Annotated in this window: 53 protein-coding genes (2 of these 53 cut by a window edge); 26 read left to right on the top strand and 27 right to left on the bottom strand. The window is 36.0% G+C overall.

What is annotated here, in order from left to right; all coding sequences use genetic code 11:
- The 3 genes from AC3HD6_RS13675 to AC3HD6_RS13665 all read left to right on the top strand — a co-directional run.
- A protein-coding gene (locus tag AC3HD6_RS13675) for a hypothetical protein (RefSeq protein WP_488896840.1) crosses the window boundary here: on the top strand, nucleotides 1–1062 show its 3' portion. 270 nt of this gene lie to the left of the window's left edge; only the last 1062 of its 1332 coding nucleotides appear in the window; the start codon falls outside the window, past its left edge; its stop codon occupies nucleotides 1060–1062.
- Between the two features lie 21 nt (nucleotides 1063–1083).
- A complete protein-coding gene (locus tag AC3HD6_RS13670) occupies nucleotides 1084–1590 on the top strand; it encodes a hypothetical protein (protein ID WP_488896839.1) in 507 nt (168 codons plus the stop codon).
- Nucleotides 1591–1720: 130 nt separating this feature from the next.
- A complete protein-coding gene (locus tag AC3HD6_RS13665) occupies nucleotides 1721–3073 on the top strand; it encodes a DEAD/DEAH box helicase (protein ID WP_488896838.1) in 1353 nt (450 codons plus the stop codon).
- Between the two features lie 63 nt (nucleotides 3074–3136).
- Here the strand turns inward: AC3HD6_RS13665 and AC3HD6_RS13660 are convergent, their stop codons facing one another.
- The 6 genes from AC3HD6_RS13660 to AC3HD6_RS13635 all read right to left on the bottom strand — a co-directional run bounded on the left by AC3HD6_RS13660 (nucleotide 3137) and on the right by AC3HD6_RS13635 (nucleotide 7879).
- Nucleotides 3137–3607: a hypothetical protein gene (locus tag AC3HD6_RS13660; protein ID WP_488896837.1), complete on the bottom strand. Its 471-nt coding sequence runs from the start codon at nucleotides 3605–3607 to the stop codon at nucleotides 3137–3139.
- A gap of 3 nt (nucleotides 3608–3610) precedes the next feature.
- The gene (locus tag AC3HD6_RS13655) at nucleotides 3611–4576 is read right to left on the bottom strand and encodes a tetratricopeptide repeat protein (protein ID WP_488896836.1); all 966 of its coding nucleotides are present in this window, start codon (nucleotides 4574–4576) and stop codon (nucleotides 3611–3613) included.
- Nucleotides 4577–4586: 10 nt separating this feature from the next.
- The gene (locus tag AC3HD6_RS13650; RefSeq protein ID WP_488896835.1) at nucleotides 4587–5243 is read right to left on the bottom strand and encodes a GDSL-type esterase/lipase family protein; all 657 of its coding nucleotides are present in this window, start codon (nucleotides 5241–5243) and stop codon (nucleotides 4587–4589) included.
- 65 nt (nucleotides 5244–5308) lie between these two features.
- Nucleotides 5309–5782: a lipocalin family protein gene (locus tag AC3HD6_RS13645; RefSeq protein WP_488896834.1), complete on the bottom strand. Its 474-nt coding sequence runs from the start codon at nucleotides 5780–5782 to the stop codon at nucleotides 5309–5311.
- A gap of 376 nt (nucleotides 5783–6158) precedes the next feature.
- Nucleotides 6159–7322 (bottom strand): iron-containing alcohol dehydrogenase, encoded by a 1164-nt coding sequence (locus AC3HD6_RS13640; protein WP_488896833.1) that lies wholly within the window; start codon nucleotides 7320–7322, stop codon nucleotides 6159–6161.
- Between the two features lie 146 nt (nucleotides 7323–7468).
- Nucleotides 7469–7879 (bottom strand): winged helix-turn-helix transcriptional regulator, encoded by a 411-nt coding sequence (locus AC3HD6_RS13635; RefSeq protein ID WP_488896832.1) that lies wholly within the window; start codon nucleotides 7877–7879, stop codon nucleotides 7469–7471.
- 100 nt (nucleotides 7880–7979) lie between these two features.
- On the opposite strand from AC3HD6_RS13635, the gene lpdA reads away from it, so the two are divergent.
- A complete protein-coding gene (gene lpdA, locus AC3HD6_RS13630) occupies nucleotides 7980–9380 on the top strand; it encodes a dihydrolipoyl dehydrogenase (RefSeq protein WP_488896831.1) in 1401 nt (466 codons plus the stop codon).
- Between the two features lie 206 nt (nucleotides 9381–9586).
- Here the strand turns inward: lpdA and AC3HD6_RS13625 are convergent, their stop codons facing one another.
- From AC3HD6_RS13625 to AC3HD6_RS13615, 3 genes are all read right to left on the bottom strand, one after another.
- On the bottom strand, nucleotides 9587–10192 hold the full coding sequence (locus AC3HD6_RS13625; protein WP_488896830.1) for a hypothetical protein: 606 nt from the start codon (nucleotides 10190–10192) through the stop codon (nucleotides 9587–9589).
- A gap of 63 nt (nucleotides 10193–10255) precedes the next feature.
- A complete protein-coding gene (gene def, locus AC3HD6_RS13620) occupies nucleotides 10256–10837 on the bottom strand; it encodes a peptide deformylase (RefSeq protein ID WP_488896829.1) in 582 nt (193 codons plus the stop codon).
- Between the two features lie 56 nt (nucleotides 10838–10893).
- Nucleotides 10894–11460 carry a Crp/Fnr family transcriptional regulator gene (locus AC3HD6_RS13615; RefSeq protein WP_488896828.1) on the bottom strand — a complete coding sequence of 189 codons (567 nt, stop codon included), beginning with the start codon at nucleotides 11458–11460 and terminating at the stop codon, nucleotides 10894–10896.
- 187 nt (nucleotides 11461–11647) lie between these two features.
- On the opposite strand from AC3HD6_RS13615, the gene AC3HD6_RS13610 reads away from it, so the two are divergent.
- Nucleotides 11648–14182, top strand: a complete 2535-nt coding sequence (locus AC3HD6_RS13610; RefSeq protein WP_488896827.1) for a phosphoenolpyruvate carboxylase — start codon at nucleotides 11648–11650, stop codon at nucleotides 14180–14182.
- A gap of 135 nt (nucleotides 14183–14317) precedes the next feature.
- Here the strand turns inward: AC3HD6_RS13610 and AC3HD6_RS13605 are convergent, their stop codons facing one another.
- Nucleotides 14318–15922, bottom strand: a complete 1605-nt coding sequence (locus AC3HD6_RS13605; protein WP_488896826.1) for a S8 family peptidase — start codon at nucleotides 15920–15922, stop codon at nucleotides 14318–14320.
- A gap of 87 nt (nucleotides 15923–16009) precedes the next feature.
- On the opposite strand from AC3HD6_RS13605, the gene AC3HD6_RS13600 reads away from it, so the two are divergent.
- From AC3HD6_RS13600 to AC3HD6_RS13580, 5 genes are read left to right on the top strand one after another with little or no spacing between them, the layout of a single operon-like run.
- Entirely contained in the window at nucleotides 16010–17134 is a 1125-nt protein-coding gene (locus AC3HD6_RS13600; protein ID WP_488896825.1) for a DegT/DnrJ/EryC1/StrS family aminotransferase, read from the top strand.
- Entirely contained in the window at nucleotides 17134–17583 is a 450-nt protein-coding gene (locus tag AC3HD6_RS13595) for a hypothetical protein (RefSeq protein ID WP_488896824.1), read from the top strand. Before AC3HD6_RS13600 ends, AC3HD6_RS13595 begins: the two co-directional genes overlap by 1 nt.
- Before the next feature lies 1 nt (nucleotide 17584).
- Nucleotides 17585–18604 (top strand): UDP-glucose 4-epimerase GalE, encoded by a 1020-nt coding sequence (gene galE, locus AC3HD6_RS13590; protein ID WP_488896823.1) that lies wholly within the window; start codon nucleotides 17585–17587, stop codon nucleotides 18602–18604.
- Nucleotides 18605–18624: 20 nt separating this feature from the next.
- Complete coding sequence (locus tag AC3HD6_RS13585; RefSeq protein ID WP_488896822.1) at nucleotides 18625–19389, top strand: methyltransferase domain-containing protein; 765 nt, start codon at nucleotides 18625–18627, stop codon at nucleotides 19387–19389.
- 13 nt (nucleotides 19390–19402) lie between these two features.
- On the top strand, nucleotides 19403–19855 hold the full coding sequence (locus AC3HD6_RS13580; protein WP_488896821.1) for an adenylyltransferase/cytidyltransferase family protein: 453 nt from the start codon (nucleotides 19403–19405) through the stop codon (nucleotides 19853–19855).
- Nucleotides 19856–19892: 37 nt separating this feature from the next.
- On the opposite strand, the gene AC3HD6_RS13575 is transcribed toward AC3HD6_RS13580, so the two are convergent.
- The 5 genes from AC3HD6_RS13575 to pnuC all read right to left on the bottom strand — a co-directional run bounded on the left by AC3HD6_RS13575 (nucleotide 19893) and on the right by pnuC (nucleotide 25892).
- Complete coding sequence (locus AC3HD6_RS13575) at nucleotides 19893–22499, bottom strand: TonB-dependent receptor domain-containing protein (protein WP_488896820.1); 2607 nt, start codon at nucleotides 22497–22499, stop codon at nucleotides 19893–19895.
- A 131-nt stretch (nucleotides 22500–22630) separates the two neighbouring features.
- Nucleotides 22631–23656, bottom strand: a complete 1026-nt coding sequence (gene mltG, locus AC3HD6_RS13570; protein ID WP_488896819.1) for an endolytic transglycosylase MltG — start codon at nucleotides 23654–23656, stop codon at nucleotides 22631–22633.
- Between the two features lie 28 nt (nucleotides 23657–23684).
- Complete coding sequence (gene dapF, locus AC3HD6_RS13565; RefSeq protein WP_488896818.1) at nucleotides 23685–24452, bottom strand: diaminopimelate epimerase; 768 nt, start codon at nucleotides 24450–24452, stop codon at nucleotides 23685–23687.
- Between the two features lie 103 nt (nucleotides 24453–24555).
- On the bottom strand, nucleotides 24556–25218 hold the full coding sequence (locus AC3HD6_RS13560) for a hypothetical protein (RefSeq protein WP_488896817.1): 663 nt from the start codon (nucleotides 25216–25218) through the stop codon (nucleotides 24556–24558).
- Nucleotides 25215–25892: a nicotinamide riboside transporter PnuC gene (gene pnuC, locus AC3HD6_RS13555; protein WP_488896816.1), complete on the bottom strand. Its 678-nt coding sequence runs from the start codon at nucleotides 25890–25892 to the stop codon at nucleotides 25215–25217. The genes AC3HD6_RS13560 and pnuC overlap by 4 nt, the downstream gene beginning before the upstream one ends.
- A gap of 165 nt (nucleotides 25893–26057) precedes the next feature.
- Between pnuC and AC3HD6_RS13550 the strand changes: the two genes are divergently transcribed.
- From AC3HD6_RS13550 to hemN, 3 genes are all read left to right on the top strand, one after another.
- Nucleotides 26058–27572 carry an amino acid permease gene (locus AC3HD6_RS13550; protein WP_488896815.1) on the top strand — a complete coding sequence of 505 codons (1515 nt, stop codon included), beginning with the start codon at nucleotides 26058–26060 and terminating at the stop codon, nucleotides 27570–27572.
- A gap of 57 nt (nucleotides 27573–27629) precedes the next feature.
- Entirely contained in the window at nucleotides 27630–28640 is a 1011-nt protein-coding gene (locus tag AC3HD6_RS13545) for a WD40/YVTN/BNR-like repeat-containing protein (protein ID WP_488896814.1), read from the top strand.
- Nucleotides 28641–28864: 224 nt separating this feature from the next.
- The gene (gene hemN, locus AC3HD6_RS13540; protein ID WP_488896813.1) at nucleotides 28865–30223 is read left to right on the top strand and encodes an oxygen-independent coproporphyrinogen III oxidase; all 1359 of its coding nucleotides are present in this window, start codon (nucleotides 28865–28867) and stop codon (nucleotides 30221–30223) included.
- A 271-nt stretch (nucleotides 30224–30494) separates the two neighbouring features.
- On the opposite strand, the gene AC3HD6_RS13535 is transcribed toward hemN, so the two are convergent.
- A complete protein-coding gene (locus AC3HD6_RS13535) occupies nucleotides 30495–31871 on the bottom strand; it encodes a PQQ-dependent sugar dehydrogenase (protein ID WP_488896812.1) in 1377 nt (458 codons plus the stop codon).
- Nucleotides 31872–32087: 216 nt separating this feature from the next.
- Between AC3HD6_RS13535 and secD the strand changes: the two genes are divergently transcribed.
- From secD to AC3HD6_RS13500, 7 genes are all read left to right on the top strand, one after another.
- On the top strand, nucleotides 32088–34982 hold the full coding sequence (gene secD, locus AC3HD6_RS13530) for a protein translocase subunit SecD (RefSeq protein WP_488896811.1): 2895 nt from the start codon (nucleotides 32088–32090) through the stop codon (nucleotides 34980–34982).
- Nucleotides 34983–35432: 450 nt separating this feature from the next.
- Nucleotides 35433–36005 carry a hypothetical protein gene (locus tag AC3HD6_RS13525; protein ID WP_488896810.1) on the top strand — a complete coding sequence of 191 codons (573 nt, stop codon included), beginning with the start codon at nucleotides 35433–35435 and terminating at the stop codon, nucleotides 36003–36005.
- A 90-nt stretch (nucleotides 36006–36095) separates the two neighbouring features.
- A complete protein-coding gene (locus AC3HD6_RS13520) occupies nucleotides 36096–37373 on the top strand; it encodes a DUF8696 domain-containing protein (protein WP_488896809.1) in 1278 nt (425 codons plus the stop codon).
- A gap of 226 nt (nucleotides 37374–37599) precedes the next feature.
- A complete protein-coding gene (locus tag AC3HD6_RS13515; protein WP_488896808.1) occupies nucleotides 37600–38820 on the top strand; it encodes a TCR/Tet family MFS transporter in 1221 nt (406 codons plus the stop codon).
- A gap of 66 nt (nucleotides 38821–38886) precedes the next feature.
- On the top strand, nucleotides 38887–39576 hold the full coding sequence (locus AC3HD6_RS13510; RefSeq protein WP_488896807.1) for a helix-turn-helix transcriptional regulator: 690 nt from the start codon (nucleotides 38887–38889) through the stop codon (nucleotides 39574–39576).
- 80 nt (nucleotides 39577–39656) lie between these two features.
- Nucleotides 39657–40049, top strand: coding sequence for a RidA family protein (locus AC3HD6_RS13505; protein WP_488896806.1), 393 nt, complete (start codon nucleotides 39657–39659; stop codon nucleotides 40047–40049).
- Between the two features lie 323 nt (nucleotides 40050–40372).
- Nucleotides 40373–41170 carry an arylamine N-acetyltransferase family protein gene (locus AC3HD6_RS13500; protein WP_488896805.1) on the top strand — a complete coding sequence of 266 codons (798 nt, stop codon included), beginning with the start codon at nucleotides 40373–40375 and terminating at the stop codon, nucleotides 41168–41170.
- Nucleotides 41171–41250: 80 nt separating this feature from the next.
- On the opposite strand, the gene AC3HD6_RS13495 is transcribed toward AC3HD6_RS13500, so the two are convergent.
- A complete protein-coding gene (locus AC3HD6_RS13495) occupies nucleotides 41251–41931 on the bottom strand; it encodes an alpha/beta hydrolase (protein WP_488896804.1) in 681 nt (226 codons plus the stop codon).
- A gap of 50 nt (nucleotides 41932–41981) precedes the next feature.
- Nucleotides 41982–42926: a hypothetical protein gene (locus AC3HD6_RS13490; RefSeq protein ID WP_488896803.1), complete on the bottom strand. Its 945-nt coding sequence runs from the start codon at nucleotides 42924–42926 to the stop codon at nucleotides 41982–41984.
- Nucleotides 42927–43304: 378 nt separating this feature from the next.
- On the opposite strand from AC3HD6_RS13490, the gene AC3HD6_RS13485 reads away from it, so the two are divergent.
- From AC3HD6_RS13485 to AC3HD6_RS13470, 4 genes are all read left to right on the top strand, one after another.
- Nucleotides 43305–43643 carry a Sec-independent protein translocase subunit TatA/TatB gene (locus AC3HD6_RS13485; RefSeq protein WP_488896802.1) on the top strand — a complete coding sequence of 113 codons (339 nt, stop codon included), beginning with the start codon at nucleotides 43305–43307 and terminating at the stop codon, nucleotides 43641–43643.
- 3 nt (nucleotides 43644–43646) lie between these two features.
- Nucleotides 43647–44213, top strand: coding sequence for a phosphatase PAP2 family protein (locus tag AC3HD6_RS13480; protein ID WP_068942731.1), 567 nt, complete (start codon nucleotides 43647–43649; stop codon nucleotides 44211–44213).
- Nucleotides 44210–45022 carry a tetratricopeptide repeat protein gene (locus tag AC3HD6_RS13475; protein WP_488896801.1) on the top strand — a complete coding sequence of 271 codons (813 nt, stop codon included), beginning with the start codon at nucleotides 44210–44212 and terminating at the stop codon, nucleotides 45020–45022. Before AC3HD6_RS13480 ends, AC3HD6_RS13475 begins: the two co-directional genes overlap by 4 nt.
- 133 nt (nucleotides 45023–45155) lie before the next feature.
- A complete protein-coding gene (locus AC3HD6_RS13470) occupies nucleotides 45156–45611 on the top strand; it encodes a tRNA (cytidine(34)-2'-O)-methyltransferase (protein WP_488896800.1) in 456 nt (151 codons plus the stop codon).
- Nucleotides 45612–45646: 35 nt separating this feature from the next.
- Here the strand turns inward: AC3HD6_RS13470 and AC3HD6_RS13465 are convergent, their stop codons facing one another.
- The gene (locus AC3HD6_RS13465; RefSeq protein WP_103249507.1) at nucleotides 45647–46120 is read right to left on the bottom strand and encodes a 23S rRNA (pseudouridine(1915)-N(3))-methyltransferase RlmH; all 474 of its coding nucleotides are present in this window, start codon (nucleotides 46118–46120) and stop codon (nucleotides 45647–45649) included.
- Between the two features lie 111 nt (nucleotides 46121–46231).
- Nucleotides 46232–47221 (bottom strand): GlxA family transcriptional regulator, encoded by a 990-nt coding sequence (locus tag AC3HD6_RS13460; RefSeq protein ID WP_488896799.1) that lies wholly within the window; start codon nucleotides 47219–47221, stop codon nucleotides 46232–46234.
- Between the two features lie 116 nt (nucleotides 47222–47337).
- On the opposite strand from AC3HD6_RS13460, the gene AC3HD6_RS13455 reads away from it, so the two are divergent.
- On the top strand, nucleotides 47338–47787 hold the full coding sequence (locus AC3HD6_RS13455) for a DUF1569 domain-containing protein (RefSeq protein WP_488896798.1): 450 nt from the start codon (nucleotides 47338–47340) through the stop codon (nucleotides 47785–47787).
- Between the two features lie 249 nt (nucleotides 47788–48036).
- Nucleotides 48037–49050, top strand: a complete 1014-nt coding sequence (locus tag AC3HD6_RS13450) for a YihY/virulence factor BrkB family protein (RefSeq protein ID WP_488896797.1) — start codon at nucleotides 48037–48039, stop codon at nucleotides 49048–49050.
- Here the strand turns inward: AC3HD6_RS13450 and nhaA are convergent.
- The 7 genes from nhaA to AC3HD6_RS13415 form a co-directional block, all read right to left on the bottom strand.
- On the bottom strand, nucleotides 49047–50225 hold the full coding sequence (gene nhaA / locus AC3HD6_RS13445; RefSeq protein ID WP_488896796.1) for a Na+/H+ antiporter NhaA: 1179 nt from the start codon (nucleotides 50223–50225) through the stop codon (nucleotides 49047–49049). The two genes, AC3HD6_RS13450 and nhaA, sit on opposite strands and share 4 nt — an antisense overlap.
- Nucleotides 50226–50227: 2 nt before the next feature.
- Complete coding sequence (locus AC3HD6_RS13440) at nucleotides 50228–52438, bottom strand: RelA/SpoT family protein (protein WP_488896795.1); 2211 nt, start codon at nucleotides 52436–52438, stop codon at nucleotides 50228–50230.
- 109 nt (nucleotides 52439–52547) lie between these two features.
- Nucleotides 52548–52913: a hypothetical protein gene (locus AC3HD6_RS13435; RefSeq protein WP_488896794.1), complete on the bottom strand. Its 366-nt coding sequence runs from the start codon at nucleotides 52911–52913 to the stop codon at nucleotides 52548–52550.
- Between the two features lie 449 nt (nucleotides 52914–53362).
- The gene (gene acs / locus AC3HD6_RS13430; protein ID WP_488896793.1) at nucleotides 53363–55270 is read right to left on the bottom strand and encodes an acetate--CoA ligase; all 1908 of its coding nucleotides are present in this window, start codon (nucleotides 55268–55270) and stop codon (nucleotides 53363–53365) included.
- Between the two features lie 57 nt (nucleotides 55271–55327).
- Nucleotides 55328–57214 (bottom strand): AMP-binding protein, encoded by a 1887-nt coding sequence (locus AC3HD6_RS13425; RefSeq protein ID WP_488896792.1) that lies wholly within the window; start codon nucleotides 57212–57214, stop codon nucleotides 55328–55330.
- Nucleotides 57215–57243: 29 nt separating this feature from the next.
- Nucleotides 57244–57603 carry a response regulator transcription factor gene (locus AC3HD6_RS13420; RefSeq protein ID WP_488896791.1) on the bottom strand — a complete coding sequence of 120 codons (360 nt, stop codon included), beginning with the start codon at nucleotides 57601–57603 and terminating at the stop codon, nucleotides 57244–57246.
- A 9-nt stretch (nucleotides 57604–57612) separates the two neighbouring features.
- Nucleotides 57613–57671, bottom strand: partial view of an ATP-binding protein gene (locus AC3HD6_RS13415; protein WP_488896790.1) — the 3' end only. The gene runs 2644 nt beyond the window's last position; only the last 59 of its 2703 coding nucleotides appear in the window; the start codon falls outside the window, past its right edge — the gene reads right to left on this strand; it ends in the stop codon at nucleotides 57613–57615.

Raw genomic sequence — 57671 nt, 5'->3', positions numbered from 1 at the left:
TCTGGATATATCCCCGGATGGATGAAGCATGGGCATCCAGATTACTCAGGATATGCCTGGTATCGGATAAATATTTCTTTAGATAGTATAACGGCGGATAATATAGCTTTATTAGGACCTTCGGCTGTGGATGATGTTTATCAGGTATATATCAACGGTATATTGCAAGGAAATGCAGGTGATTTTTCAAAAACGAACCCTGCAGCTTATGGCATTCAACCCAAGATGTTTTTATTCCCTTTGAAAGGAGAGAAGCATATCACCATTGCTTTTCGTGTATGGATGAGTTCCGCAACATTAGAGCAGGGAACTGACTTAGGAGGTATTCATGTGGCTCCTGAACTTGGTACTCAGAGCGATATTAGAGAGAAATACAAATTTCAGTGGGGGCAATTAATAAAAGGGTATATTGTAGAAGTTGTAGAACCTGTAATGTTTATACTGCTGGCAATGATTATTTTCCTTGTGAATCAATCTAAAAGGGGTATCAGCTCAGGTAAATGGTTTATTATTGCACTGATGCTGCTTGCACTGATACGTCTCAATCAAGCTGTTTATAGTTGGTTTCAAATAGAAAGTGCCCATCAATATGATATTATTACTTCTGTCATTTTAAGGCCATTGGTTTTGGGAGCTTGGTTGTTGGCTTGGTATGAGTGGTACAGCTTACACAGATCACAATGGCTTCTTAAGATTATTGCTGTATTTACTATTGTTTATAGTACAGCTCAATTGCTTGGATTAGAATGGATTTCCGAGAATATCAATCATTTGCTATTTCAGGAAATTTCCCAATATATACGCTATTTGTTTCTGATCTTAATGTTGTACATAGTGATCATTGGATTTGTAAATGAGAAGCAAAAAGACTGGCTGGCGCTATTAGCTGCCTTATTGGTCGCCGCTGGGCTATTTCCTCAGGAAGTATCTCTGCTTCAAATTCCGGGAATTTGGTTTCCTTATGGGGTGGGAGTTTCACGTACTCAGTATGTTTATGCTGGATTTGTACTTATAATGTATATGGTGTTAATGCAAAAACAAAAGCGAATAATATATGGGTAGCCCTCTATCCAAAAAAATAATATGAAAACGATAATTATTACTATTCTAACTTTTTCTGGTTCAGCAATGTTTGCACAATCACAAAATGATGGAGTGAAAGGTGACTTTGATGGAAATGGAACAACAGAATATGTTTACGCTAAAGTAAATGACTGTAGCGATGAGTGTGATGGAAAATGTGACACCATGATCTATTTCAGTGATAAAAATATAAAACCCTTCATCATTTCAATGGCTAAAGGTGGAGCTTTATACAATCTGGGAGACCTTAATAACGACGGAAAGGATGATGTTGGGTTTTACCCAAACTGGTGTACAAGCTGCTGGCATCCGTTTTATACCTATACTTTAAGCAAAACGGGATGGCAACCACTTGTAGATCCTGTTTCTACTCACTGTAATCAATGGGAAGAAGACAAATTTCCAATTAAAAAAGATCCTAAAAAGAAAGGGAATGTTATAATCACCACCAGCGAATGGAAAGATGATGATATTAAAATAAGCAGTAAAAGCATAAAGATTAACTGATACGTTTTAAAATTTTTAGTTTCAATCTTAGATTTCCGCTTTCATTTTGGGACTGGTCTTTTTCCATATCACCATTTCTGTTGTCTGAAACCTGATTTTACATTTTAATATTAATACCTATCTTTGCAAAATGGAAAAACTCACTTTTGCAGATTTTGACCTGCCGGTTAAAATTCTTGATGTTTTAGCAGATTTAGAATTATTTGAACCTACTCCCATTCAGGAGAAGAGTTTGAAGCCTATCCTTTCAGGAAGAGATGTAATGGGAATTGCACAAACCGGAACAGGGAAAACTTTGGCCTATCTTTTACCCGTTCTGAAAACCTGGAAATATAGTAAAACAGGAAACCCAACGGTTTTAGTACTTGTTCCAACAAGAGAATTGGTGGTGCAGGTAGCAGAAATTCTTGAGAAGCTGACTGAAAATATCACTGCAAGAGTAATCGGAATATATGGTGGGAAAAATATCAACACCCAGAAATTATTATTTAACGACGGTTGTGATATTCTGGTAGGAACGCCTGGTAGAGTAATGGACCTTGCTATAGATAATGCGATTTCTTTAAAGGAAGTTCAGAAACTTATCATCGATGAATTTGATGAAATGCTTAACCTTGGTTTCAGACCACAGCTGACTCATATTTTTGAGATGATGAAAGAGAAGAGACAGAATATTCTTTTCTCTGCAACGATGACAGAAGCGGTAGATGATATGTTGGATGAATACTTTGCCAGCCCGATAGAAATATCATTGGCAAAATCAGGAACACCACTTGAAAAAATTGAACAGACGGGTTATAAAGTTGAGAACTTTAATACCAAGATCAACCTTCTTGAGCATTTGTTGAAGACTGATGCGGATATGTCTAAAGTATTGATCTTTAATAACAATAAGAAACACGCAGACCTTCTTTTCACTAAGATTGATGAACTTTTCCCTGAACAGTTTGATGTGATTCACTCCAATAAATCTCAGAACTACAGGCTTAAGGCAATGAAAAGCTTTGAAAATGAAGAGATCAGAGGTTTGATTACCACAGATGTAATGGCAAGAGGTCTTGATATCTCCAATATTACCCATGTGATCAACTTTGAAACTCCCGATATTCCTGAACAATATATCCACAGAATCGGTAGAACCGGTAGAGCTGATAAAGAAGGTAAAGCAGTAACTTTTGTAACTAAAAAAGAAGAGCCTTTAATCCTAGATATCGAGCTTTTAATGGATAAAGATTTAAAGTTTAATGACTTCCCGGAAGACGTTAAAATTAATCCAACCAAAATTGCTTCTGAAAAAGATGAAGTAGTGATGAAAAATCCTGCACAGGTAAAACTGAATGAAGGAGGAGGAGCTTTCCATGAGAAAAAAGCGAAGAATACCAAAGAAAACTGGGGTGGACCTTCCAAAAGAAAAGCACCTAAGAAGTTTGGAGCCAACAGAGCACAGCAAAAATCAATCTCTAAATCGAAGAGAAAGAAATAAAACAAAAACGATTCCTAATATGGGAATCGTTTTTTTTATCAGTTTTGTTGATGGTAATAAGATTTAATATTCTTCGTCTTCATCATTAAGGAAGTCCAGTTCATCATCTTCCTGTATATGATCTGATGATATGCCCGGAGGATTGAACAGACCCCAATTATCTACAATATAATGCTTCGGATTGAATGTAGCAATCCAATCAATAAATAAAAGACGGAAATCTTCTATCAGATTTCTGATAACTTTATAATATTTAGCATCAGAAAAGCCTAATTCCTTAAGGAGATTACCGCTTACCATAATATCGCGTGCTGCCTTTCGGATAATAGTTGCATTTTCCATTTTGATATCATACAACTTTACAGCTTCAGCTCCGGAAATTTTAGCCATAATAACCATGCTGTCTTCTAATGTATTAAATTTCAGATGCTGAAGGTAATCATTATCTTCGGGAAACAGATCGGTAATGGTCCGTAATGTTTTGTAGATTTCTTCAGCCTTTTTATAGATGGGTAAATTTCGGGACTCTTTCATTTTTTACTCGAAGTCAATTTTATTGTTTTTCAGAATTTCTTTAAATTTATCCATCTTATTTTCCTCTTTCATACTTTTGTAGATGTAGCCTATTATTGTTTCTGCATCAGAACGATAAGGTGATTTCTGCTCAGTGTAAATTCTGTATGCTTTGCAGATGTAATCAAGTCCTTTTTCACTGTTTTTCAAATGAGCAAAGTAGGTTTGTCCTATTCCATAATAAACTTCCGGATCACCGGGATAAACCTTATCCAAATCATTATAAGCATCAATAGCTTTTTGGTATTCCTTTTTAAAAACATAAGTCATCGCTATATTTTGTAAAGGCATTTTACCTTTTGGATCAATAGCTAAGGACTGTTTATAGGCATTAAGGGCTTTGTCATATTCACCCACTCTTCTATAGCAGATACCAAGATTATCCCAGGCATATATGAATTTTGGATCAGACTTTACAGCTTCTTCATAGTTTTGAATGGCTTCCTTCCAGTTTTCCTTTTTTGAAGATTCAACTCCTTTCTGATAGAAATCAATGGCAGTTTCATTTTTTGAAAACTTATCATAATTGGTTTCTGTAGTTTTAGTAGCCTTTTTTACACTTTCACAGTTTTGCATCAGATAGCGTTCAAGTTTATTGTAGCTGTCTATATATTGTTGTGAGTTCTTATCAGTGTCAAAGGTCAGGGTTATTTTCTTCTTCCCATTTATTTCAGGTGTTTTTTCTGAAAGCTTTTCTGCTCCTGATAAAAGAGATGAAATTTGAAGCGCTCCTGTATATTTATCAATACAGTCGTGAACATCTTTTATGATATCTTCTTTCTTTCGGTTTGACAAAGCAATAGAATCAGCACACTTACAAGCATTTTCTGAAAGCTCCTGAATAATTTTTTTTTCATCAGATTTCTCCTGAGAAAATGTAAGAGAAAATGGTAAAATAAAAAATAAAATGGTTATTGTTTTTTTTATCATGATATTGAGTTTATTTCATATAAGGCATCATCACTTTTGTCCATATCTGATAACCTTCAGGCTTAAAGTGAAGCATATCCTCCACAAAAATATCTTTTCTTACATTTCCGTTAGCATCTTCCATAGCCTTGGTTACATCTATGAATTCTGCATGAGGTTGTTTTTTCATAAAAGCTTCAATCTTAGCATTGGCTTCTTTGATCTGAGGCCAAAGTTTCTCTCTGCTGGGAGAATATTTCATTGAAATATAATCTACTTCAATAGTAGGAAATTTTTCACGTATCTTTTTGTAAAAGCTTTTGTATCTTTTTACTACTTTTTGAGCCTTTAGCTGGTGATTATCGGCGAAGTCATTTTCTCCGCAATAGATAATAATCTGTTTAGGCTGGTAAGGAGATAAAAGATCATCCGCAAAATAATTAAGATCTGTAAGTCTTGAACCTCCGAAACCTCTGTTGATAATGGTTTTAGTTGGGAAATAATCCGCTACATCAGTCCATTTGGTAAAAGAGGAGCTTCCTATTAACAGGATAGCATTTTTTGGAGGTGGGTTTTGTTGATCTTGTTTTTTGAATTCCTGGATGTCATGCCAGAACATTGGCTTTTTTTCCTGCGAAAACGCAATAATAAAACACAGCAATAGAAATGCTGATAGGATCTTCTTCATTATATTCAGTTTTAAAATTTGAGATAAAAGTAATAAAAAACTCCCGATCAACGGGAGTTTAAATTTTATCTTTTGTAAGTAATATAGGTGACATCTATAATTTTGTCTCCATCTTTGTCATAATTTCCTACGGTCTGTGCCAGTCTAAGCTCAGTTTGGGTAAGCATATCTACTCTGAAGCTCATATTTTCAGCTTCTTCTCCTTTTAGGTGGATATTCAACATTTTAGAATCCGCACTATATGTGTAATCTCCTTCACTTTTAGCAGCAAAATGACAGTCGCTTCCATCTGCATTTCCATCATAAGCGGTATAACTTACATAATTATCTGTTCTGAAGTAAAGAGTGTTTTTAGCAGTACATCCTTCCGGAGTTGTTGTTTGAAGCACCGTTTTATTATCTTTTCCTGAAATAATTTCTGTCTTTACTTCTTTCCAATCCCCTTGCAAAATTCCCATTTCATAGGCATCAAGGTTATCATCATTACATGAAGTAAGCGCCAGAGCTGAAAAGGCGAATAAAAGTAGCTGTTTTTTCATTTTCACAAATTTAAGAATATGCTAAAATATAAATAAATTTGAAATATAGGTAATGAAATGGTGTTTTTTTAAACAAATGTTTATAAATAAGAAGAAAGAGTAGTGAAGGATTTAAAAAATAAAAGGGAGAATGATTAGATAAAAGATCTTGTCGCTAAACAACTTTTATCTGTGCATATATCCATTCGGATATCAACAGCAATACAGGTGGGCTTTAGCTCTGCTTTTTCAAAAACTTCAATTATTCATATGGGTATGAATATCAGTGGGAGCGGGCTAAAGCCCGCTCCCACTATAAAATTTATATTCATTTGGCTAAAGCCAAAACATAAAATGTACTTCGTACAAAATCTTTAAACCTTGAGTATAAAGCTTGCTAGTAGCTCATTTCAACAATCTTGGAAGCATCCTGGGGAGTAAGCTTTTTATACTCTCCAAGTCCCAGCCAGTTTCTGTCTGTAAAGGCTTTTTCCACTCTTTCTGCAGTTCCTTTAAAATCTTCAGTGTATTCGGACAGTTTTGTTTTGATATGAAGACTGTGGAAGAATTCCTCAAGTTTTTTGATTCCTAATTCTGCTTTTTCTTCAATGCTTCCTTCTTTAATTCCCCATACTCTTTCTGCATATTGAGCCAGTTTTCCTTTCTTATCTTCAAAGTTATAACGATAATGGGAAGGAGCAATGATGGCCAGCGTTCTGGCATGATCAATACCGAAGTAAGCGGTTAATTCATGTCCCATAGCATGTACTGCCCAGTCTGTAATAACTCCTTTCTGAATCAATCCGTTTAATGCCATGGTACAGCACCACATAAAGTTGCCGGCAGCATCGTAGTTGAAATCTTCAGCTAATACTTTTGGAGCCGTTTCCTGAAGACTGATTAAGATACTTTCAGCAATTCTTTCCTGAAGGTCAGCAGAAGATGGAGCGGTCATATATTGTTCCAATACGTGAGTGTAAGCATCAGTAAGCCCGTTTACAATCTGATTTTTAGGAATAGATCTAATGACTTCAGGATCTAAAACCGAAAATTGAGGGAAAAGTCCAGGACCTCCGGAAGACAATTTTTCATTAGTTTCTCTTCTGGAAATCACATACCCTGAGTTCATTTCAGAACCGGTTGCAGGAAGAGTTAGAATACTGCCGAATGGTATCCCTTCTCCTTCAAAAGTTCTTACCTGTTTTCTTAAAATATCCCAAGGTTCACCATCATAATTGGCTGCTGCGGAGATAAATTTTGTTCCGTCAATAACAGAACCCCCACCTACAGCAAGAAGATAAGTAATACCATTTTCTTTAATAAAACTCACTGCTTTAATCAAAACTTCATATTCAGGATTGGCAGGAACTCCACCGAATTCATAAAGATCATGCTCTTTTAAAGCTTCTTTTACCTGGTCATACACTCCATTATTTTTGATGCTTCCACCGCCGTAGATCATTAATATTTTGGAGTCTTTTGGTATTTCATTGGAAATTTTAGCGATTTCGCCCTTTCCGAAAAGTATTTTGGTTGGATTTTTAAACTCGAAATTAAGCATTGTTCTTAAATTTATTTAATTCAAATTTACGGAATGAAAAGGGAAAAGTAAGTTAATGAAATTTTAAAATTGCTATGATTGAATTTCATGAAAGCTATTAAAACTGATCTCCCATCAATTTGCAATAGATAATTATTTGACTGTCTTTATATAGGCTTAGCGGCGAGATATGATTTTGCTCTTTTGATAAAATCTTCCTTATCCTTTTTTATATCTTCTAATAATTTTTTCTTGTCGTCAGGAATGGTCAGATATTTGTCTCCCCATAGATTGATTTCAACAATAATAGGAACCAGATCAATCCCTTTTTCTGTAAGATGGTATAATATCTTCAGCTTGTTTTCTGGATGATCTTTTTTATCAATAATTCCATTTTCCAATAGGTTCTGAAGCCTTGTTGCCAGAATATTGGAAGCAATTTTTTCATCCGCTTTCTGAAGCTCACCATATGTACATTCTTTTTTTAGCATCAGGTCACGGATGATTAGCAATGACCATTTGTCACCCCATATTTCCAGTGAACTGCTGATGGGACAGTCTGATCTTTTTTTACTCATTATTTTAATTGATAATATTTTACTTGCAAAATGAAAGTGTTTGTGTTAATTTTGCTTTTATTTTGCAAGTAAATTTAATCATAAATAATTAATAAATCAAATGGAAAATTATGACATTGCCGTGATTGGCTCAGGCCCTGGAGGGTATGTTGCTGCTATTAGAAGTGCACAATTAGGCTATAAAACAGTAATTATCGAAAAATATGAGACATTGGGCGGTACTTGCACCAATGTAGGCTGTATTCCGACAAAAGCCCTGCTGGATAGCACACATCATTATACAGAGGCTCATCATAAGTTTAATGAACATGGAATTAAGATTGATAAGATAGAACTCGATTTTTCCCAGATGTACAAAAGAAAATCTGAAGTAGTAGCCAAAAACACCAGCGGGCTGAATTTCTTAATGGATAAAAATAAGATTACCCGCCTGAAAGGGACAGCTGGTTTTATCAATAATACCACCATTAAAGTAGTTAATGAAACAGAAACCAAAGAGATCACTGCTAACAATTATATTATTGCCACAGGATCAAAACCATCCACCATTCCGGGAATAGAAATTGATAAAAGAAGGATTATAACTTCCACAGAAGCTTTATCTCTGAATGAAAAACCGAAATCTATAGTCATCATTGGGGGTGGAGTGATAGGAGTAGAAATGGCCTCAATTTTTAATCGTATCGGCACTCAGGTTATCATCCTTGAATATGCAGATCATCTGATTGCATCAATGGATCATGAATTGGGAAAAGGCCTTCATAAAATTCTTAAAAAAGAAGGAGTTGATATCCGCTTGGGACAGGCTGTTTATAAAACTGAAAGTTCAGATACAGCAGCGAGGGTCTTTTTTAAAGATAAAAACGGTACAGAAAATGAATTGGAAGCTGATTATATTCTGGTAGCAGTGGGAAGAAGTCCTTATGTAAGAGGATTGGGGCTTGAGAATACAGATGTACAATTAGATCACCGTGGATTTATTAAAGTAGATGAAAACAATCGTACCTCCGTTTCAAATATCTTTGCGATAGGGGATGTAATTGGTGGAGCAATGCTTGCTCATAAAGCGGAAGAAGAAGGCGTTTTAGTAGCAGAGACAATTAGCGGGCAGAAACACCATATTCATTATGATAGAATTCCATCTGTGGTATATACATGGCCGGAAGTAGCCTCTGTTGGACATACTGAAGAATATCTTAAAAAGAATAACATCGCTTATAACATTGGCAAGTTCCCGTTTTCAGCCAGTGCCAGAGCAAGAGCTTCAATGGATACGGATGGGTTTGCAAAAGTTTTAGTGGACCCAAAATATGGGGAAGTACTTGGCGTACATATTATTGGAGCAAGAGCAGCTGATCTGATTGCCCAGGGTGTAATTGCCCAGGAATATGAGGTGACCGCAGAAGATATGTTCCGTATTTCCTACGCACATCCAACCTATTCAGAAACTTTGAAAGAAGCTTATCTGATGGCATCAGGGCAGGGTGCCATTAATATCTGATACAAATGCTTTAAAGTGTTACGAATGCACGAATAACCTTATTCTATGTGACTATGTGGTGGAAAAATTAAACCACATAGATTCACATAGGCTTGTAAAGTATCGGAAATTATTTTATTCGTGCATTAGTGGCTAAAAAATAAGTGAAATTGTTGCCGAAGCTCCTTGATTTTCTTTGGCCTTAAAATATATTGAATATTAGCAGATTATAAACTAGTACAATCCTTACTTTTTGAATAAACGCCATTGCTTTTAGCTTCCAGTTTTCCAGTCTTTCTATTGATTTTAATTAAAAAAGATTCTTTAGTCACTGGACAGCCTTTAGCCTGTAAAGCATACAGAGAAATTGAATGGTCTTCAATTTTATAAGACCCTGTGAAACGATTTTGAGGATCAATAAAGTAGCCATAGGTTTTTGCCAGTAAAATAGCTTCCGGAAGGTTATCAACTGTTCCGATAAAATCTCTTAATTGCTGTTCATTAGAAAAATAAACAGGTCTTTCTTTTTTGCAGGCAAGAATATAAGAAAAACAATTATTTCCAATGCATTTCTGAAAGAATCCCTTTTCAGGAACAGGTTCATTAATCGTCATAAAAAGAGGAGCCTGGCTTTCATAGATGATGGCCTTGTCGGGGTCATTGTCATTGGTGAGAACTCTCCAATAGTCATATTCTTTATTGGGAACGACGAAAGGATAAAGGTATTCTGTTGTATCCAGAATATCGGGTATTTTCTTATAATCATCAGGAACCTTGATCTGAGCCGAAAACAGACTGGTAATGATCAGGGAAAGTGCGATGATGATTTTCATAAATAACCGTATTTTAAAGCAAATTTACGAAAATTACTGATGCATTTTAATGCTTCAAAATGATTATAAAAATTTCATAGGATAATCGGTTTTAATATTTCCTTTGATAATCTTTTTCAGTTTTGATTCAATTATTTTTCTTGTGAGAGGTTTTAGATGATCAATATATAAAACTCCTTGAGTATGGTCATATTCATGTTGAATAATTCTTGCTGTTAATCCTGCGAAAGTTTTAGTTTGTTTTACAAAATCCTGATTCAAATACTCAAGGGTAATTTTCCATGGTCTTTCCACCTTTTGAGAAAGACCAGGAATACTTAGACATCCTTCATAATCTTCCCAGGTTTCTTCAGAGGAATGGATAATCCTAGCATTGATGAAAGTTTCTCTGATTCCCTTGTCATTTCTTTCAAAATAGAGAATTTGATCTTCAGTATTAAGATTTTCAAAAGTGATCTCACTATCCACAACAAAAAGTTGTAAAGGTTGATTGATCTGCGAAGAGGAGAGGCCGCATCCGTTTGAATTTTCCATGGTTTCCCACATATTGGTGATAAGATCCCGGATTTCCTGGCAGTTTTTGTTAATCTGTGTACATTTCTGTTTTAAAATGCGGTTTCCATAGGCTACAATTGGTAAATTCATTGAAATACTTTTCTGCAAATTTCAGCAGATGAGGAAAGATATACAATGAACCTATGTTAATTAATCTGTCTGCGGATTCTGCTTAAAGCCTGTGGAGTAATTCCAATATAAGAAGCAATGTATTTAAGGGGCACGCGCTGCAGTAGCTCTGGCTGCTCAGTGAATAGCTTTAAATAGCGTTCTTTTGCGGTAAGTTTTAATAAAGAAAGCTCCCTTTTGCTTTTAGACAGAAAGAGTTTTTCGGAAGCAAAACGTCCCAAATGATTTCCCACATTGGTTTGACTATAAATTTTCTGTAGGTCATTGTAAGAAATCTGCCATACAACAGTTTCATTTAATGCCTGCATCTCGTATTCAGAAGGTGTTTGGGTAAGAAAAGAATCATAGGCACAAGTAAACTCCTTTTCAAAACTGAAACTGAAAGTATAACCATATTCATCATCGGGAATATAAAATCTTACCAGCCCGGCCTCAATAAAAGACAGATAATTTTCCGTATCACCTTGCTGGGTAATGATTTCGTTTTTAGCATACGTCTTTCTATGGAAATATCCTGCGATAAACTCCCATTCAGATTCCTGCAGCTTGACGATTTGTTCGTAATATTCTCTGATGTAGCCCATTTTCGGAATTTTTAATACAGCTGATAATTTTATATCGAAGATTAATTTAGCCTCAAAGTTACGAAATGTTTAATTGAAGATATAGATAAGAATGATTTATGGATAGCTTAATTTTCAGGAGAATAAAGTTTTTATTTTTTGCCATTTGTCAACCCAACTAATTCCAAAATCACTTACATTTGTTATTATGAGACACGACCAACGCGCAGAGAAATTCAGGCAGATCGTGGAAAATAAATTCCAGATCTACAATTCATTATTTATGAGCCTGCCCTATGATAAAATGACAAATATCGGAATGCTGCTTCCTTTTCTTTATGAGGAAAGCAGAACCGGCTACGACGCAGGAAAAACACCCGAAGAAATCGTAGAAGAATTTTTTAAAAATCATACCGATCTACAGACCGAAGAGCAGAAACTCGAACTGCTTTTTAAGATCATTCAATATATTGAAAGACAGGTGGTTTTATTTGATAGTATTGAAGATGCTGCATTTCCGAACCTGCATTCCGAAAGTGATGGCGGAACCGTTACCAATCTGTTTGAACGCTCTTTTCAGGATCATAAAATTGAAAAAGTACGTGAAAAATTAAAAGATTTCAGTGTGAAAGTAGTGTTCACAGCACACCCTACTCAGTTTTACCCAAGCTCAGTACAGAGAATTATCCAGGACTTGAGAGGAGCCATTACCAGCGATTCAGTTACCCAGATCGATACACTTTTGCAGCAATTAGGAAAAACTCCTTTTGTGAACAAAGAAAAGCCAACGCCTATTGACGAAGCCTTGAGTATTATTTCTTACCTGAGATATGTATATTATGATACCATTGGTGAGTTATTTACTAAGATTAAAAAGACTTTTGGAAACGGGCATTTCCATTTGCATGAAGATATTATCCAGCTTGGTTTCTGGCCGGGTGGAGATCGTGACGGAAACCCTTTTGTGACAGCAGATGTTACTAAAAGAGTGGCAGAAGAACTACGGTCAGCCATTTTGAAATCTTATTACAGTCATTTGAAATTTATCAGAAGAAGACTGAGCTTCAGGGGTGTTTCTGAAGTATTGACGTCTTTGAGTGAGGAATTGTATGCTGCTATTTTTGATGGAAAAACAATTACTGCAGAGGCTATTTTACAAAAAACGGATGAAGCCGAAAAAATATTGATTAACGAACATAATGCTTTGTTTTTAGATCTTTTGGTGAATTTCAGAGATCGTGTGAAGATTTTCGGAACCCATTTCGCAACATTGGATATCCGCCAGGACAGTAGAATTCATCAGAAGGTTATTGATGAGGTTTTTGCAAAAGTATATGGTAATAAAGATGTGGATTACGAACAGAAATTTAATAAGCTGATTCAGATTCCAAGCCCTGTAAATGCTGATGATTTTGAAGATATTGTAAAAGATACTTTATTGACGGTTTCTCAGGTTTCTGAAATCCAGAACCTGAACGGATTACGAGGGATGAACCGCTATATTATCTCCAATTCTGATGCAGTGAAAGATGTGATGAATGTGTATGCTTTCTTTAAAGTGTGTGGATATCATGATGAAGAAATCAATATGGATATTGTACCGCTTTTTGAAACCATGGAAGGGCTTAATAATGCCGAACATGTGATGAATGAATTGTATCAGAATCCTGTTTATAAAAAACACCTTGAAAGAAGAGGAAACCAACAGACCATTATGCTGGGCTTCTCAGACGGGACCAAGGATGGCGGCTACCTAAAAGCCAACTGGGAAATTTATAAAGCGAAAGAGGTCCTGACAAAACTTTCGGAACAGAATAATATCAAAGTGGTATTCTTTGACGGCAGAGGCGGGCCGCCTGCAAGAGGTGGAGGGAAAACCCACGATTTTTATGCCTCTCAGGGAAAAACAATTGCCAATAATAAAATTGAACTTACGATTCAGGGACAAACAATTACAAGTATTTTCGGAAATAAAGAACAGGCAAAATATAATTTTGAACAGCTTTTGACAGCTGGAGTGGAAAATGATGTATTCAAAAATGCCAAAAAAGACCTTACGGAAAAAGAAAGAGCTTTGATTATTGAACTGGCCAATATCAGTTACCAGAAATATTCTGACCTGAAAGCACATCCGATGTTCGTTCCTTACCTTCAGGAGATGAGTACGCTGGAATATTATGGGAAAACCAATATCGGAAGCCGCCCTTCCAAAAGAGGAAACGGAAGTGAATTGAAGTTTGAAGATTTAAGAGCTATTCCATTTGTGGGATCATGGTCGCAATTGAAGCAGAATGTTCCGGGGTTTTTCGGATTTGGGTATGCCATGCAGCAGATGAAAGAGCAGGGAAGGTTTGAAGAGGTTAGAGAATTGTATAAAGGATCTGATTTCTTTAAAACATTAGTATTAAATTCAATGATGAGTATGAACAAATCTTACTTCCCATTGACTTATTATATTAAAAACAATCCTAAATTCGGAGCTTTTTGGAATATTCTTTTCAATGAATATGAGCTGTCAAGAGATATCATGCTGGAACTTACCGGGTTCAAAATGCTTCAGGAAGAAGATCCATTATCCAGAAAATCGGTGAAAATTCGTGAGAAAATTGTTCTTCCATTGTTAAGTATTCAGCAATATGCACTGATGAAGATTCAGAAAGGAGAAGGAAACAAAGAAGCTTATGAGAAGCTGGTGACAAGGTCATTATTCGGAAACATTAATGCAAGCAGAAATTCAGCTTAAATAAAATAAATACGCTATTTATAGTGAAAAAACGGGCTTCAATGCCCGTTTTTAATTTATAATAAGTTTATTATTTATACGATTTGATAATGTATGAGTGAAAAATAGCGGTATTAATATTTACAGTAATGATAGTTATTCCTTGATAAATTTCTCATAATAGACTTTATCACTCGTCTGTATTTTCAGATAATAAACCCCTTTTGCAAAATCATCCACCTTTACAGATTTTTGATGGTCTACTTTTCTTATCAGTCTTCCCAGATTATCATAGACTTCCAGCGAATGGATACTGTTTTCTGAAGCGATATTCAGAACATTTTTAACGGGATTAGGAAACAATGCAAATTTTTCTTTTTTAACAATTTCAGAAGTATTTAAAACACTGTTATAAAGGCTTCCGAAATTAAGAATGCCGAATCCCATCTGATCTGTGTGATTAGGATAAAGGGAAGCAGTTTGCCTTAGTTTTGTTTTGATCTGATCTCTGTTCATGGTTGGAAATGCCTGAATAAGACAGGCTACTCCTCCGGCAGCTACAGGAGTGGCCAGAGAAGTTCCTGTACTCGTGTAAGTGGTATCGCCTAAAACTGTTGCCGTAGCGGTTCCTCTAGCGCTTCCATCCGGTTTTGTGACACCAAGGGAGTTAGGACCGAAAGAAGAAAATACAGAAGAGTTTCCTGAAGAGTCTACAGCACCAATCGTAAATACTTTAGCATTGTCTGCGGGAGTAAGAAGATAGTGCCAAGGCTTATCTCCTGAATTTCCTGCTGCTGCAAGCACAAAAATTCCTTTTTCAGCAGCAATTCCAGCTCCTCTCGCAATAAATGAGGTGTTTCCATTCATGTCAGCATAGGTGTAGCTGTATTGGGGATTATCAAAAACATTGTATCCTAGTGATGTTGTGATAATTTCTACCCCTTTTCTGTCAGCTTCTTCAGCTGCTTCAATCCAGTAAAGTTCTTCTTCAGGAATTTCGGCCGAAGGGTTTTCACTACGATACAAATAAAAGTCAGCATCCGGAGCAGAGCCTACAAATGTATTTTCCAGATAACCTCCGATGGCTCCTAATACAACTGTACCATGTGCATTCAATGAAGGATTATAAATGTCATTAGATTTGGCAACAAAGTCATAACCACCCTTTATTTGATTGTTGTTTCGCAATCGTAGAAAAGCATTCCCGGTGTTTACTGTAGGAAATCCTGTATCAATGACTGCAATAGAAACTCCGGTTCCGGTATAGCCGGCCAGATGAAGGGGTTTTATATTCACCTGATCAATCTGTGATGTTCCTGTGCCGTATTCAAACGTAGTAAGAATTTTTTGAGTACTGGTAGGCATTTTCCATTTATTGACCGGTGTTGATTGTAGGGTAGGAGTTCCATTTTTAGCAAAGCTTTCTACAGATAAAACAAAAGGCTGTGTTTGTAAAAGAGTAATTTGAGCTGTAGTTGCATTGACTGCCGCTCCGTTAAGCCATTTGGAATAATCAGTTACTGTAAATCCCAAATTTTGAAGGTTTTGTATATAAGATGGTTCTATAGGAGCATCCTGATCATTAAGTGCTATCCCTAATGTGGTACGTCTGTTAAGCGATTTTTGACTCAGCTCAGAAAGCGGATTAGCAAAAAAGGCTGCTTTATTAGGCTTATCCTTAAAAAACACAAAAACAAGCTGAGTTTGTGCAGTGGTATAGGAGTAACCCGTTAGGAAACAAAAGAGTAAAATTTTTTTCATATAAATTTTTGTATAAAGATAAAAACAAAATCAATAAAATTTTTGATAGGATTTTAAAATCCTTATTTTTACAGAAATAATTTATTTATGAAAAAAATTCAGATGGTTGACTTGCAAAGTCAGTATTACAAAATAAAGAATGATGTAGACAATGCAGTTTTAAATGTAATGGATTCCGCAGCTTTTATCAACGGTCCTGAAGTAAAGTCTTTCCAGAATGAATTGGAGTCTTATTTAGACGTAAAACATGTTATTCCATGCGCTAATGGAACTGATGCATTACAGATCGCTCTTATGGCTTTGGATCTGAAGGAGGGAGACGAAATAATTACTGCTGATTTTACCTTTGCAGCAACAGTAGAGGTGATTCATCTGCTTAAGCTAAAATCTGTTTTGGTAGATGTTGATTATAATACATTTACAATTTCAACAGAAGCGTTAAGAAAGGCAATTACGCCAAAAACAAAAGCGATCATTCCTGTACATATATTCGGACAGTGTGCGAATATGGAGGAGATTCTGAAAATTGCTGAAGAACACAATTTATACGTGATTGAAGATAATGCACAGGCAATAGGTGCAGAATATACTTTCTCTGACGGAACCTCAAAATATGCCGGAACAATGGCAACTGTAGGAACAACGTCTTTCTTCCCATCTAAAAATCTTGGATGCTATGGTGACGGAGGGGCAATTTTTACCAATAATGATGAATTGGCACACCGTTTAAGAGGAATTGTAAACCACGGAATGTACGAAAGATATTACCATGATGAGGTTGGAGTAAACTCTCGTCTGGATAGTATTCAGGCAGCGGTTTTAAGAAAGAAACTGCCACATTTGGATTCATATAACGAGGCAAGAAGAAAAGCCGCTGATTATTATGATGAAGCATTTGCAGGTCATGAAAATATTTTAACTCCACAGAGGTCTGAAAACTCTACCCACGTATTCCACCAGTATACATTGAGAATTCTGAACGGAAAACGTAATGAGCTTCAGAAGTTTCTTACAGAAAAAGAAATTCCGGCAATGATTTACTATCCGGTAGCATTAAGAAAGCAAAAAGCATATTTCCAGGAGAGCAATGCCGCTGATTTTGTGAATACAGATAAGCTTTTGGATCAGGTGATATCTTTACCAATGCACACGGAATTAGACGAAGAGCAGTTGAAGTATATTACAGATGCTGTCCTTGAATTTATGAAATAATGAAAAAAAAGATTTTTCAATATGGATTAGTGTATTGGCTGGCTATTTTGATCAATGCAATAATATCGTTCTTTTATCTCGCCTATTCCTATTCCATATTGATAAGTCCTGAGATTGATCCTAAGGATATCATTCCTCTAATATTAATTGTTTTGATAGGAGTATTTTCTCCCATTCCGCTGTATTTTTTAATAAGGAAACACAGACTTGCAGTTTTAACTTATTCAATACTCTTAATATTAGTTATTACAGACATTTTAGGTTCGGTACTTTGGATTGTTATATCTGAAGGAAAAACCAAGGATGGTTTGCCGCAGTCAGATTATCTCTTATCACTTGGGATATACTTGCTGATTTTCGGATTATGGCTTATCATCGTCAGAAAATATAGGTTTAAAGGAATAAAGATTGATCTTGAAGTAGAAAATATAGGAAAACACGAAGATTAAAATGGCAATACTTGTTACAGGAGGACTTGGATATATTGGTTCTCATACCGTTGTAGAACTGCTTAATAATGACTTTGAAGTTATTATTGTAGACGATCTGTCTAATTCGGAACGGTTTATTTTAAATAATATTGAGGAAATTACAGGTAAGAAGCCGGTTTTTTATCCTTTTGACCTGAAGCGTAAGGAGCTTCTTGCTCAGGTTTTTGATGCCCATACAATTGAGGGCTGTATTAATTTTGCGGCTTTCAAGGCTGTAGGAGAGAGTCAGGTAAAGCCTGTAGAATATTATGAAAATAATATGTTTACATTGATCAATATCCTTCAGGAATTTAAAGAAAGGGGCATTTCTAATTTTATTTTTAGTTCATCATGTACTGTTTACGGACAGGCTGATGTGATGCCTATTGATGAAAATACACCTTTGAAAATGCCTGAAAGTGTATATGGAAAAACAAAGCAAATGGGCGAGGAAATCCTTATTGATTTTGCTAAAGCATACCATCGTAAAATATCTTTGTTAAGATACTTTAATCCAATTGGAGCTCACCCGTCAGCAAAACTTGGAGAATTGCCAATAGGAATTCCTAATAATCTGGTTCCTTATGTGATGCAGACAGCAGCAGGAATTCGTGAGAAGCTAAGTATTTGGGGGGATGATTATCCTACAGTGGATGGAACAGCAGTTCGTGATTATATCTATGTAGTTGATTTGGCTAAAGCTCACGTAGCCGCTTTGAAAAAACTGATAAAAGATTCATCTAACGAGGCTGTGATTGATACCTATAACCTGGGAACAGGAAAAGGATCTTCTGTTTTGGAAGTGGTGAAAGCGTTTGAAAAAGCTAATAATGTAGAGGTTCCTTATCAGATCTGTGATAGGAGAGAAGGTGATATTACGGTTGCTTATGCAAATCCTTCTAAAGCAGAAAGAGAGCTCGGCTGGAAGTCTGAAACATCTCTGGAAGAGTCTTTAAAGACCGTGTGGGAGTGGCAAAAATATCTCAATTCGAGAAATTAAACTCATAAAATACAATCATTATGGCTTGGAATCCTGAAGTATATGACCAATTTAAAGAAGAGCGCTCAGCACCTTTCTTTGACCTGTTAAAGCTTGTAGAATCAAGATCGGGAATATCAGTAATAGATCTGGGATGCGGAACGGGCGAGCTTACCTCAAAACTTTTAGATTACTTAGAGGATTCAAAGGTTTTAGGAATAGATTCTTCTGAAGAAATGCTTGAAAAGGCAGCTCAGTTCAAAACAAGCCGATTAACTTTTGAAAAAAGAAGTATTGAAGAGCAGCTTCACTTGGGAGATACCTATGATCTGGTGATTTCCAATGCTGCAATCCAATGGTGCAGTAACCATAAGGAACTTTTTCCTAGAATCATAAGCAAGATTAAGGAAGGTGGACAATTGGCTGTTCAGATTCCCTCTAATCATGAATATATAGTTCATCAGCTTCTTAGAAAAATAGCTGATACTGAGCCCTATAAATCAGCTTATAATGATTGGAAAAGAGAATATACTGTGCTGACCATTGAAGAGTATGCCCGCATATTATTTGAGAATAAAGGAAGTGAGATTACTGTTTATGAGAAAGTATTTCCTCATGTATTGAAAGATGCAGAAGCTGTATTTACCTGGGCATCCGGAACAGCAATGCTTCCCTATATAGAAAAGCTTCCTGATGAATTGAAAGAACAATTTAAAAACGATTATAAACAACAGTTACAAAACATTTTTCCTGAATCACCGGTCTTTTATCCATTTAAAAGAACTTTTATTTCAGCGAAATTTTAATTTTAATATTAATATGAAGACACAAAGAATAGGTATTACATTTTCCTCGTTTGATTTATTACACGCAGGACATATTAAAATGCTTGAAGAAGCAAAAACAGTGTGCGATTATCTGATTGTCGGACTACAGATTGATCCATCTCACGACCGCCCGAATAAAAATAAACCAAGCCAGACGATCGTTGAGCGCTATATTCAATTAAAAGCAGTAAACGCTGTAGATGAAATTGTACCTTATTACACAGAAGAGGATTTACTGGATATTTTAAAGTCTTTTGTAATAGATATCAGAATCATTGGTGATGATTATGTAGACAGAGATTTTACAGGTAAGCAATACTGTGAGGAAAAGGGGATTGAAATCTTTTACAACAAAAGAGACCACAGGTTTTCCACGAGTGACTTAAGAAAAAGAATCTACGAAGCTGAAAAAGAAAAAGAAGGAAGAGTAGAATCAGTAAAATAATAAAAAACCCGAAATTTAAATTTCGGGTTTTTTTGTATTACATTGGACCTTGCTGGTCATCACCTGTTGCATTGGAGTTGATATCCTTTTTCCTTTTAGGCTGTTCTATTTTCTCACCTTGTTTGAATCTATATGTTAAAGAAATAGAAAACTGTCTTGGCTGCCATTGCATATAGCTGCTTCGGGTATAGTCGCTGGTGTAATTAAATACTTCCATACCTCTTGTGTTAAAGATATCCTGAATGTTGAAGGAAATTGTTCCGTCTCCTTTCCAGATTGTTTTGGAAGCTCCCAAGTTAAGAGCATACATGTCCTTTCTATCCTGGTTGACTGTTTTTTGCCCTCCTCTGTAGAAGCCTTGCAGCTGTACGCTTAGTGTTTTATCCAGTCTGAATGTCGTGTTAAGACGTAGTCTTGTAGAGAAACCGCTTCCTGTAAAGTCTAATGTTCTTGTCTGAGGTAAACCATCCTTATCTATTGTTGCGTAAGACGTAATTCCGGTTGTTTTGTATCTGAATATATCCGCACTACCCATAATTTTAAACCATGCAAATGGATCGTAAGTGAAATTCAGGTCTAATCCAATACGGTCGTCACTGCCTAAATTTTCAGGTTTGGTGTAGAAGACGGTTTTTCTTTCATCTGGTCTGTAAACCAGCATTTTTGTGTCTTCTGTTGCATGCCTGTAGTAAAAAGTAGGGTTTATAGTAAACTTCTTCTTGGTAAGATTATAACCTACCTCATAAGAATCAACATACGATGGATTTAAATCAATATTTCCCTCGAAAATATTCTGGTTATTGGTGTAATTCGAAAAAGGAACCATGAAGAATGATCTTGGTCTGTCTATTCTTCGTGAGTAGTTAACTAAAATCTGATTGTTCTTAGCGATATCATAACTTAAGAATACACTTGGAAATAAATTATTGTAATTTTTAGTCTTATCAATCGTAGGAGCCTTCGGATTTTGGCTGATATAATTGATTTTAACATTGGAAACCTCGTCTCTTAATCCTACCTGATAACCAAAGCTTCCAATCTTACTTCTAAATTGTAAATAGAAAGCATTAAACATTTCTCTGTAGTCCGTATTGTTATTGTAGTCAGGGATCAATGGGTTGCCAGATGTACTGCTTACAAAATTATCATATGTATTTTTATTGATATCCAATCTATAACCAGCTTCAAGCTTTGAATTTTCGCCTAATGGTAATTCATAATCTGCTTTTCCTATCACCGTTTTGGTTACAGAATGTCTTCTTGTAATGTCCTGTACGGAAGGAACATAATCTAAACTTTCCAGAATATCTGCATTGTTATTGCTTCTATTCCTTTGTAAACTTAATGATAAGGATAAGTTCTGGCCTTTATCGTCAAATTTATGATCCAAACCAACATCCCCTTGGAAAGCAAGATTGTTAAAAATAGTTTTAGAATCCCTCAACGTATAAGGGTTCATCAGCTTCCAAGGATTTGAGGTATCTTTTGTGTATTTGTAAAAAGTGTCATAGGTATTGACGAGTTCATTTCCGTCGCCCTCGAAAGTTCTTACCAATCCTGTTAGGTTGATAGAGGTTTTCTCAGAAATATCATATACAAAACCGGCACTTGCATTATAGTTTTTGCTATACGTTTTATTGGTCGAGTTTTGAAGCTGATGAACAGGAATAGTAGGGATCTTGTCTATTTCTTCGTCAGTACTTGGAATAGGGTTTATGTTGGGAAGAGTAACATTGTGATAAGTGGTTTCAGAATTGTTTTTGGTTTTGTTTTCTGTATAACCGCCACCGCCATTTACAAACCAGGTCCAGTTGTTTTTTCTCCAGCTCAAATTAGCATTAAGGGAGGTTCTCGGATAGTATCCAAGGGTTCCTACCACACTGCCGTTAAATCCTACTTTTTTACTCTTTTTAAGAATAATATTTAAAATACCGGAAGTTCCGCTTGCTTCAAATTTTGAAGAAGGGTTGGTGATCACTTCAATTCTTTCGATCTGGTCAGCAGGAATACTCTGTAAAGCATTGGCTCCATCATCAATACCTAATAGAGAAGAAGGCTTACCATTGATCAGAAACTTTACATTAGAACTTCCCCTCATAGAAACAGTTCCATCTGTATCTACTGTAACGGAAGGTACATTGGTCAAAACATCCTGGAGACTTCCTCCTTTACTTACAATATCCTGTGATGGATCATACGTTTTTTTATCCAGTTCTACTTTGTAAGGTTTAGCTGCTGAAGCGGTAATAACAACCCCTTGCAGTTCCTGAGTTTTTCCATCTAATGTAGTGGCTGCTTCAGGCTCAATAGATAGTGCGCCGATATTTCCAGCTCCGGTAATATTCTTGTTAAGAATACTTTTTTTGTAATCAATAGCTTCTACAGAGATATCATAATTTCCAGGGGTAAGCTGTAGTTTATACTGTCCCTTTTCATCTGTCAATACAGCATCACTTAATGCTTTGTTGGCTTTGTTCGTAAAGGTTACAGAAGCATAAGGTACTGGTTGGTTTTTCTTGTTGACAATGGTTCCTGAAACATCAGATTTCTCCTGAGCAAAAGCCATAGCGGCTGCTGAGAGTACTAAAGTAAGTCCTAGTGTTTTTCTAGTGAAAATATTGACAATTTCTGTCTTATTCTTCATAGGTTATTTTTTTGTATAAAATCGTGAAAGGATAACCCTTAATATTTTGAAAATTATATTGATCTGATTTTCAAAATATTATGATTTAATTATTGTTTTTTAATCTATAAAATTATGGTGTCTGCTAAAGCTTATTTTATATTCTTTGAATTAAGCCAGTCCTGATAAGCTTTTGCATTTACAGCATGCTCTTCTGCATTGGCTGTAAACTTATGATATCCAAATCTTGCAGGATCAGCACACATAAATATATAATTGTTGTTTTCTGCATTTAAAACAGCATCTACTGAGTTTTTATCCACTACACAAATCGGTCCCGGTGGGATTCCTGCATTAGCGTAAGTATTGTATGGAGATGGAGTAGACAAATGCTTATATAAAACCCTTTTGATTGGTTCTTTAAAATTGGTCTGCTTATTAATCGCATAGATTACGGTAGGATCAGACTGAAGCTTCATCCCTTTTCTGTAACGGTTTAAATATAAACCTGCGATGGTTTTCATTTCATCCTTCTTTCCTCCTGATTCTTTATATACAATAGATGCAAGCGCATAAATCTGTTCTCTTGAAAGTCCGGATTGTTGTTCTTTATTTTTTCTTTCACTGGTCCAGAAGTCATTGTACTGATCTTCAAATTTTGCAAAAAATTCTCTTGGACTTACGGTCCAGAAAAAATTATAAGTATCAATGAAGAAATATTTTTTTAAATCTTCAATATTTTTATATCCTTTTTCTTGTGCAACAACATCCAGGTCATTAACAAAATGAAGCGAATCCAGTTCTGTTTTTTTAGTAACCTTACCAATCATTTGATACATATCCCCAAAATCCCCGATTCTAAAAGAATTTGCTGTCTGGTTACCTGCTTTAATCATATTCACAAGGTCTGTATTCCCTTTTCCGCTTTGGATATGATAACGCCCTGCTTTAAAATTGACAGGAAGACCTTTATCTTTAGCTACTGTTTCAAAAGATTCACGGTCTTTAATATACGGAGCAATAGAATCCAAAATCTGGTTAAAGTTCGCCTTATGAGGGATCAAAATGTAACCATCCTTTTCTACATTATTTCCAAAATATTTAGTATAAAATCTCAAACCAAAAAATCCTGCTACTACAAAAACAAGCAGAATGATAATGAGAATAGCTTTTTTCATTCTTTATTATTGATTAAAAGTTTTGATTTTAAAGAAGCTCTACCTTACCTTTAAAAACTTGCTTTGCAGGACCCTCCAGCCAGATGTTAGAGAAAGAATCACCACTCTTTTCAGCGTATACCTTAAGGTTTCCGCCTAATGTTTTCACTTTTATGGAAGTTAGATTGTCTTTTTGAAGAAAAGTTAAAGCAGAAGCTGTAACTCCAGTTCCGCAGCTGTAAGTTTCGTCCTCAACACCTCGTTCATAGGTTCTTACAAAAATTTCATTATCTGAAATTTTTTCTACAAAGTTGACATTGATTCCTTTTTCTTTATAGTTTTCCGAGTTTCGGATGCCGTGTCCTTCTGCAAAAACATTATAATTTACTAAATCCTCAACGTATTTTACATAATGTGGAGAACCAGTATCCATCACACTGTTTCCCCCATCGTCAGAAATGGTGTTTACATCAGACATTTTTAGTTTTACGATTCCGTTATGGATTTCAGCAATATGTTCTCCATCAATTGCGATGAATTTGCAGTTGTCTTCAAAGATGTCAAGGAAAAAAGCGAAAGCAACCGAACAACGAGCCCCGTTTCCACAGAAACTTTTTGAGCCATCAGAATTATAGTAATCAACTTCAAAATCATAACCGTCTGCGGTATTTATTTTAATAAGTCCATCTGCACCGATTCCAAAACGACGGTCACAAAGTTTTTGTATATTTTCGATTGAAAGATCATCCCATTCTCCGGAACGATTGTCTATCATTACAAAATCGTTTCCCGTACCCTGATATTTATAAAATTCCATATTGTTTTTTGTCTAAATAAAGAAACAAAATTAGTATATTAAAATGAAAAACGAACAGTGTTAACTGTTCGTTTCCTTATTTATAATCGTTATTTATAATTATTTATCTAAAGCCACCGCTGCTGCTGTTTTGCTGTCTGCTAGAGCTTGAAGTTGAGCCTGAGCTTTGGGTGCTGCCTGAACTATTTCTGAAACCACCACTGTTAAATCCACCGCTGGAAGTTTCTGGTCTGCTGCTGGTGCTACCTGAACTTCTGAATCCTCCTGAACTGGAATTGGATCCTCTATTTTCAGAGCTGCTATTTTGGTTTCTAAATCCACCACTGCTTTGATTATTCTGATTTCCTTGGTTGTTCTGATAACCACTGTTTGAATTTCTGAATCCGCCGCCGCTGTTATTTGAATTTCTGTTATAGTTTCCGTTATTATAAGAACCACTGTTATTGCTACGGAAGCCATTATTAGGTCTTTGCGAAGTAACCGTAGTTCTTCTTTCTACATATACTTTTCTTCTGGAGTTATTGTAAGTGTCATAATAGTAAGGTATACCATTATCATAGTAATAATTAATATTGTTTCTATAATAATAGCCGTCATTACCATAATACCCGCCACTGCCATAATATCCGGAAGGAGCATAATAATATCCATTATTATAGTATGGGTCACCATAACCATTACTGCCATATCCATCTGTATATGCAAGACAAGATGTTAAAGTGCTTATAGCAAAGATACTAACTGCTATTTTAAATAAATTTTTCATGACTTTATTGTACTTTTTTCTTTAAAACTTTTTTTCCAATTGACGTATCCTAAGATAGCCATTATAGTAAATACCAAATATTGAACCGAAGTGATACCAAGACCCTTAAAAATCATCATAGGGATGCAAATAAAATCTCCAATAATCCAGAAAATCCAGTTCTCAATGCGCTGTTTGGCCATAAACCACATTCCAACTAAAAATATTGAAGTTGTAAAAACATCCATCCAATTTGCCCAGTCCAGATGATATAATCCGAGATTGGTTCCTTCCATTGAAAAATGATTATCAATATAAGGTTTATAATAATAAATAAGGGTAACCAATGCCAGGCTCAGAATAAAAAGGATGGAGGCATAATACCATTCCTTTTTTGTGGCCCATGTAACATCCACATGAATATGATCTTCTGAATTTTTGGCCCATAATATCCAGCCATAAACACTCATTATGGTATAATAAACATTGATGAGGCAGTCTCCTAAAAGCCCAAAATTAAAAAGGATATATACATAGATCAAGGTTGAAACAATACCTGTAGGGTATACCCATATATTTTTCTTAATGGAAAAATATACGCTCAGAGTTCCGAAAATGGCACCGGATGCTTCAAGCATAATTTGTAAAGAATCATAGCTTTCATAAGGCTTTACAAAAAGATCATATAAATTCATGCGATCAAAAATAAATAAAAAAATGGACTTTTTAAAATGAATTAAATAATATGTTGCTCAGGTTTTTAAAGATTTTAATGTAAAATAAATGATGAAAGTTTAACGATAAACGTGGGGATTCCTAAATTTTTTATATTTTCGTAAATCCTTAATAAATAAAAAAACATGTCGAAAATTTGGGTTAAAAAACCACTAAGTGCCTATGAGGCAGATATGAAGAAAAGTGAGCTGAAAAAGGTCCTCGGAAAATGGAGTTTAACAGCAATAGGAGTAGGTGCTATCATTGGAGGTGGAATCTTTGTTCTTACTGGAACAGGAGCCTATTATCATGCAGGACCAGCACTTGCAATCTCCTTTATTATTGCAGGTATTGCCTGCGTTTTTGCAGCATTATGCTATGCGGAGTTCGCCTCCATTATTCCTGTTGAGGGATCTGCGTATGCCTATGCGTATGGAACGGTAGGCGAAATTTTTGCATGGGCAATGGGATGGTGTCTCATTCTGGAATATGCCATGGCCAGTATGGCTGTTTCCGTGAGTTGGTCCGGGTATTTTACTAAATTTTTGAAGATCTTTAATATTCACTTGCCGGCTTATCTTACTTCTGATCCTGCGAGTTATACAGGGAGCGGTTTCTCTATGAATCTGCCTGCATTTATTCTTGTTCTTTTAATTACAGCTTTATTGGTAAAAGGAACTAAAGAAGCTGCTGGAGCTAATAACCTAATCGTTTTAATGAAAACTTCAGCTGTAATTTTTGTAGTCATTGCAGGAGCCTATATTATTTTTTCGAATAGCGATCTTTACAATGCTGTGGATGGTGTGAAAAACTGGAATCCCTTTATTCCAGATCAGGTTACGATCAAAAACTCTGAAGGAGATATGGTTTCCGCATATGGTATCCAGGGAATTATTTCTGGGGCTGCCGCTATTTTCTTTGCCTATATCGGATTCGATGCTGTTTCTACCCAGGCAGGAGAGGCTATCAACCCTAAAAAAGATGTGCCATTTGCAATCATTGCTTCATTATTAATTTGCACAGCTTTATATATCTGTGTATCTCTTGTATTGACAGGAATGATGCATTATACCGATTTTAATCCAAATGGAAAATACCCGGATGCGATTAAAGCACCTGTAGCTTATGCATTTGAAATTGCAGGAAAACACTGGGCGAGTAATATTGTAACCATAGCGGCTACTGTAGGATTAATTTCTGTAGTAATGGTAATGATGATGGGGCAGTCCAGAATCTTTATCGGTATGGCGAAGGATGGTTTGATTCCTAAATTCTTTGGTGAACTTCATCCAAAAACAAAAACGCCTTATAAAGGAATTATTTTATTGGGAATTATTGTGGCACTTATTGCAGCATTTACTCCTATTTCCACTTTGGCGGATATGACGAGTTTCGGAACTCTGTTTGCATTTACACTGGTTTGTATTGCTGTTTGGGTAATGAGAAAAAAAGAACCTAATTTGATCAGACCTTTCAAAGTTCCGGCCTATAAAATTGTAGTAGGATTAGGAGTAATTATCAACTTATATCTTATCTATAATTTAAGTGATCATGCAAAAGAGCTTTCCGCAGGTTGGTTATTGTTAGGAGGAATTGTTTATTTTCTTTATGGTAAAAGAAACAGTAAGCTTAACAACCCTGAGAAATATCAAAACGATTAATTATAATATAAACCGCTTCGGCGGTTTTTTTGTTGCAAATAACCCATAATAGAATATATGAAAAAGATTTTTTCCATTGGATTCTTATCAGTAGGAATGCTTGCGTTTTCACAACAGGTGGAAAGTGTAGAAACAATTTTTAATGATAAAATAAGCATCAGAGCTATTGAACTCTATGATAACAAAGTATGGTACAGCGGTTCTGATTCTAAATTTGGTTTTGTGGACCTTAGCAATACCAAAAACCAAAAACAAATAAAACTTTCTGATGAAAAGCTTGAATTCAGAACGCTTGCACAGGATAAAACATCATTTTATGCAATTAATATTGTAAGTCCTGCCCGCTTTTTTAAGATTGATAAAAAGAATTTGAAATCAGAGATTGTCTTTACCGACTCTGCAAAAACGGCGTTCTATGATGCTTTGCATTTTGTGAATGATAAGCTGGCTTATACTTTCAGTGATGCAGACAGCGATCAACTGTTAAAATTGGCGGTTTATAAAGATGGTAAGTGGGGAATGCTTAAGAATAAGGTTGAGCTTAATGAAGGAGAAGCAGCTTTTGCAGCCAGTAATACCAATATTTCCTCCACAAAGAAAAATGTATGGATTGCAACAGGAGGGAAGGCTTCAAGGATTATAAGGCTGAATCTTAAGACTCAAAACTTTGAGGTATTTAAAACACCTTTTATTCAGGGAGAATCATCACAGGGAATGTATTCTATTGATTTTTATGATGACCGATTCGGAATTGCGGTAGGGGGTGATTATACCAAACAGGATGCTAATGTCAATAATATTGCCACAACCAATGATGGTGGGGAAAGTTGGCAGATTCAGGCATCTGGGAAAAATGCAGGCTATACAACCTGTGTAAAAATCAAACCGGGAACAAAAGGGAAGGAGATGATTGCAGTAGGAGATCAGCATGTCAGCTATTCTTCAGATTTTGGAAAAACCTGGAAGAAAATTTCTGATGAAAAAGGGTTGTATGTTTGTCAGTGGGTTGATGGAAATAAAGTGGTTTTTGCGGGGAAAGATAAGGTTCTAGTAATGAAAATAAAGTAAAATATTGGCTTTTAAGTAATATCGGGACTCATATCAAAATAATAAATGAAACTGATAGAATTTATCATTATCTCCTTAACGGGTTTAAATAGTGTATTTAGACTCATTCTAAACTATAACCTAATATAATTCATAGGTTAAAATTCATAACTAATGGTTAATTTTGTAGGATGGATTTTTAATAATGTTAAATTTCCTCACCTTATAAAATTTTATTTTTCAAAATGAACTCTTTAATAGATAAGTATAATATTCCCGGACCCCGCTACACTTCTTATCCTACCGTTCCTTATTGGGATGATTCTACATTTTCATCAGATGGGTGGAAGGAGAGCGTAATCAGGTCTTTTCATGAAACGAATGCAGAGGAGGGAATTTCTATTTATATCCATTTGCCTTTCTGCGAGGCGTTGTGTACATTCTGTGCCTGTCATAAGCGTATTACAAAACAGCATAGTGTTGAAGTTCCTTATCTGGAAAGTGTTTTAAAGGAATGGAAACTTTATCTTGAGCTTTTTAACGAGAAACCAAAACTGAAAGAATTGCACCTGGGTGGTGGAACTCCTACATTTTTCTCTCCCGAAAATTTAAAAACATTATTGGAAGGAATCTTTACTACGGTAGAGATTGCGGAACATCCTGAGTTTTCATTTGAAGGGCATCCCAATAATACTACGAAGGAGCACCTTCAGACTTTATATAATCTTGGCTTTAGAAGAGTAAGCTTCGGAGTTCAGGATTATGACCCAAAAGTACAGAAAGCGATTAATAGAATTCAGCCTTTTGAAAACGTGAAAAACGTAACGGAGTGGGCTAAGGAAATTGGCTACAGGGGAATCAGCCATGATTTAGTATTTGGGCTTCCACATCAAACCTGGGAAGCGATGGAACATACCATCAGAAAAACAATGGAGCTGAAGCCTGATAGACTGGCTTTTTACTCTTATGCACACGTTCCATGGGTAAAAGGAGTAGGGCAGAGAGGATTCGATGAAAATGACCTTCCTAGTGGAGAAGAAAAGCGCCGTTTGTATGAAGATGGTAAAAAACTCCTTCAGGATTTAGGATATATTGAAGTAGGAATGGATCACTTTTCGCTAGAGCATGATGATTTATACCAGTCTCTGATCCATAAAAAACTTCACAGAAACTTTATGGGATATACTTCCAGTAATACCCAGCTGATGGTAGGGCTTGGAATGTCTGCCATTTCAGATTCGTGGTATGCTTTTGCTCAGAATGTAAAGACGGTGGAAGAATATCAGACAATGGTGGAAGAAGGTAAAATTCCTGTGGTGAAAGGACACGTTCTGAATGAAGAAGATCTTATAGTAAGAAGACATATTTTAAACCTGATGTGTCAGCTTGAAACTACTTTTACTACAGATAATTCTTTCCCTGAGCTTGATAATGCACTTGATATGCTAAAGGAAATGGAAAATGACGGATTGGTTGAGATCTCCGGTAAGGAAATTAAAATTACCGAAGCGGGTAGGGCTTTCACCCGAAATGTAGCGATGGTTTTTGACCTTAGAATGATGAGAAATAAGCCGGAAACGAGGATTTTCTCAATGACGATATAAAACAAAAGCGATTCAACACTGAATCGCTTTTTTATTGGCTTTAAAGTTTTCATTTACTCATTGTAGAAGAGTAGCAAAGTTTGAGTAAATTTTTAACGCAATGTTCACAAGGTCATTTAGCGTTATGTACTATTTTCGTTCGCAAGGGCAATAGATTTAGCAAAGTGAATCTTAGATGTAATGCCCTTGCTAACAATCTTTCCCGTTACTGTTAAGAATACTTTGCGCTCTTTTGCGTTTAATAAAAAAAATACTGGATTTTATAAGTTGTTTACTTGATGATGAGTTTTTGGCTGTAAGATTTTAGATTTCCTGATTTTAGATTGATAAAGTAAACCCCTGCAGGCAAACCTGAGATATCAATGCTTTTACCACCTGTTGTCTTATCTTTTTCCAATACTTTTCTTCCTTCTGCATTGATGAGTTCTAGGGTTACATCTTTATCTCTGATTCCATCAATAAAGATTTCTTTGGAGGCTGGATTAGGATAAATTTTTATAGAATTTAAAAGATTATTTTCATGAGTGCTTAATGAGCCTGTTGTAATTTTGAAAATCTTTCCACTCTCTACTCCTGCTACGTAAAGTTCTTTTTGAGAATCCTGTCCGAAGGATGAAAAACCATTTCCGCTATAGGCTGTTGTCCAGATGATAGAATTATCGGTACTCAGAATACCTATCTGATTGGAACAGTAATCGGCAAAGAAATATTTTCCCTGAAGTGATGGATATTGAGTTCCTCTGTACACGTAGCCGCCGGTGATAGAACATTTTCCTCCGGAATGATCATAGACCGCAATAGGAAATGTCATTGAAGACTGGGCTGGGCATCCTGTTGTGTTGTAAGAGGTATTTCCTTCATAACAGCGCCATCCATAATTAATTCCGGCTTGTGTAATGGGCATTTTGTTAATCTCCTCAATCGCTCCCTGGCCTACATCGGCAATCATGGCATTTCCTGTAGTAAGATCAAATGAAAACTTCCAAGCATTACGAAGTCCGTAAGCCCATACTTCATCTGCACCATCAACACCTGACCCTGCAAAAGGGTTGTCAGAAGGAATATTGTATGGAGTAGGATCTGTAGCATTCACATCTATTCTGAGCATTTTTCCCAGCAATACGTTTTTATTTTGAGCATTATTATTAGGATCTCCACCACTTCCGCCATCTCCTGTTACGGCCCATAGTTTTCCGTCAGGAGCAAAATGAATACTTCCTCCATTGTGATTGGCGAATGGTTTTGGGATATTCAACAGGATCTTTTCAGAATTGGGATCAGCTATATCCGGATTGGTGGCATTAACGCTGTATCTTGCCAGTACAATATTTCCTGCCGTATTGTTATAATACACAAAAAAATACCCATTGGTTGAGTATTGCGGGTGGAAGGCAAGCCCTAAAAGACCTCTTTCCCCATTAAAAACAATTTTTGATGAAATATTTAGAAAGTTAGTTGAATTAATGGCTCCATTGGGTTGGAGAATCTTTATCATACCGTTCTGCTGAACAACGAATAGCCTACTGTCATTGGCGTTCGTAATCTCGACTGGGCTTGTTAATCCAGTGGCAAATTCTTCCAAATTAATGCTTTGTGCATTAGCAATTAAAGAAGAAAAGATACTTAGGGTAAAAAGTAAATTTTTCATAATATTGTGATAATTAGTGTATTGTAATAGGAATGAAAATTTTGTACCAATTAAATTTTGAAAACTTCACTATGATAGTATCAAATAATTGTTAAATCTTAAATAGAAATCAGAATGCTGATATATCTGAAAATAAACCATTTCTGTTGTTAAAAATTCATAAAATACAAGAAAATCATTATATTTGCCGACTTAATTTAACGTAGTTATAACAAAATGCAAGGAAAAGGACTTATTACAATTGTTGCTATTGTCCTGGGGTTGATTTGCTTAAACGAGCTATTACCAACCTGGTACGCCAGCAAAATTGAATCGCAGATCGAAGCTGCGAAAGGAAACGAGAAAGAGATCAAACGAATCAAGGAAGATACTCTTAATCTTGGGTATACGAAGCTTTATTATTCAAAAGCTAAAGACAAGGAAATGAAATTGGGTCTTGACTTAAAAGGAGGGATCAACGTTCTATTGGAAATCAACCAAAGAGATTTGGTTAATGATTTAACCAATTATTCTACAAATCCTGTTCTTATTGAGGCTTTAAACAAGACTGATGAAGCTCAGAAAAACTCAACAAAATCTTACATCGACAACTTCTTTGAACAGTTCGATGCGGTAAACAAAGCAAAAGGAACCAACCTAAAGCTTGCTGATCCGGAACTTTTCGGAAATACAACATTATCTGAAATCAAGTATAATACTACTGATGAGCAGGTAAAAAGTATTGTAAAGAGAAGAATTGATCTTTCTGTAGGAACAGCTTTCGAGGTAATCAGAACGAGAATTGATAAGCTTGGAGCAATCCAGCCAAACGTTCAGAGAGTACCTGGTACAGCTAGAATTTCTGTGGAAATGCCTGGTATGAAGGACATCGACAAGGTAAAGAAAATGCTTCAGACTTCTGCAAAACTTCAGTTCTGGGAAGTACAGCAAGTTCCTGAAGTGGCTCCTTATTTCCAGACATTAACAACTATGGTTGCTGCAAAAGGAGATTCTATGGGAGTTGCAAAGAATGTGAACTTCATGAACCTTTTACAGCTTGACAAATTAAGAAGTAATGGTGTTGCTAACGTAAAATTGTCTGATACAGCTGCTGTAAACAAAATCTTGAACAGCAAAGTAGGTATGGCTTTACGTCCTGCAAACATTAAATATACGCAATTCATGTGGGGTTACAAACCTGAAGCTACAAGTCCTGATGACTTAGTACTGTATGCAATCAGAAGTAACATCAATCAAAAGGCTCCGGTAGACGGTGCTGTAGAAACTGCAAACATTAGCTACGATGAACTTGGAAGAGTAGTAGTAGACATGCAGATGGACTCTAAAGGAGCGAAAGAATGGAAAACTTTAACGGAGAAAAACGTTGGAAAGCCAGTAGCTGTAACTCTTGATAACAGAGTATATACTGCTCCAAACGTTGTAAATGCTATCCCTAACGGTAGAACTCAGATCTCTGGTAACTTCTCTCAGGAAGAAGCTAAAGAATTGGTGGATGTTTTAGGTGCTGGTAAATTACCTGCTGGTGCTAAAGTTGTTCAGGCTACTCAGGTAGGTCCATCATTAGGGCAGGAGTCTATCAACGCAGGGATGATTTCATTTGCAATCGCATTCTTAATTATTATTGTTTATATCATTTTCTATTACGGTGGTGCAGGGGTATACGCTGTAATTGCAATGGTAATTAACCTTTTCTATATTTTCGGAATTATGGATTCCGGAGACTTTACCCTTACGCTTCCTGGTATCGCTGGTATCGTATTGACGATGGCCATGGCGGTAGATACGAACGTAATTATCTATGAAAGAACGAAAGAAGAATTATTTGCAGGGAAGAGCATCCTAGAAGCTTATAAAGACGGTTTCAAACACGCATTAAGTGCGATTATTGACGGTCACTCTACTACGTTATTAACTGCAGTTGTATTGTTCTTCTTTGGAACAGGACCTATCAAAGGTTTCGCATTGACATTGATGATCGGTATTATCATGACATTGTTTACTTCTGTATTATTATCAAGAGTAATGATCTTTAGCAGACTGAATAAAGGAAAACAACTTTCTGTATGGACTCCTCCTACGAAGAACTTATTCAGAAATACTTGGATCGACTTCATTGGAAAGAGAAAATATGCTTATATCGTTTCTGCTGTATTAACGGTGATCTGTTTAGTATCTATGTTTACTCACGGTTTCAAATATGGTATTGACTTTACTGGAGGTAGAAACTATGTAGTAAGATTCGATAAAGAAGTGAACGCTAATGATGTTGAAGAAAAATTAGTAAAACTATTCAAAACTGAAGATGGCAAGAACTCTTCTGTAGAAGCTAAAACTTTCGGAAACGCTAAACAATTGAAAATCTCTACAGATTACCTTATTGAAGATGAATCTTTAAAAGCTGACCAGACAATTGAGCAGAAGTTATTTGAAGGACTAAAAGGAGATCTTCCTTCCAATATTACTTTAAATGATTTCAAATCTGCAGACAAAGATCACGCAGGTATCATTTCTTCTGAGAAAGTAGGACCTACGGTAGCTGATGATATTCAGACGCACGGTATCCTTGCAGTAGTTGCTGCGTTAGCTGGTATCTTTATCTATATCTTATTCAGATTTAGAAAGTGGCAGTTCTCTTTAGGAGCAGTTGCTGCGTTATTCCACGATGCGGTTATCATTTTAGGAACGTATTCATTACTTCACAAATATATGCCGTTCAACATGGAGATCAACCAGGATTTCATTGCTGCGATCCTTACGGTGTTAGGATACTCAATCAATGATACGGTAATTATTTTTGACAGAATTAGAGAATATCTGAGAGAGAAGAAATCTATTACATTAGCTGGGCTATTTGATGACTCTATTTCAAGTACATTGGGTAGAACATTCAACACTTCATTCACTACCATTTTGGTGATCCTTGCGATCTTTATCTTTGGAGGTGATAACTTAAGAGGATTCATGTTTGCTCTGTTAATAGGTATTGGATTTGGTACTTACTCATCTATCTTTGTTGCATCAGCAATTGCTTATGACTTCCTGAAGAAAGGAAAAGAAGATGAAGTACATGGAAAAACTACTTCTGAAAAAGAGGTACTTGCTTCAAAATAATACAAACTACAATAAATTAGTAAAAGCCTTTCGAAAGAAAGGCTTTTTTTATTTTCTCTGAACCTTTCGTTTTTAAGGGGTAGAATACTTCCCCGCAGAATTATAGTGCCTTAATGTTCTTCAGGGTAAGATGGTTACGAATTTGTTCTGAGGTCATAATAATGATTTTCGTAAACCGCATTACTCATTGTTTATTACTTTTTCTTGTTAGGTTTCCCAATGTGTGCGTTTTTTGAACATTTTTACACTTTTAAAAACGACAAATTTTAGCATAACGGAGACTTATTTCTAAATAAATCAAACTTCTGGGATTAAAAATTTCGTGTTATATCCTAATAATAGGCTTTTTTTTTGAATGTTCTATTTAAATAATTGTTTTAACTGTAAAAAATTAATAAAATATTAAATTATGTAATAAATTATTATATATTTACACAAAACAAAACAAATATGAAATTCGAAAAATTATTCGTTGCTGCGGCACTGTGTGCTGGCAGCATTATTACCGCACAGATAGGAATAGGCAATCCCAATCCTGATAAAAGTTCTGCTTTAGATGTTACTGGCTCCAATAAAGGAGTACTAATCCCTAGAATTTCTGACCTTACCACGGTGACCACTCCAGCAAATGGTCTATTGGTATATGACCTGAAAAGGCAGGCCTTAGCCCAAAACATCGGAACACCTTCCGCACCCAATTGGGTTCCCATAAGTGGAAACATCGTTAAGTTTTTCTACATGCCTTCCATCAGTATTGATACTTCTACCTTAGGGACAGGTAGAACATTGGATCTGTATCAATTGTATAAAACACAATTTTCAACCCCGAAAGTTACCAGTACCGGAGCTCCTGCAGCCATTCCGTTCTTCGTGAATGCTACTGATCTGTATTATTATGTAACGGACTTTGATAGTAGTGTTTTAAAGAATGTAAGTATTGATGCTAACGGTATCCTACGCTATGATGTAGTAGGAACGGCTACGGCGTGCTCATTCGTTAATATTGTATTTGTAATCAAATAATTTTAAGAAACTTACAGTCATTATCGTTATCATCCTTCATCAAGGATGAGTATTATTTCGTGTACAATTAAACGCTTAAAATTATCAATGATGAAAACAAATTCAATATTATCTTATACTATTATAATGTTATGCTTTTTGGTATCAAATAAGGTCCTTTCTCAGGAAATGGTTTCCCTGCCTATGGGCGGTTGTGGAAGATTATTGGATACTAATACATCAACACAAAAAGCAACAGCCTTTGTCCTTTTTCCACCTTGTGCAAGGCTAGGTGTAGAAGCTTCAAATCCACAGAATATGACGGATACAGATGTTAATTCATATGGTCTTATGAAGCCCGGGACTGGAGTCGGATTTTGCGGTGCCACTTATATTGGGGTAGGAACAACCGGAAGTGACTTCCCTGCAAACAAGCCTGTCTATTTTGACTTTGCTTCTGAAGGATTTAATTTCAATGCCAGTATTAACTCAACCAACTTTGTTTTTCTTAATAACGGAGTAGAGGTGTATTCCACTCCAGTAGGAGGACATTTCTTCTTTGATTTTGGAACCAGTGAACCTAGAAAAATTATCAAAGTGATGCCACCTGTTGCATGGGATGAAGTTCGATTAAGCTATTCTGATATAGGAATTGGTTTTACTTTCAATGATTCAAGAATTTATAATATCCTTTCTGAATATTATGTAAGAATGAATTTTCTTGCCAATCAGCAACCTACTGATAAAACCGTTGCAGTAGGAGGGTCTACTACAATGACAGGTGTTATAGATAATATTAGTACAGATGAAACCCCGGAGAATATTACCTATCAATGGCAGGTGCTGAGTGGTGGTGTATGGACGAATTTGACAAATAACAGCAACTACAGTAATGTTACCAGTTCTACACTCAATATCAATAATATTCCTGTTGGTTTTAACAATAATCAGTATAGAGTGGTTGCTAATTCAAGTTTTTACACCTGCGCATTCCAGGCGACTTCTAATGTAGGCCGGTTATTTGTAAATGCCGTGAACAATTCTGGTACTATTGGAACAGATCAAACGGTTTGTCTGGATATTAATGCTGATCCGGGTGCTTTTACAGAGACTGCAGCTGCACAGGTAACAGGAACAGCTAGCTATCAGTGGCAAAGCTCAATAGATAATGTAACATTTACAAACATCACTAACGCTACTTCTGCGGGGTATGATGCACCAGCAATTACACAGACTACTTATTACCGCCGTGGAGTAAGATCAACTCTCAATGGGGATGTCACAGCTTATCAATACAGCAATGTGGTGAAAGTTACTTTGAAAAAGAGCTGTCTCATTAAGTGTATTATAACCAACCGTATGATTACTGCAAAACCTAATAGTAACTAATATAATATATTCATTTAATCGTAAAGAGGCCTGTTTCATATTCATTTGAAATCAGGTCTTTTTATTTTATGATTGCCGGATCTTTAATCTTCTTTGATTTGAGTTGTTGGAAATAATACAAAAACAGTATGTTTTTTAGCAGGATTCTGTGAGTCAGTATTATACTTCTTTAATATCGTGCAATTTAGAATCATTATTTTTAAGATTTGATTAATTTTGCACCATCATGGAAAATTCAAAGAAAAAAGCAGCTATAGGCTTTATATTTATTACTTTACTGATTGATATTACAGGATGGGGAATTATTATTCCTGTTGTTCCAAAATTAATAGAAGAATTGATTCATGCAGATATCAGTGAGGCCGCGAAATATGGAGGCTGGCTGGGATTTGCCTATGCATTTACACAGTTTATATTTTCTCCACTGGTCGGAAATCTGAGTGATAAATATGGACGAAGACCTGTTATTCTGATCTCGCTTTTCGGATTTGCCGTAGATTATATTTTTCTTGCATTAGCACCTAGCATTTGGTGGCTGTTTCTGGGAAGGGTTATTGCGGGAATTACCGGGGCAAGTGTTACCACAGCGAGTGCTTATATTGCAGACATTTCAACAGATGAAGACCGGGCAAAAAACTTTGGATTGATTGGTGCTGCTTTTGGTCTGGGATTCATTATAGGACCAGTTCTGGGGGGTGTCTTAGGACATTATGGGGCCAGAGTTCCTTTCTATGCAGCGGCAGGGTTATGTCTTCTTAATTTTCTTTATGGCTACTTCATTCTTCCCGAAAGTTTGGATAAAGACAAGAGAAGGGAGTTTGACTGGAAGCGTGCCAATCCCGTAGGATCTTTTAAATTTTTAGGAAAACACCCGGAAATTTCAGGGCTTATTACCGCATTGATTCTGATCTATATTGCTGGACATGCTGTGCAGAGTAACTGGAGCTTCTTTACGATGTATAAATTCGATTGGACGGAAAGAATGGTAGGGATTTCATTAGGTGTTGTAGGATTGCTTGTAGGATTAGTACAGGGGCTTTTAATCAGATGGACTACGCCAAGATTGGGAGAGCAGAAAAGTATTTATTATGGCCTGGCTATGTACGCGGTAGGATTGCTATTATTTGCTTTTGCTTCAGAAGGCTGGATGATGTTTGCCTTTTTAGTTCCATATTGTTTAGGTGGAATTTGCGGACCTGCACTACAGTCAGTGATTACGAAAAGTGTACCTTCCAATGAACAAGGTGAACTTCAGGGAGCATTAACCAGTTTGATGAGTGCCACTTCAATTATCGGGCCTCCTATGATGACCAATCTGTTCTACTTCTTTACGCATGATGAAGCACCATTTAAGTTTTCAGGAGCACCGTTTTTCCTGGCATTTATTTTAATGGCTATTAGTGTGGTTATTACTTATTCTGCTTTTAATAAAAAAAGAAAAATTTAATAAAACTTATTTGCTTAATGTGAATGGGCTTGGAAAGTTATGTTGACATTTTAGTTTTCCATAAAAATGAATGATACTGATATAAAGCGAATCTCAAGACTCACTGCAATACTAATACAGTTGCAGACCAAACGTCTTTTAACTGCTACAAATCTTGCGGATAAATTTAATGTTAGTGCCCGTACAATTTACAGGGATATCAGAACTTTGGAACAGGCAGGAGTTCCGATTTTAACTGAAGAGGGGAAAGGGTATACGCTAATGGAAGGATATAGTATTCCTCCTGTAATGTTTACCGAGGCACAAGCCAATGCTTTGATTATGGCGGAACAATTAGTTCTCAAAAACAAAGATACTTCCTTCATTAAAGAGTATTCAGAAGCTATTGAAAAAATAAAATCAGTTTTGAGATACCGCATAAAAGAAAATGCTAATTTGCTTTCTGAAAGAACTCGATTTGACCAAAATCTCAATAGAGAACGAAATAGCAATAACTTATCTGATTTACAACTTGCGATAACAAATTTTTGCCTCACAAAAATTGAATATATCAACGAACAAGACGAGAGTACAACCCGGATTATTGAGCCGTTTGCATTATTAAGTACTGAAAATTGGTTATTAATTGCCTACTGTCATCTGCGGCAAGAATTTCGCTTTTTTCGTTTAGACAGAATGCAGAAAATGGAAGTGCTTACAGACAAATTTGCCCCACATAAAATGACTTTACAAGAATATTTCGATAAATATCATTAATCCATTTTATACCCTTGACATAGGGTTGTCACAACTCCATTTTAACTTTGTCTAAGTTTAAAAAATAAGACAATTTAAAAATGGAAAAACGAGTAATTGACCCTTGGAAATGGGGCGAACAAACAAATTCAGCACAAGCTGTAGAAGTGACACATGTAACAGGAACGCTTTACTGTTCAGGGCAAGTTGCCATTAACGAAAACGGAGCACCCAGTACAGCTGATATGCGTTCACAGCTTATCCAAACTATTCAAAATCTTGAACAATTGATAAACGAAGCAGGTTATGAATGTAAGAACATCGTAAGACTGAATGTTTACACTACATCAACACAGGATTTTTTTACAACTTGTATGGATATTTATGTTCCTTTCATTCAAAAGTACGGTATTAAACAGGCTGCAACATTGCTTGAAGTTAAAGGGCTTTTTGCTACTTTGACTGTAGAATTAGAGGCTACAGTTGTAAAGTAACAATGAATGTAAGAGAAGTATTTTCTGGCAAGCCTTACAGAATGAAGAAGTTGGTTAATAAAATATTAATTTTCGGAACAATCTGTATGGCTTGTTTTTCATACCAATTTATTATAGAAAAAACGATTACTTAGACTGAAGCTGAGATAAATATCTAATTTCCTCTCTTGACTATATTAGAATTTAGGCCATAATAATTTTGTATATTTACATGGATGCATATTGAAAAACAAAACCGTAAGTGTCTTTACTGCATTGTTATATGATTTTTTTAGTATTCTTATAATCGACAGCTTTTTTCTGAAAATCTTAAAATAAAAAACATGGATGATTTAAAATTAGAAAAATACCTGGAAAGAATTCATTATTCAGGAAATTTGAGCGCCAATATGGAGACTTTAAAAAAGATCCATCAGCTGCATCCTGAATATATCCCTTTTGAAAATATAGACTCTTATACAGGACTCGTTCCGTCATTGGATCTGGAAAATATTTTTCAGAAGCTGGTGGTTGAATCCAGAGGTGGATATTGCTACGAACAAAACCTGCTTTTGAGTGAAGTCCTGAAATACCTTGGTTTTAAAGTAGAACTGCAGCTGGGTAGAGTGTTATGGCGAAAAGATGAAAACAGCACAGCAGCTAAAACTCATTTGTTGCTGATTGTAGAATGGGAAGGGCAGCAATATCTTGTTGACTGCGGTTTTGGAACTGCTACCTTGACCAGTCCTTTGCTCCTGAATGAAGAAGAACCGCAGGAAACTCCTAATGAACAATTTAAAATTTCGCGTAAGAATGGGGACTATATGCTTTGGACCTGGAGAGAAAAATGGCTGCCGGTATATCGTTTTAAGCTGGAAAGTGTAGAGCCTCTTGATCTTGAGGTCTGTAATTGGTACCTGTCTACTCATCCTGAATCTAATTTTAAAAGAAATCTGGTTTTTTCAAAAGTTGATGAAAATGCAAGGTATACATTCAGTAATGATACTTTGAATATCAGAAAAAGAACAGGTGGAAAAGAATCTGTTTCTATCGAAAGTGATACTCAGCTTTTCCAAATAATAAAGGATGTTTTTGGCTTGAAAGAAAATGCGGTTATGCCATTAAAGCAAAAAATAGGATAATAATATTTTTAGGATTTTTTTTAAAATAAAACCAAAGGAAGCCAGGCTTTCCTTTGGTTTTTTAATAATTTGAAAATGATCTATTGTATAGATGCTGCTGCGTCTCTAATTACTTCTAATACAGCATCCGGTTGTGAAATCATTGGGACATGACTGCTTTCCAATTCAATTGTAGTAGCTTTCATTCTGTTGGCAAAAAAACGTTCCAATTCAGGATTAATGGTATGATCATTTTTTGCTATAATATACCAGTTTCGTTTTTCTTTCCATGCAGGTACTGAAACCTGTGCGCCAAATAAAGCTATAGAGGCTGGCCCTTGAGTAGCATACATCAATGCTGTTTCCTCCTGTGGAAGATCACCTGCAAAATACTTTTGCATTCCCTCAAATCCCATCCATATTAAGCCATCTGCAATTTCAAGATGATTTGATGCTTCGGCGGGATACTTTTCTGAAAGCTCCCCTAAGCTTTCCCCTTTGTCGGGTGCTAGTGCGGCAACATAAACCAATCCTTTTACTTTTGGATCATTTCCTGCTGCAGTGATTACTGCTCCGCCCCATGAATGACCTACTAATATTGTTGGACCTTCCATTCTGGCCAAAGCCTTTTGAGTAGCTAATACATCATCCTCTAGAGTTGTTAGTGGATTTTGTACGGAAATTACTTTATGGCCCTCTTCCAGTAAAGCAGGGATGAGTTTGTTCCAACCAGAGCCGTCAGCCCAAAGTCCGTGTACGAAAATAATGTTTGCTTTTTTCATTGTGTTTTTTTTAGAAGATTAATTTTATAATCCAGATTATGTTTTGATAATTAAGGATAGAGTGATTTTGTGCCATTTGCTACGATATTACTTCCTAATCCGGAGAAGGATACTGAGAATTTGCTGGCATTAAAGCTTAAAGAACCGGTTGGCGTACAAAGTCCCAATGCATATTGGCATTGTCCGTAAGCGCCTGTTCTTTTGGTAACTTTACTTTCACTTTTTGCTTTTCCTAAGCTGATGTTAGACCAATCATTAACATCTGTATTAGATACTGATGAACCCGTATAATATATGGTGATCTGATATCCCATTTCTCCTCTTTTAGATCCCCAAAGCCATTTTGCGGTCCACCATTCTTTATACCATTTAGAAGCTACTTTAGCAGCGCTTGTATTAGAATTTTCTACAGTACTTCTGGTATCGATCATGATCAATCCACCAAGAACATTATCCCAGATAATTCCTGAATCATTATAGAAACAAAGGCTGGTAAATTTTCCGTTTTTATTACTCCAGATTATTTCCATAACGTTGGTGCCTGTTTTTATGTCTTCAGTCACCATTTCTCTTAATCCGGTTTGGGCAGTACTGAGGTCATCACCTACATATAGGTCGCCAATTCTTCCCAATTTTACGGTAGAAAGATCCATAAGGTTTCCTATAGCGATAAATTGGTCTTTATCTGCAATAAGATTTTTTGAAATTTCAATTCCTTTTTGAGTTGAAATTTGCCCAATCGCCTTCACGCCGGCAATCTGTAAATCACTTTTCAGGTATTTTTCAAGGCTTTTTTGTGATTCATCTAGCTGAACCTGTACAGGACCTGGAACAGCTTGTGAGATAGAAGTGGTTTCCTTTTGTAAATCAGCAGTAGTGATTTTGGCTTGGACTGTTTCCTGTTTAGTAATTTCGTTATTCTCATTACTACAGCTGTTGAGTGTAAGTACCGAAAATACAGCCAGAAATTTAAAGGCAGTAACTAATTTTTTCATAATGTATTTGATTTAGGTTGTGTATAGTAAATATACTTAAATGTTGTGTAATTCTCAAAGTTTTGAATTAATTATTTGTTAATTTGGAGTAAATCTCTTTTTAAAGGTTGATTTTGAAAAGGTGAATGACGGAGAATAGAGAATAGACGGATAGATAATAGACAAATGAGAGTGAATTGGGAATTGAAATTATTGAAAGGCAGGTAACTTTAAACCTTAAACATTAAATTCAAAAACATTCAATGAATGGGCCCGTTTATCTGTAAAGCTTGAATAATAAAGCTTGAACTTTAAACTGTCTCTGACCCAAAATCTTAAAATTTGTTTAAATTTTTAGTTTACAGTAAATAAATGTATAATCTTTCGTAATTTTACAGCATGGAATTAAGCATTGGAGAAATGGCATTGATTGCAGTGGCAATCGTTGTATTATTCGGACCGGATAAACTGCCTCAGATTGCACGTGACTTGGGTGCGGGTGTTAGAAAAATGCGTGGTGCAGTGGAAGACATTAAAACCGAAATCATGAAAGAAACGGATAACCCTGTTTCTGAGATTAAGCGTGAAATTGAGAAAGTAAAAGATGCTGCCAAAGATTTTAATCCGATGAAGGATATTGAAAAAGATATTGTTACAGAACCTGCTTCTACCACTCAAGAACCTCCAAAACCAAAGCCTGCCGATGATGAAACCTACGAAGGGCCAGTAAGCAGATAATGTATGGAGGAAATTATTCAGGAAGATAAGCAGGTATTTTTATACCTTAATAATTTGGGCGACCCTGCCTTTGACCAATTTTGGATGCTGATATCCAGCACATGGATCTGGGTTCCGCTATATATCATATTCCTATATTTTTTATACAAAAATTATAAACTAAAATCTTTAGTTTTTATTCTTATATTTTTAGCGCTTGGAGCAACGGTTTCGGATCAGTTGGCAAGCGTATTCAAATATGGGGTGGCGAGATTAAGACCCTGTCATGATCCCAGTTTGGAGCATTATATGAGAATTGTGAAGTGTGGGGGGCAGTTTGGATTTTATTCTGCTCATGCTTCAAATACATTCTTTTTAGCCTCTTTTTTAAGTATTTTGCTTAAAAATAAACTTAGATGGTTTCCTTACGCTATATTTGTATGGGCTATAGTAGTTTCCTACAGCCGAATATATTTAGGAGTGCATTTTCCAATTGATATTTTGGTGGGGGCGTTTGTTGGATCTTTATTGGGAGTGATATTTGGTGCACTCGCCAGAAAAGTAATCAACAAACAAAATATAACTTCATGAAAAAATCTTTATTACTTTTAGTATCCCTTAGTTTCTCTTTACATGCCTTTGCCCAGGATAAAAAAATGGCTGAAGAATGTTTTAAAAAAGCAGATTATAAATGTGCTGAGGAACAATACTCCAAATTGGCAGAGAAGGAACAGATCCGAAAAATTCAAGCTGAATATTATAACTATCTGGGAACTGCTCAAAGAAGGCTAGGGAAGACAGAACTCGCTTTTAAATCTTATGATAAGGCCTTAAAAAATAATCCGTTGTCAGTTTCTGTTTATGAAAATCTTGCTTCTTTATCCAGCCAGAAAGGAGATAAGAAAAAAGCATTGGAGTATATTGAAAAAGGGCTTAAGGTAGATGAGAAGAGCGTCGATTTATATCTGACACGCTCTAAGATCTATGACAGTCAGGACAACAAAGAACTGGCAAAAGCAGACCTCAATCATATCCTAACTTTTGAGCCGGATAATATTTTTGCCAAGACCGGATTGGCCAATCTGAAAAAAAATCATGGTGAGCTGGAAGATGCATTGAAAGATTACAATAAACTTCTTGCTGAAAAACCTGAATCATTGCTGTATAACGGAAGAGCAGATGTTTATTTGAAAATGAAAAAAAATAAGGAAGCGCTTGCTGATATTGGCAAAGCTATTTCTATTGATCCGAAATTTGCCCAGTCCTATGTAACTAAAGCGATGGTCTTATTTAATACGGCGAAACCCAAAGAAGCCTGTGAAAACCTTGATAAAGCTGTTAGTTTAGGTTATGAGAAAGCCATATTAGCAGAATATTATGCTAAATGTATTAAAAAATAATATCGGATTAATCACTGCAATACCTATCAACCAAATTGGTTAGCCTTGTATCCATTATTAATCATCATAAAAAACAGCTGAATATGGCTATATGCTTACCTTTAGCTGTTTTTCATTTATATAAAAAATATCCATGTTAAATGTCGTTTTAGTAGAACCTGAAATTCCTAATAATACAGGAAATATCGGACGCTTATGTGTAGGGACTGAATGTAGATTGCATTTAGTTCATCCTTTTGGATTTGTAATTAATGATAAAAACCTGAAGCGTTCCGGATTGGATTATTGGGTGCATCTTGATGTCACTGAGTATGCCAATGTTGAAGAATGGATAAAAAGTATTGCTGATCCGTCACGTGTTTTTCTAATGAGTTCTCATGCAGAGAAATCCTATCTGGAAAATGATTTTCAGGATGGTGACTGGCTGGTTTTTGGAAAAGAAAGTGTTGGATTGAGCGAAGAAGTTTTAAATCAATTTGAACACCATTTAACCATTCCGATGTCAAAATTAATCCGAAGCTTTAATATTGCCAACTCTGTTGCTTTTGTTGTAGGAGAAGCAAAAAGACAGATCGGATTAAAAAGGTAATCAGTTATTGACAGTAATTTTTATAAAAGTGACTTTTAATCATTATGATAAGGCTTTCCCTGAAGAATCTGATCTGCACGGTAAAGCTGTTCCACAATAAATAAGCGGATCATCTGGTGGGTAAAAGTCATTTTAGATAATGACATCTTTTCATTGGCTCTGCTATACATTTCTTCTGAAAAACCATAAGCACCACCAATCAGGATATGTACTTTTTTGACGGAAGAATTCATCCATGTGTCAATTTTCTGAGAAAATTCACGGCTGGTAAACTGTTTTCCCTTTTCGTCCAGGATAACCACAAGATCATTTTTATCAATATGATTAAGAAAAAGCTTGGCTTCCTCTTTTTTAAGAAGATCAGATGAAAGGTTTTTGGCATTTTTAACATCGGGAATCTCGGTAATTTCAAAATTCCAGTGCTTGGGAAGGCGGTTAAGGTAATAATTAATCAAAGATGTAATTTCCTTATCATCTGTTTTGCCGATACAAAGTAAACTGATTCGCATTGATAAAAATTTTCAGTCGGCAAAGATAGTGATTTTTTAACGGTTGAAATCTAAGAATAAATGCTTTAGATTGGCTGTTGGAAGATGATAATAACGCTTTTCTTTTTCATTTTAATCAATTAAATTGCCCTTATACTTATTTTTGTAATCAATAGGAGTAAGACCAGTCATTCGTTTAAATAAGATTCTGAATGTTTTCAGGTCATTGTAACCAATACTGTAAGTAATATCGGCAATATTGGATTCTCCTGATTCCAGTGCTTTTTTGGCAGCTTCTACCTTTACCCGCTGAATATATTCTATAGGATTCAAAGTGGTTGCATTTTTAAATCTGCGGATAAAATTTCGTTTGCTCATGTTGACTTTTTCCGCGATCTGCTCTACGGAAATATCAGTTTTAAATCCTTTTTCAATATAATTTTGAGCCTGATGAATTTCATGATCATCATGAAGGCGCTGTCCTGAGAAAATACTGAAAATAGTCTGTGATGTACGGCCATAGTCTAACGCATAATATTTGCTGAGCTCCACCGCAATTTCCTTGGTGGAATTCTTTTCTATAAAATAAAGCAGGGCATTTAAAGATGAAAATCCGCCACCACCTGTGATGATCGCCTTAGAATGGGTAACTACATGATCCGGCTTAAAGTCGATTAAAGGATATTTTTTCTGCAGGTCTTCCATAGCACCCCAGTGCGAAGTGGCAGGCATGCCGTTCAGGAGTCCGCATTCTGCCAAAAAATATGCGCCCGTGCATAAACTGATGATTTCAGCTTTTTGATTGTACTTTTCTATGATCCATTCCAGAAGTGGTTTGTTGTCAGTTAATAATGCATCTGTCTGATGTGGTGATGTGATACTATAAGGAGGAATAATGATTACATCGGTTTTAAACTCATCCGATATGGTTTTTGAACATTGAAACTGTATGGGATGATGGGTTTTTACTTCTTTTTTCTCAGTTCCAATAAATTCTATCTGAAAAAGAGCAGGTATATGACTCCTAAGTGCAGCATCATTGGCGCTTGTAAGCAATGCAATGGTGTTGGAGACGGCTGTACACATTACATTTTCATATAATACAATTGAAATGTGCTTCATATCAGTTTATTAGTATTTAAAATTACATAAATTTTGGCACAAAATACACTGTTGAATGTCATTTTTGCGTAGTGAAGGTCTTTCTGAACTGTAATAATTTTACAAAAAGATTCATTATGAAAACAATATTTGATAACAAAGTAAGAGAAGAACTCATCAACAGGATTGATTCGCTTTCTCAAAAGAATACCGCACAATGGGGAAAAATGAACCTTTATCAAATGGTAAAACATTGTACAACATGGAATGACTGGATCCTTGGAAACGGAAATTATATATATAAACAGGATCTTTTAGGAAAAATTTTTGGAAGAATGGTTTTGAGAAAAATGGTTAAAAATGATAAACCATTAGGGAAAAATGCTCCGGCAGGTATTTTTACAATAAAAGAACAGGAAGGGAATGTTGAATATCTGAAAAATGTTTGGCTGAAGCAGATTGCGGCCTATGAGAACTATTCTAACCCTGGTTTTGTTCATGATTTCTTTGGAAAGATGACAAAAGATGAAATCGGTATTTTTGTGTATAAGCATATGGATCATCATCTGAGGCAGTTTGATGTATAACGGCTGGGAAACAATTTTAATTAATGTAATACTTAGCTGTTAATGGGGGAATGCTCATATCTATAAAAGAGAAATGCTCAGAATTTTTAGGATAAATGTTTATAAGTCTCAATTCTATATAATTTACAGTGAGAAGCAGGAGAGGGAAAATGTTTATATTTGTATGAGAGACAGTGAAAATATCCAAAAACTCATCATTGGGGAAACCGGATATTTGATCTTTTGACTAATCACAAATTGCTGCAATAGATGAGTGTACAAGTTCCCAGATTTATCCTGAAGGTTCAGGAGTTTTTTGATAACATCCATATTCCTGTTTTGGGAATATCGCTTTGGCAGATGTTTCAGATCTATATCTCCGGGATTTTCAAAGGTAAAATTGGACGAAAAGCAGCTGCTATTTCATGGAGCTTTACCATGAGTTTGTTTCCTTTTATTCTGTTCTTACTTTCGGTATTGCCTTATATGCCACATTATGACAAGCTGCAGTTCTATATTTTTGATGTGCTGATGCATAATGTTTTCCCATCCAATATGGAAGGTGACGTGAGAGGATATATAGAGACCAATATTATCCCAAATATGAAAGGGATCAGTAATTTGACCATTATTCTGGCACTTATTTTTGCAACCAATGGTACTTTTTCACTGATTAACGGGTTTAATGAAAATACGGAAGAAAAACTCAGCGATGTAAAGGAATTTATCCTTTCATTCTTTATAACCATAGGTTTTATAACGATGGTGTTTTTAACGCTTTTCGGAGTCTATTATGTAGAGGTAGTAATGAAGCTTTTTACCCCTGCTTATGATGTATCCTGGCTGGTAGATAACCTTTCCAGTATCATTGGTTTTGTCTCTTTTCCTTTGTTCTATTTTATCCTTTTAACCTTATTTTATTGGTTGGGAACTGTGAAAATTACAAGATTCAGACAGGCAATTCCGGGTGCGATCCTTACAACGATCTTATTTCTGGCTACTACCTATATTTTCGCTATTTATGTAAAAGATATTGCCCGCTATAATGTTCTTTATGGTTCCATTGGAAGTATGATCCTGCTGATGGTGTGGGTGAATGTAAATGTATATCTTTTACTCTTTGGAAACGAACTGAATATGGCGATCAGAAAACTCAGAATAGAGAAATTGTTGTCAGATGAAATTCAAAAAGAAACAATTCATTATCACGCTCATGTTACAGAACCTGATCTTGAGAGTGATGAACAACACCGGAGAAAACTGGAAAACCAGAAAAAGAATTAATCTTCTTCCGGTTCCATATTTCCTTTAGAACTTAGGCTTAAAATTGTAAATCCTAGAATGGCTGCAATAAAAGAAGCTATTAGGATAGCAAATTTAGCTTCATCCTGTATCTCTATTTCTCCTTTAAATGATAGAAGTGCAATAAAAATGGACATTGTAAATCCGATTCCGGCCAATAAACCTACTCCTATCATCTGAGCCCAGTTGCTGTTTTGTGGCAGAGAGCTGAGCTTTAATTTAATGGCTAGCAAAGAGAATAAGTTGATTCCAATAAGTTTACCAAGAATCAATCCGCAGATAATTCCCAGTCCTAGTGTGCTTGTAACCCCTGCTACCATTTCACTTGAAAAAGTAATATTGGTATTCGTTAAAGCAAAAACAGGCATGATTAAAAAGCTTACAGGAACATGGAGCTGATGTTCCAATTTTTCTAATGGTGAAATTTCCACATTGGAAGCGTTGGTAGGAATTGAAAATGCCAGTAAAACTCCCGCTATGGTGGCGTGAATTCCGGAATGATGCAGGAAGTACCATAAAAATAGCCCCGGAATGATATAAAATATTGTTTTGGTAACTTTTAAAAAATTTAAAATAAACAACAGAGCGGTTACTCCAAAAGAGAGTAGGAGATAGCTCCAGTGGATCTGTTCAGTATAAAAAATAGCAATGACAAGAATGGCCCCAAGGTCATCTACAATGGCTAATGCAGCCAGAAATATCTTAATCGAATTAGGGATTTTCTTTCCCAGCATCGAAATAATAGCCAAAGAAAAAGCAATATCTGTAGCCATCGGAATTCCCCAGCCATTGCTGTATTCTGTTCCGGAATTGAAAATACTATAAATAACGGCAGGCACAAGCATTCCGCCTACTGCTGCAAAAATAGGTAATGAGGCATTCTTGAAAGAAGAAAGCTCACCCTCTACAAGCTCACGTTTAATTTCAAGGCCTACCAAAAGAAAGAATATGGCCATCAAACCATCATTGATCCAGATGCTGACAGGGTATTCTAACCCAAACAGGTGAGTTCCTGCTTCTTTGTCTAAAAAGCTCTGAAAGCTTGCCGCAAGAGAAGAGTTAGCAATAAGTAATGAAATAAGCACACAGAAAATAAGAATGATTCCTGAGGCTTGACTGTTGTTGAAAAATTTTTTAAAATAAAGTGATAAATTCATGTTTACGATTGTAGTCGTCTCACCCTGGAGACTCCATTAATATTCTTGAGCTTCTTGAAGGTTTCCTCCAATTGCCCCTTATTCTTGACTTCAAGGTTGATGTTTCCTGTAAATACGCCATTGTTGGATTCAATAGACATACTTTTCATATCCATTCCCATACTTCCACTGATGACCGTCGTAATATCGTTGATCATTCCCATTCTGTCAAGGCCTTCGATTTCAATTTTCACTCGGTTTTTAAAGCTTTCCTCATTTACCCATTTGGCAGGAATAACACGATAATCATACTGGGCTCTAAGGTTGATCGCATTCGGACAGTTGTCACTGTGTACTTTGATTCCATCAGAAATAGTAATAAATCCAAAGATTTTGTCTCCAGGAATTACCGTACAGCATTTTGCATAAGTATAGTTCAATCTTTCTTCGTCTTTTCCAAAGACAATCATATCAAGATTTTGCTCTTTAGGCTCTTCATAATGAGTGTTTTTGGATGGAGATTTTCTGAATCTGGAAAGTAGATTGTTGAATACATTCTTACTTTCAATATATTTCCTTAAGCTGCTTGCATCCAATTCATTGGTTTGGAATTTAAGGAAAAGTTCCTGTGATGATTTTAAGTTAAAGAACTTTTGTAATTTATTGATCTCTTCATCATTGAAATTGATCTTTGCATGACGAAGTTTTCTTTGTAAAATTTCTTTTCCATCTTCTACCAGCTGATTTTTCTGGGAATTCAGGTAACTTTTAATCTTTGATTTGGCTTTTGAAGTGACTACAAATTCCAGCCAGTCAGATTTAGGCTTCTGATTCTGAGAAGATAGAATATCTACCTGATCACCATTTTGAAGAATATAAGAAATCGGAACCAGTTTTCCATTGATTTTAGCTCCCAGACATTTCATTCCCAGATCTGAGTGAACCGAAAAGGCAAAATCCAGAGCAGTAGCATTAGTCGGCAGGATTTTAATTTCTCCTTTTGGAGTAAATACAAATACCTCTTTTGAATAAAGGTTCAGTTTGATATTATCCAAAAGTTCAGAAGTAGACAGGTTTTGCTGCTGTTCAAGTACTTCACGAATCTCCGTAACCCATTTTTCAAAATTACGGTCATCAGAACTTTGCTTATAGCCTTCCTTGTATTTATAATGCGCTGCAACTCCTTTTTCGGCAATTTCATCCATTCGTTCTGAACGGATCTGAACCTCAATCCATTTTTTATCAGGACCAAGAACAGTTAAGTGTAAACTTTCATATCCTGTAGAGCGGGGTTGGGTAATCCAATCACGCATTCTCGAAGGATTACTGTGATAAACATCTGTAACAATGGAATAAATTTTCCAGGCTAAGAATTTTTCGTTTTTAGCATCCGATTTATAGATAATTCTAATTGCATAGTTATCAAAAACCTCTTCAAAGGAAACTCCCTGTTTCAGCATTTTCCTGTAAATGGAAGAAATTGCTTTTGCACGGCCTTTGATGGTGAAATTTAAACCTTCCTCTTTCAATCGCTCAGAAACTTCAGTTTTAAATTCCTCAATATAGCGCTCACGGCTTTCCTTAGCCAGTTCCAATTTCTCCGTGATTTCATTGTAAACCTCAGGGTTATTGTATTTTAAGGAAAGATCTTCCAGCTCGGATTTGATATTATACAAACCAAGACGATGGGCCATCGGAGCATAGATATACACCGTTTCTGAGGCGATTTTTTTCTGTTTGTCCGGAGCCATGCTTTCCAGGGTTCGCATATTGTGAAGACGGTCCGCAATTTTGATCAGAATAACCCTGAAATCTTCAGACAGAGTCAGTAGTAATTTTCTGTAGTTTTCTGACTGTACAGAGATATTCTGATGGTTCATGATGGATATTTTAGTCAATCCATTCACGATACTGGCAATTTTCTCCCCAAAGATTTTTTTCAAATCTTCGTAAGTATAATCCGAATCTTCAATCACATCATGCAGCAATGCACAGGCGATGGAAGTTGCTCCCAAACCGATTTCTGTCGCTACAATTTTGGCTACAGCGATAGGGTGGTAGATGTAAGGCTCCCCGGATTTTCTCCTTTGATCCTTATGAGCATCCAATGCAATATCGAATGCTTTCCGGATGAGCTTGTTGTTTTCCTCATCCAGCGTTCTGTATGTGTTAGAAATCAGATCCTTATATCTTGCAAGGATCTCTTTATTCTCTTGTTCTAAATCGTAACTCATTTGTGCAGATGCCTATATTTAGACGAAAATACGAAAATTTTTACTTTTTTCAAACATAAAAAATCCGTAGTACGCACTACGGATTTCCGGTTATTAGGTTTTATGCCGATTAAGATTTTACTTCTGAATTGATACCTTCGGTTGAGGTTTTAATTCTGATGTCCGGGCTGTTGTGAATTTCTGCCCTGTTTCTAGCATCAATGTACCTTTTAATAGTATCATAATTAGCCTGGTCGATGCTCATATTTTCAAATATATAAGTTTTTATGACTGCATTCTGGGTGAAAATGTTCCGGATATTCTCCGTCTGGCTGCTATCCTTTACCGCCACACTTGCCAGATATTGGGCGTTGCTTGTATCACTGTTAAGGTATATGATGTAATCAGAACTAGGAATTCCTGAATTTTCCAGATCACTCTCAAGCTTCTTGTAATCGCTATGGTGCTCAAATAGCCCAGCTAATATATTTGACATAATTAATGGGTTTTAAAGTTTGTACTTAAAGGTAATAATAATTTTTCTATTTATTTAATATAAACTCAATAAAATTTGTCTATTAATATTTTATCTATAAAATAATGTTAAAATGTTTGAATATATCTATTGAACAGATGTTTAATTTTAAAAATTATATAAATTTTAAATAATTCATACGGAATGATAAGTGTTTCAGCAATCACTCTGCTGTGGCACCTTATGAGGTTTTTCCTATCATTTAACTCTAATTTTCTGATGGAGATTAATTTATTTCTCACATAGCTTTAGCAGATGGCACAGATTAAATATATAATCGATTATATTCCAAACCCTGTAATGCACAATAATCTGTAAAATATGCAGCAAATAAAAAACCTGCTTCTTCCATAGAAAAAGAGACCACTTCATATAGAAATGATCTCTTTATTGTACTATTTGAAATTCAATTAAATTCTTTCGTTTTTAATTTCTTCTACAATTTCCGGATTCAATAGGGTACTGATGTCTCCGAAGTTGCTGAAATCTCCTTCTGCAATTTTTCTAAGAATTCTACGCATGATTTTACCGGAACGTGTCTTTGGAAGACCGGAAACAAACTGTATCTTGTCCAGTTTAGCAATAGGCCCGATCTGATCAGAAATCAACTGATTGATTTCTTTCTTAAGGTTTTCCTTATCACGCCCTTCTCCGATTTCCTTCAGCATCACATAACCATATAATGCATTTCCTTTAATGTCATGCGGATAGCCTACAATAGCAGATTCGGCAACGGCAGGGTGTTGGTTGATACTGTCTTCAATAGGTGCTGTTCCCAGATTATGTCCTGAAACAATGATCACGTCATCCACGCGGCCTGTGATTCTGTAATAACCTACTTCGTCTCTCAAAGCGCCGTCTCCTGTAAAATATTTTCCAGGGAAGGCCGTAAAGTAAGTTTCTTTATATCTTTGATGGTCGCCCCAGATGGTTCTTGCGATTCCCGGCCATGGAAAACGGATACATAGGTTTCCGGTTACCTGATTACCTGTAATTTCATTGCGTTTATCATCCATCAAAACGGGTTGAATTCCCGGTAGAGGAAGAGTAGCATAGGTAGGCTTGGTAGGGGTCACAAAAGGAAGTGGTGAAATCATGATTCCTCCGGTTTCTGTCTGCCACCAGGTGTCAACAATCGGACATTTTTTCTTTCCTACATGATCATTAAACCAATGCCATGCTTCATCATTGATAGGTTCTCCTACAGATCCGATGACTTTCAATGAACTCAAATCATGCTTATCTACCCATTCTGTACTTTCTTTAGCTAGAGAACGAATAGCAGTAGGAGCGGTGTAGAATTGGGTGATCTTATGTTTCTCAATGACTTCCCAGAAACGATCTGGCTCAGGATAAGTAGGAACTCCTTCGAAAATGACTGTAGTGGCTCCATTCAATAATGGTCCGTAAAGAATATAAGAGTGACCAGTGATCCAGCCAATATCTGCGGTACACCAATAAATATCGTTTTCTTTATAATTAAATACATTTTTAAAAGTATAAGCAGTATACACCATATATCCGGCGCAGGTGTGGAGCATTCCTTTTGGTTTTCCGGTTGAACCAGAAGTATAAAGAATGAAAAGCGGATCTTCAGAATCCATAATAACTGTTACAAAATCAGGAGAAGCTTTTTCATATAAGTCAGCCAGCCAATAATCTCTTCCTTCTTTCATTTTGATCTCATTGTGAGTTCTCTTTACTACAAGGACTTTTTCAACAGTTGGCGTTTTTTCTAAAGCTTCATCCACAATGCTTTTTAGGTCCAGAACTTTATTTCCTCTGTAGCTTCCGTCTGAAGTGATGACCATTTTAGCTTCACAATCATTCACTCTTGAAGATACTGCGGAAGCGGAGAATCCTGCAAAAATAACAGAATGTACAGCTCCTAGTTTAGCGCAAGCCAGCATGGTAACAGCTAATTCCGGAATCATTGGAAGGTAAATACATACTCTGTCACCTTTTTCAATGCCCATTTCTTTTAAAATATTGGCAGTCTTATTGACACGGGTGTACAATTCGTTGTAGGAAATATGCTGAGCTTCCTCTTTGGGATCATTAGGTTCCCAGATGATTGCTGTTTTGTCTCCTCTTATGGCAAGATGTCTGTCCAGACAGTTTTTAGTAATATTAAGTTTGGCATTTTTGAACCATTCGATTTTAGCTTCATTCATATCGTACTTAACCACCTTGCTCCATCTCTGATACCACACAAAGTTCTGATCGGCTACCTTGTCCCAGAATTTCTTTGGGTTTTTGATAGATTTTTTATAATCTTCAAAGTATTGTGGTAAATCTTCTATTAAGTAATTTCTCATATCCCTTTCGTTTTTTGAAATTTGAATTGTATTTTAAATATATGTTTAATTTTTCGCTTAAGCCCTATATTCACTGATCTTTTCCTGAATTTCCTCAATAATTTTCTCGTCATCAATCGTTGATGGAATCTGAAAATCTTTACCATCCAGCAACGTTCTTATGAGCTTTCTTAAGATCTTTCCGGATCGTGTTTTGGGCAATCTTTTGACAACCATTGCGTTTTTTAAAAAAGCTACAGCGCCTATCTTTTCACGAACCATCAGGATAATATCCTTTTCAATATTTTCTTCAGTAATGGTAGTACCATTTTTTAAAACAATTGTCGCAAAAGGAATTTGACCTTTTAAGTCATCATCAATTCCTACGACAGCACATTCTGCAACATCAGGATGTGAGGAAACAATTTCTTCCATTTCTGAGGTGGAAAGCCGGTGTCCAGCAACGTTAATAACGTCATCCACTCTTCCAGTAATGAATATATAGCCATCTTCATCTTGTATAGCGCCATCACCGGAAAAGTAATATCCATTGTATTGTGATAAATAACTGTCTTCAAAACGGGCATGATCTTTCCATATACCAAGTAATGCTCCGGGAGGAAGAGGGAGTTTTATCACCAGATACCCTTCATGGTGTGGATCAAGCTCAAGCCCGTTTTCATCAAAAATTTTAATATCATACCCAGGAATAGGCTTTCCTGCAGAGGCTCTCTTGATGCTGTAATTTTTGTCAAAGGTTAATAAGCCAAGCATTGGCCATCCGGATTCTGTCTGCCACCAGTGATCAATAGCCGGAACTCCAATGTGTTCTGCAAACCAGTCTAAGGTTGCTACATCACACCGTTCCCCGGCAAGGAACTGTTTTTTGAAGTGTGACAGATCGTATTTTTTTACCAACTCGCCATTAGGATCCTCTTTTTTAATTGCTCTGATAGCAGTAGGAGCAGTAAACATCACTGAAACTTTGTATTCTGAGATAATTCTCCAGAAAGTTCCTGCATCAGGTGTCATAATAGGTTTTCCTTCGAAAATAATGGTAGTGTTTCTGTTGAGCAGAGGTCCATAAACGGAATAACTATGGCCAACGGCCCAACCGAAATCGGAGGCCGCCCAATACGTTTCCCCCGGTTCAATACCATAGATATATTTCATGGAAAATTTTAATGCGGTAGCATAACCGCCGGTATCACGTACAATCCCTTTAGGTTTTCCTGTGGTTCCGGAAGTATAGAGCAAATAAAGGGGATGATTAGATTCTACAGCAACACAATCAACAGGAGCAGATTTTTGAACCAACTCTTCATAATCGATCAGTCCATCAAACATTTCATCGTGATTATCTACTAATTTTCTGTTGTAAACAATAATATTATCTACTTTATCCTGTGCCAATTCAATGGCTTTTTCTACCAGTGGGAGATAAGGGATTCTTTTGGCGATCTCTATTCCTGCAGTGGCTGTGATTAAAACTTTAGGCTTGCAGTCATCGATTCTTATCACCAGCTCATGAGGGGCAAAACCTCCGAAAACTACATTATGAATAACTCCGATTCTTGCGCAGGCAAGCATGGCGAAAAGGGTCTGAGGAATCATAGGCATATAAATAACTGCAGTATCTCCTTTTTTTAATCCTAAAGAAGCTAGTCCTCCTGCCAATTTTGATATCTCTTCTTTGGCCTGATTGAAAGTGTAGATTTCTTTCTGACCTGTCACCGGAGAATCATAAACAATAGCATTCTGATCTCCGAAACCGTCCTCAATATGTTTGTCAATGCATAGATAGCACATGTTCAGTTTTCCATCAGCAAACCATTGTGGATAATCATTGATATCTTTTGAAAGAATCTGTTTTGGAAAGTCAAACCATTGTATGGCGGACGCCTGCTCCTTCCAGAATTCTTCTTTGTTTTCTATGCTTTGTTTAAATAGAGTATCTGTGTTCATATCAATAGTCTTTGTTTGGTGTTTTTTCTCTAAAACAACTCTTCAATCTGCTGCATCAGTTTTTTTATAGAATAAGGTTTTGTGACATAAGCGTCAGCACCCATCTCAAGTCCTTTTTCAATATCTCTTGGGTTGTTTTTTGCACTTAGGAAGATGACTTTTGTATTCTTCAGGTTTTCATCCTGCTTGATAATATCCAATGTACTGTAGCCGTCAAGATTAGGCATCATGATATCGAGAAGGATTACATCCGGAACCATTGTTTTGAGAAATTCCAGAACTTCTGTTCCGTCTCTGGCAATGTAGACGTCATAACCGTTCTTTTTAAAGCTGTATTCCAGTGACATTAATATTTTATGTTCATCATCCGCAATGATTATCTTTTTCATAATGGCTTTTTAAAGTTGTTCAACTTCATTTTTAATCTCGTTTATTATGCTGTCAGGAAGGCTGATTG

The organism is Chryseobacterium sp. II3a, assembly GCF_057815135.1.
Note: the sequence above shows the minus strand (reverse complement) of the source record. Positions and strands in the feature narration are given on the sequence as shown.

Bases quoted from the DNA above. Each gene is read 5' to 3' on its own strand.
- AC3HD6_RS13650 (WP_488896835.1), bottom strand. From the start codon at position 5,243: ATGAAGAAGATCCTATCAGCATTTCTATTGCTGTGTTTTATTATTGCG.
- AC3HD6_RS13670 (WP_488896839.1), top strand. From the start codon at position 1,084: ATGAAAACGATAATTATTACTATTCTAACTTTTTCTGGTTCAGCAATG.
- hemN (WP_488896813.1), top strand. From the start codon at position 28,865: ATGAACTCTTTAATAGATAAGTATAATATTCCCGGACCCCGCTACACT.
- AC3HD6_RS13560 (WP_488896817.1), bottom strand. From the start codon at position 25,218: ATGAAAAATTTATTTAAAATAGCAGTTAGTATCTTTGCTATAAGCACT.
- AC3HD6_RS13535 (WP_488896812.1), bottom strand. From the start codon at position 31,871: ATGAAAAATTTACTTTTTACCCTAAGTATCTTTTCTTCTTTAATTGCT.
- lpdA (WP_488896831.1), top strand. From the start codon at position 7,980: ATGGAAAATTATGACATTGCCGTGATTGGCTCAGGCCCTGGAGGGTAT.
- AC3HD6_RS13520 (WP_488896809.1), top strand. From the start codon at position 36,096: ATGAAAACAAATTCAATATTATCTTATACTATTATAATGTTATGCTTT.
- AC3HD6_RS13480 (WP_068942731.1), top strand. From the start codon at position 43,647: ATGGAGGAAATTATTCAGGAAGATAAGCAGGTATTTTTATACCTTAAT.
- AC3HD6_RS13580 (WP_488896821.1), top strand. From the start codon at position 19,403: ATGAAGACACAAAGAATAGGTATTACATTTTCCTCGTTTGATTTATTA.
- AC3HD6_RS13485 (WP_488896802.1), top strand. From the start codon at position 43,305: ATGGAATTAAGCATTGGAGAAATGGCATTGATTGCAGTGGCAATCGTT.
- AC3HD6_RS13475 (WP_488896801.1), top strand. From the start codon at position 44,210: ATGAAAAAATCTTTATTACTTTTAGTATCCCTTAGTTTCTCTTTACAT.
- AC3HD6_RS13510 (WP_488896807.1), top strand. From the start codon at position 38,887: ATGAATGATACTGATATAAAGCGAATCTCAAGACTCACTGCAATACTA.
- AC3HD6_RS13440 (WP_488896795.1), bottom strand. From the start codon at position 52,438: ATGAGTTACGATTTAGAACAAGAGAATAAAGAGATCCTTGCAAGATAT.
- AC3HD6_RS13450 (WP_488896797.1), top strand. From the start codon at position 48,037: ATGAGTGTACAAGTTCCCAGATTTATCCTGAAGGTTCAGGAGTTTTTT.
- AC3HD6_RS13545 (WP_488896814.1), top strand. From the start codon at position 27,630: ATGAAAAAGATTTTTTCCATTGGATTCTTATCAGTAGGAATGCTTGCG.
- AC3HD6_RS13525 (WP_488896810.1), top strand. From the start codon at position 35,433: ATGAAATTCGAAAAATTATTCGTTGCTGCGGCACTGTGTGCTGGCAGC.
- def (WP_488896829.1), bottom strand. From the start codon at position 10,837: ATGAATTTACCAATTGTAGCCTATGGAAACCGCATTTTAAAACAGAAA.
- AC3HD6_RS13550 (WP_488896815.1), top strand. From the start codon at position 26,058: ATGTCGAAAATTTGGGTTAAAAAACCACTAAGTGCCTATGAGGCAGAT.
- AC3HD6_RS13420 (WP_488896791.1), bottom strand. From the start codon at position 57,603: ATGAAAAAGATAATCATTGCGGATGATGAACATAAAATATTAATGTCA.
- AC3HD6_RS13470 (WP_488896800.1), top strand. From the start codon at position 45,156: ATGTTAAATGTCGTTTTAGTAGAACCTGAAATTCCTAATAATACAGGA.
- AC3HD6_RS13505 (WP_488896806.1), top strand. From the start codon at position 39,657: ATGGAAAAACGAGTAATTGACCCTTGGAAATGGGGCGAACAAACAAAT.
- AC3HD6_RS13600 (WP_488896825.1), top strand. From the start codon at position 16,010: ATGAAAAAAATTCAGATGGTTGACTTGCAAAGTCAGTATTACAAAATA.
- acs (WP_488896793.1), bottom strand. From the start codon at position 55,270: ATGAGAAATTACTTAATAGAAGATTTACCACAATACTTTGAAGATTAT.
- AC3HD6_RS13660 (WP_488896837.1), bottom strand. From the start codon at position 3,607: ATGAAAGAGTCCCGAAATTTACCCATCTATAAAAAGGCTGAAGAAATC.
- AC3HD6_RS13490 (WP_488896803.1), bottom strand. From the start codon at position 42,926: ATGAAAAAATTAGTTACTGCCTTTAAATTTCTGGCTGTATTTTCGGTA.
- nhaA (WP_488896796.1), bottom strand. From the start codon at position 50,225: ATGAATTTATCACTTTATTTTAAAAAATTTTTCAACAACAGTCAAGCC.
- AC3HD6_RS13500 (WP_488896805.1), top strand. From the start codon at position 40,373: ATGGATGATTTAAAATTAGAAAAATACCTGGAAAGAATTCATTATTCA.
- AC3HD6_RS13625 (WP_488896830.1), bottom strand. From the start codon at position 10,192: ATGAAAATCATCATCGCACTTTCCCTGATCATTACCAGTCTGTTTTCG.
- AC3HD6_RS13615 (WP_488896828.1), bottom strand. From the start codon at position 11,460: ATGGGCTACATCAGAGAATATTACGAACAAATCGTCAAGCTGCAGGAA.
- AC3HD6_RS13460 (WP_488896799.1), bottom strand. From the start codon at position 47,221: ATGAAGCACATTTCAATTGTATTATATGAAAATGTAATGTGTACAGCC.
- AC3HD6_RS13435 (WP_488896794.1), bottom strand. From the start codon at position 52,913: ATGTCAAATATATTAGCTGGGCTATTTGAGCACCATAGCGATTACAAG.
- AC3HD6_RS13665 (WP_488896838.1), top strand. From the start codon at position 1,721: ATGGAAAAACTCACTTTTGCAGATTTTGACCTGCCGGTTAAAATTCTT.
- AC3HD6_RS13585 (WP_488896822.1), top strand. From the start codon at position 18,625: ATGGCTTGGAATCCTGAAGTATATGACCAATTTAAAGAAGAGCGCTCA.
- AC3HD6_RS13640 (WP_488896833.1), bottom strand. From the start codon at position 7,322: ATGCTTAATTTCGAGTTTAAAAATCCAACCAAAATACTTTTCGGAAAG.
- AC3HD6_RS13645 (WP_488896834.1), bottom strand. From the start codon at position 5,782: ATGAAAAAACAGCTACTTTTATTCGCCTTTTCAGCTCTGGCGCTTACT.
- AC3HD6_RS13655 (WP_488896836.1), bottom strand. From the start codon at position 4,576: ATGATAAAAAAAACAATAACCATTTTATTTTTTATTTTACCATTTTCT.
- AC3HD6_RS13515 (WP_488896808.1), top strand. From the start codon at position 37,600: ATGGAAAATTCAAAGAAAAAAGCAGCTATAGGCTTTATATTTATTACT.
- AC3HD6_RS13495 (WP_488896804.1), bottom strand. From the start codon at position 41,931: ATGAAAAAAGCAAACATTATTTTCGTACACGGACTTTGGGCTGACGGC.
- galE (WP_488896823.1), top strand. From the start codon at position 17,585: ATGGCAATACTTGTTACAGGAGGACTTGGATATATTGGTTCTCATACC.
- AC3HD6_RS13575 (WP_488896820.1), bottom strand. From the start codon at position 22,499: ATGAAGAATAAGACAGAAATTGTCAATATTTTCACTAGAAAAACACTA.
- AC3HD6_RS13425 (WP_488896792.1), bottom strand. From the start codon at position 57,214: ATGAACACAGATACTCTATTTAAACAAAGCATAGAAAACAAAGAAGAA.
- mltG (WP_488896819.1), bottom strand. From the start codon at position 23,656: ATGAAAAAAGCTATTCTCATTATCATTCTGCTTGTTTTTGTAGTAGCA.
- AC3HD6_RS13635 (WP_488896832.1), bottom strand. From the start codon at position 7,879: ATGAGTAAAAAAAGATCAGACTGTCCCATCAGCAGTTCACTGGAAATA.
- secD (WP_488896811.1), top strand. From the start codon at position 32,088: ATGCAAGGAAAAGGACTTATTACAATTGTTGCTATTGTCCTGGGGTTG.
- AC3HD6_RS13455 (WP_488896798.1), top strand. From the start codon at position 47,338: ATGAAAACAATATTTGATAACAAAGTAAGAGAAGAACTCATCAACAGG.
- AC3HD6_RS13595 (WP_488896824.1), top strand. From the start codon at position 17,134: ATGAAAAAAAAGATTTTTCAATATGGATTAGTGTATTGGCTGGCTATT.
- AC3HD6_RS13465 (WP_103249507.1), bottom strand. From the start codon at position 46,120: ATGCGAATCAGTTTACTTTGTATCGGCAAAACAGATGATAAGGAAATT.
- AC3HD6_RS13610 (WP_488896827.1), top strand. From the start codon at position 11,648: ATGAGACACGACCAACGCGCAGAGAAATTCAGGCAGATCGTGGAAAAT.
- pnuC (WP_488896816.1), bottom strand. From the start codon at position 25,892: ATGAATTTATATGATCTTTTTGTAAAGCCTTATGAAAGCTATGATTCT.
- dapF (WP_488896818.1), bottom strand. From the start codon at position 24,452: ATGGAATTTTATAAATATCAGGGTACGGGAAACGATTTTGTAATGATA.
- AC3HD6_RS13605 (WP_488896826.1), bottom strand. From the start codon at position 15,922: ATGAAAAAAATTTTACTCTTTTGTTTCCTAACGGGTTACTCCTATACC.